A 46,048-nucleotide genomic window follows, 5' to 3' on the forward strand; every position below is an offset into this window, starting at 1 on the left:
ACCGGACTCCGGTCACCGCCCCCCTCGGGGTTTGCGGGGCCTAGGGATTGTCAGACACGCCCTACCGCAGCGCGGCGAGCACCGCGTCCGCCATCACCTTCTCGCCGGTGGCGTTCGGGTGGAACGGCACGGCGGGCGAGCCGGGCAGCGCGCCCTCGATCCAGCGGTCGTCCGAGCACACGTCGTGCCCGGCGGTGGGCGTGGCGGTGTCGACGTACGTCGCGCCGCCGGCCGCCGCGGTGCTCTTGAGTGCGGCGTTCAGCTTGTCGAGCACGCCGTGCATGTACTCGACGTCGCCCGGGGTCACGGGCTGGCGCAGGATGCACGAGCGGCCGTCGGCGGGCAGCACGGACGGGTAGCCGACCAGCAGCACCCGGGCCCGCGGCGCCTTGGCGTGGATGCGCCGCAGCGTGTCGGCGACCTGCGGCGCGATGCTGCTGGTGATCCGCTCGGCCAGGTCGTCGTTGCCGTACTGCCAGGACCAGCTGCTCCAGTCCCAGTAGCCGTGGTGGTAGACGTCCTTGCAGGGCGTGCCGAGCGGGTTGACGACCGCGCCGGCGATGCAGGTGGCGACGAGTTCGCCGAGGCCGAGGTCGCTGGCCGCGAGGTCGTTGCCGCCGATGCCGAGGGTGACCAGGTCGGTGTCGGGGGTCACCGCGTCCAGCTGCGGGTCGTTGACCCGGATGAAGGCGTCGTACTGGGGCTGCGTCATGGCCTTGACCTTGGCGGCGGCGCAGGTGACGTCGGTGTAGGCGCCGGCCTTGAGGGCGGCGGCGACCAGGTGGCCGTAGTTGCGGTCGGAGCGCAGGCACAGGCCCGCCGACTGGCCGGGCACGCCCGCGCCGGCGGCGTAGGAGTCGCCGAGCGCCACGAGGTGCTTGGGCGCCGGGGTGGCGGCCTGGGCGCTGGTGGAGGTGAGCGCGAGGGCGGCGCCCAGGGCGACGGAGGCGAGCGCGGTGGAGCTGCGCAGGTATCGGGGTTTCCGGGCAGGGCGGAGCACGGTTCCTCCTGGGGGGAGAGAAACGACGGGTGGGGGTCGTGCCGGGCCGCGGCTACTCGCAGGTAAGTTACTTGTTGGTTTCGTGGACGTCCATGCCGTGCGCGGAAATTTCCGAAATTCCGTCAGATCGCATTTCGCATTTCGCTCCACCGTGTATCGAAGACATTTCCGAAACGGTGTGGAGCGGAATTGCCGCAGTCGGTTGTTACCGGCCGGTTGACCGGACGTCACCGCAGGCCGCAGTATCGGGCGCACAGCGACGGCGCCCACCCCGCGCGCGCCGTCCCGCCCGCCGCGACGGAGGACTGCGCATGGCCCTGGACGCCGACGTCATCGTCATCGGAGCAGGACTCGCCGGACTCGCCGCCACCGCCGAACTCGCCGACGCCGGACGGAAGGTGATCCTGCTCGACCAGGAGCCCGCGGCCTCGCTCGGCGGCCAGGCGCACTGGTCCTTCGGCGGCCTCTTCCTGGTCGACTCGCCCGAGCAGCGCCGGATGCGGATCCGCGACTCGCACGCCCTCGCCCGCCAGGACTGGTTCGGCACCGCCGGCTTCGACCGGCCCGAGGACGCCTGGCCGCGCCGCTGGGCCGAGGCCTACGTCGACTTCGCGGCCGGCGAGAAGCGCTCCTGGCTGCACGGCCTGGGCGTCCGGTTCTTCCCCGTCGTCGGCTGGGCCGAGCGCGGCGGCCTCCTCGCCGACGGCCCTGGCAACTCGGTGCCCCGCTTCCACATCACCTGGGGCACCGGGCCCGGACTGCTGGAGCCCTTCGTCCGCCGGGTCCGCTCCGCGGCCGCCCGCGGGCTGGTCGACCTGCGCTTCCGGCACCGGGTCACCGGCCTGGCCGCCACCGCGGGCGTCACCGACACCGTCACCGGCGAGGTGCTGGTGCCCAGTTCGGCGGCCCGTGGCGAGGCCAGCTCGCGCGAGGCCGCCGGACGGTTCGAACTGCGCGCCCAGGCCGTGATCGTGACCTCCGGCGGCATCGGCGGCAACCACGACCTCGTCCGCAAGGCCTGGCCGGCCCGGCTGGGCACCCCGCCCGCCAAACTGCTCTCCGGCGTCCCCGCCCACGTCGACGGGCTGATGCTCGGCATCGCCGGCGACGCCGGTGCCAGCCTCATCAACGGCGACCGGATGTGGCACTACACCGAGGGCATCGAGAACTGGGACCCGATCTGGGCCCGGCACGGCATCCGCATCCTGCCCGGCCCGTCCTCGCTCTGGCTGGACGCGCGCGGCAACCGGCTGCCCGTCCCGCTCTTCCCCGGCTTCGACACCCTCGGCACGCTCGACCACATCATGTCCACCGGGTACGGGCACACCTGGTTCGTGCTCAACCAGCGCATCATCGAGAAGGAGTTCACCCTCTCCGGCTCCGAGCAGAACCCGGACCTGACCGGGAAGTCCGTGCGCGGCGTCCTCGGCCGCGCCCTGCCCGGCGCCCCCGGTCCGGTCCAAAGCCACCTGCGGCACGGGCCCGACTTCGTCGTCGCGAGCAACCTCGCCGACCTCGCCCGCGGCATGAACGCCAGGACCCGCGAGGCGCTGATCGACCCCGCCGAACTGCGCCGCGCCGTCGAGGCCCGCGACCGGCAGTTCGCCAACCCCTTCGCCAAGGACCTCCAGGTCACCGCCGTCCACGGCGCCCGCCGCTACCTCGGCGACAAGCTGATCCGGGTGGCCCCGCCGCACCGCATCCTCGACCCGGGCGCCGCCCCGCTGATCGCCGTCCGGCTCAACATCCTCACCCGCAAGTCGCTCGGCGGCCTGGAGACCGACCTCTCCGCGCGCGTCCTGCGCCCCGACGGCGAACCCCTCCCGGGCGTCTACGCCGCGGGCGAGGCCGCCGGCTTCGGCGGCGGCGGCGTCCACGGCTACCGCTCCCTGGAGGGCACCTTCCTCGGCGGCTGCCTCTTCTCCGGCCGCACCGCCGGCCGCGCGGCGGCTCAGGCCACGGCGTAGACCGGTGCGTGCGGCCTCAGCGCTCGTCGGTGAGGCCCAGCCGCAGGTGCTCGACGTGGTACACGGCCTGGTCGAGGAGGGCGGCGACGTGGTCGTCGTGCAGGGAGTAGACCACCGAGCGGCCCCGGCGCTCGCCGACGACCAGGCCGAGGTTGCGCAGCAGCCGCAGCTGGTGGGAGCAGGCGGACTGCTCCATGCCCACGGCGTCGGCGAGTTCGGTGGCCGCGCGCGGTCCCTCGCGCAGTTCGGCGAGGATCAGCAGCCGGGAGGGGGTGGCCAGCGCCTGGAGGGTGGTCGCGACCTTGGCCGCGTTGGAGGCGTCCAGGCGCATCCGCGGTACGGCTTTCTCGGTGGTCGCGTGTCCCATGGGGGCATCCTACGGACCGCCGCCGAACCCCGGCACCCGGTACCCGGCAGTGCCTCTTGGCGTGCCAGGTAGGCTGCGCGTGCAGCGTGCCCCGTGACCAGGAGGAGTTCCAGAGCCGATGAGCCGCCGAGACCGGGACCGCAAGCAGGCGGCCGCCTCCCCGGTGACCGTCACCGTCTGCCGGGGCTGCTGCTGCGGCACCGAGGCCAAGCACCCGGGGGTGGACCACGCCGGGCAGTACGAGCGGCTGCGGGCGGCGGTGGGTGCGGCGGGCCGGGTCCGCGCGGTCAAGTGCCTGGACGTGTGCACCCAGTCCAACGTGGTGGTGGTCGGCCCCTCCGGGGAGGGGCGGGCGGCGGGCGGGCGTCCGGTCTGGCTGGGCTTCGTGCTGGCGGACGACATGATCGACGAGATAGCCGCCTGGGTGCACGCGGGCGGCCCCGGGCTGGCCGACCCGCCCGGGCTGCTCGACCTCCAGCTGATCTCGGTGTCCCGCCGGGTCCGCGAGGGCCTGGCGGAGTAGCGGACGGTGGAGTCGATCCGTCCTCATCACGGTTGGGACGCAGCGGGGTTGGCCGATCCGGCGGCCGAGCAGGATCCGCTGGACGCCGCCCTCGGCGGTCCCACTACCATGACCGGTGGCTGCCAGCGGTTCCGCCCAGGGAGGACGACGATGACGACGGTCTGCCGGATCTGCGCGGGCACCGGCCGGACCGCCGGTCTCAGCTGCCGGACCTGTCAGGGCACCGGGACCACCGAGGTGGGCGGCGGGGGCGGCAACTGCTTCCTCTGCGACGGCACCGGGGTGTACGTCCGCTACCGGGTGGACGCGACCGGCGCCAAGCACGCCTACCGGGACGAGATCTGCCGCACCTGCGACGGCACCGGCAACCGGTCCCCCTCCACCTGGGACGAGCCCTCCGGCTGAGCGCCCCCGTCCGCGGCGGCGCCGACGGTGGCTCAGGCCGCGCCGCCGGCCGGGGCCATGATCCGGGGTCGGTCCGGGGCGGGCGCGCTCCTTTACCTGATCATGGTCGAACATTGGCGTTCGAATGGGCGGCGCGCTGCGGCCCGTTCACCCCGCGTCCGTGTGCGGTCAACGCGCCGCTGGAAGAGTCCCGCGCATGGATATCCCTCACATGGGCGTACCGGCCAAGCTCGCGGACCGCATGAGCACGGCCGAGCAGCACGAGTACCTGCGGGCCCGCTTCTCCCGCCGCCGGATGCTGCGCGCCGGCGCCGTGACCGTCGGTGCCGTCGCCGTCGGCGGCGCGCTGGGCAGTGGAACGGCCTTCGCCGCGCCGGCGAGCCCGCAGCTGCTGACCGGTGCCACGACGGCCGGTGTCGACGGTTCGCTGGTCGCGCCGATCGGGCGCCACCTCCAGTTCGGGCCCGAGCCCGACACCCAGTTCCGCATCTCCTGGCAGGTCCCGGCGCCGGTCAAGAAGCCGTTCCTGCGCTTCGGCAAGACCCCGTGGGAGCTCAGCCACAAGCTCCAGGCCGAGGTCCGCACGCTGCACACCCCGGCGCTGAGCCCGAACAGCCAGCCGGTGGACCAGTACTACCTGCACGTGGCGCTGGAGGACCTGCACCCCGACACCACCTACTACTACGGTGTCGGCCACGAGGGCTTCGACCCGGCCTCGCAGCAGCAGATCTCCACCCTGCACACCTTCCGCACCGCGCCCTCCCGCGACCACCGCTGGGGCAAGGTCTACGAGCCGTTCACCTTCACCGCCTTCGGCGACCAGGGCGTCAGCTCGCACGCGGCCGGCAACGACCACGTCATCCTGGCCCAGAAGCCGTCCTTCCACCTGCACGCCGGCGACATCTGCTACGCCGACCCTGCGGGCTCCGGCACGGACCCCGACAAGTCCGTGTACAACGCCAGGACCTGGGACGACTTCCTGGTCCAGACCGAGACGGTCGCGGCGACCGTGCCGTGGATGGTCGCCTACGGCAACCACGACATCGAGGCCTGGTACTCGCCCAACGGGTACGGCGGCGAGAACACCCGCTTCTTCCTCCCGGACAACGGCCCGGACCCGCGCAAGGTCCCCGGCGTCTACACCTTCCGCTACAAGAACGTCGGCGTCATCTCGCTCGACGCCAACGACGTCTCCTACGAGATCCCGGCCAACCTGGGCATCTCGGCGAACAAGCAGACCAAGTGGCTGGAGCGCACCCTCAAGGACCTGCGCAACGACGAGACGATCGACTTCGTCGTGGTCTTCTTCCACCACTGCGCCTTCTCCACCACCGTCGCGCACGCCTCCGAGGGCGGCGTCCGCGAGGCCTGGGTGCCGCTGTTCGAGAAGTTCCGGGTGGACCTGGTCATCAACGGCCACAACCACATCTACGAGCGCACCGACGCGATCCTCGGCAACAAGGTCTCGAAGCAGGTGCCGAGCGGCGCCACCATCGAGCCGGCGAAGGACGGCGTCGTCTACGTGACCGCGGGCGCGGCCGGCCGCAGCCTGTACAAGTTCGACGTGCCGGACACCTACGAGGGGCACGAGAACCACCAGGACGAGGTGAAGACCTACTACTGGGGGAAGGGCAAGGTGAAGGTCCCCGAGACCATCCAGTGGTCGCGGGTGCGCTACACCGGCTACTCCTTCATCAAGGTCGACGTCACCCCGGCCCACCTGGGCCAGAAGTCGTCCATGAAGGTGACCGCGCTGGCCGAGGACGGCACGCAGATCGACAACTACACGATCCTGCGCAACGTCGGCGAGGGCTGGGACTCGGACCACGACGACGACGGTCAGGGCGGCGGCTGGGGCTGGTAGTCCCCGAACCGGCTTGCCGGGCCCCGGCGTCGAGGAGTCCGCACCTCGACGCCGGGGCCCCGTGCGTGGAGAACCCCGTGCGTGGAGGGCCCAATGCCGAGGACCAGTGCGCTCAGCGCCGGGGCCCGTACATGATCACCGCGACCCCGGCCAGGCAGACCAGCGCGCCCACCACGTCGTAGCGGGTCGGCCGGAAGCCGTCCACGACCACGCCCCAGAGCAGCGACCCGGCGACGAACACCCCGCCGTACGCGGCCAGCACCCGGCCGAAGTGGCTGTCCGGCTGGAGCGCCGCGACGAAGCCGTACCCGCCGAGCACCACCACCCCCAGCCCGGCCAGCCACCACGGCCGCTGCTCGCGCACGCTCTGCCAGATCAGCCAGCAGCCGCCGATCTCGGCGAGGGCGGCGACGACGAACAGGGCGACGGAACGCAGGACGGTCATGGCCGACAAGCCTAGGCGTCAGGATTGCCGGTACGTCGCGAGGAAGCGGCCGATGCGGTTGATGGCCGTCTCCAGGTCGTCGGCGCGGGGCAGGGTGACGAAGCGGAAGTGGTCCGGGCGGGGCCAGTTGAAGCCGGTGCCCTGGACGACGTGGATCTTCTCGCGGAGCAGCAGGTCCAGCACGAACTGCTCGTCGTCGACGATCCGGTGCACCGCCGGGTCGAGCCGGGCGAAGGCGTACAGGGCGCCCTTGGGCTTGACGCAGCTGACGCCGGGGATCTCGTTGAGGGCCTTGTAGGCGACGTCGCGCTGTTCGGTGAGCCGGCCGCCGGGCAGCACCAGGTCGTTGATGGACTGGTGGCCGCCGAGCGCGGCCTGGACGGCGAACTGGGCGGGCACGTTGGGGCACAGCCGCATGCCGGAGAGCATGGTCAGGCCCTCCAGGTAGTCGGCGGCGTGCTGCTTGGGCCCGGAGACGACCAGCCAGCCGCTGCGGAAGCCGGCCACCCGGTAGGCCTTGGAGAGGCCGTTGAAGGTGAGGGTGAGGACGTCGTCGGCGAGGGCGGCGAGGCAGTGGTGCTCGGTGTCGTCGTAGAGGATCTTGTCGTAGATCTCGTCGGCCAGGACCATCAGCTGGTGGCGGCGGGCGAGGTCGAGGATGCCCTCCAGCAGTTCCTTCGGGTAGACCGCGCCGGTGGGGTTGTTGGGGTTGATGACGACGATGGCCTTGGTGCGGGCGGTGATCTTGGCGGCGATGTCGTCGAGGTCCGGGTACCAGTCGGCCTGCTCGTCGCACAGGTAGTGCACGGCCTTGCCGCCGGCCAGCCGGACCACGGCCGTCCACAGCGGGTAGTCCGGCATCGGGACGAGCACCTCGTCGCCGTCGTCGACGAGCGCGGTGACGGCCATCTGGATCAGTTCGGAGGCGCCGTTGCCGAGGTAGACGTCGTTGACGCCGACTCCGGTCACGCCGCGCTGCTGGTAGTACTGCACCACCGCGCGGCGGGCGGGCAGGATGCCGCGCGAGTCGCTGTAGCCGTGCGCCTTGGGCAGGTTGCGGATGATGTCCTGGATGATCTCCTCGGGCGCCTCGAAGCCGAACGGCGCCGGGTTGCCGGTGTTCAGCCGCAGCACGCTGTGCCCGGCCTCCTCCAGGGCGTTGGCCTGGTCGACCACCGGGCCGCGGATCTCGTAGCACACGTTGTTCAGCTTGCTGGACTGCCGAAACTCCACTGCGGCCTCCCGACCGTCACCACCGCATCGTTGCTGATGCTTTGTTCTACCAAGTTGGCACTTGGAAAGTCCAACCTTTTGGCTATGCTGATCCACATGTCACGCCGAAGCTACGACCAGTACTGCGCCGTCGCCCGCGCCCTGGACGCGGTGGGGGAGCGCTGGAGCCTCCTGATCGTCCGTGAACTCCTCGGCGGCCCGCGCCGATACACCGACCTGCACGCCGACCTGCCCGGCGTCTCCACCGACATCCTCGCCGCCCGGCTCAAGCAGCTGGAGGGCGACGGCCTGGCCCTGCGCCGCCGGCTCGAACGGCCCGCCAACGCCACGGTCTACGAGCTCACCGAACGCGGCCGCGAACTGCGCCCGGTGATCGAGGCGCTGGGGGAGTGGGGCCTGCCCGCCCTCGGCGAGCAGCGGCCCACCGACGCCGTCCGCGAGCACTGGTTCACCCCCCGCACGGCGGACGACGGGGCGCCCGTCGCGGGTTAGGCACCCGTGCTCGTGCTCGTGCCGGTGCCGGGGTCCGATGCCGGTGCCCGGACCGGCCGCGTAGCATCGTCGGGCCACGGAGCCATCGGAGGAGAGCGGAGACCGCCCGTGCCCACCACCTACCGCAGTTACGTCGCCGTCGGGGACTCCTTCACCGAGGGCATGTGCGACGACCTGCTGCCCGACGGCCACTACCGGGGCTGGGCCGACCGGGTCGCCGACGCGCTCGCCGCCGAGGCCGGGGGTGACGGCGGTTTCCGCTACGCGAACCTCGCCGTCCGCGGCAAGCTCATCGGCCAGATCCACGACGAGCAGCTCCCCGCCGCCACCGCGATGGGCGCCGACCTGGTGACCCTCGTCGGCGGCCTCAACGACGCGCTGCGCCCCGGCTGCGACATCGCCCGGGTCGAGCGGCTGCTCGGCCGCTGCACCGAGGAACTGCGCGCCACCGGCGCCACCGTGGTGCTGTTCACCAGCACCGACCCGACCCGCAGGATGGCGGGCAGCGCCCGGCTGCTCCCGGCCATCCTGCGGATGAAGGCCTTCGTGCACGAGCTAGGCCAGGACGAGGGCGTCGCCGTCGTCGACCTGTTCGCCGCCCCCTGCTTCGACGACCGCCGGCTCTGGGGCGAGGACCGCCTGCACCTGTCGCCCGAGGGCCACCGCCGGGTCGCCGAAGGGGTGTTGGAGGCGCTCGGCCGCCCCGCCGCCTTCGACTGGCGCGCCCCGCTGCCGCCCGCCGCCCCGCCCGGCCGGGCCGAGCGGCTGCGCGCCGACGCCCGCTGGCTGGGCGGCCACCTGGGGCCGTGGATCGGCCGCCGGCTCACCGGGCGCTCCTCCGGCGACGGCCGGCCGCCGAAGCGGGCCGAGCTGCTGCCCTACTCGGCTCCGGGCTCGGCTGCGGGTTCTACGGCGGGCTCGGCTGCGGGTTCTGCGACGGGTTCGGCCGCAGGTTCGGCGGCGGGCTCGGCTGCGGGCTCGTAGAACAGGCTCGCCATCGGGGAGCGGGTGGTCCAGCCGAGCGCGGTGTAGAGCGCCCGGCCGTCCGGGGTGCCGACCAGGACGGCGGTGTCGGCGCCCGCTTGGTGCCCGGCGTTCTGGAGGGTCCGCATCACCAGGGCGCCCAGGCCTCGGCGCCGGTGCTCGGGCGCGGTCACGATCTGGTCCGGCACGGCCACGGGGCCGGCCAGGCCCGCCTGGCCGCGTGCGGCGAGGTGTCCGGCCTCGGTGCGGACCAGGGTCCGGACGACCCCGCCCCGGGTCCAGGTGGTCACCGTGTAGCCGGCCGGCACCTCGGGCCGTTCGGTGCCCAGCGGGGCGGTCATCAGGTACCCCGGCTGGTCGAGCCGCCACTGCGGGCCCAGCCAGGGCCGGGCGACGGCGTCCTCGGTGAACAGCTTCAGCCAGGTGCCCGGTGCGGTGGTCGCCTCGGCGATCTTGCGGACGTCGGGCTCGGTCGGTTCGGGCAGCACGTGCCGGGCGACGTGGCCGACCACGCCGACGTCGATCGTCCAGCCCCAGGGCTCGTCCACCGCTTCGGCCGCGCCGCGCGAGACGCTCCAACCGGCGATCCACATCCGGACGAGTTCGTTGATGCTCGGGTCCTGCACTCCTACCCCCGTATGCCATGGGCGCACTGCGCCATGGGTGCACCTCGTAATAGGTGCACTGCCGATTGACACCTTACAGGGGGTGGGGTGGGTGTGACCAGCGCCCAGTAGGCTTGGCGGTTCGACGCACCGGACGGCCGGTGCCCACGCTGGAAGGACCACGCGACGTGCGCGAGACCGAGCCGCCGCAGCACCCCACGGCGGCTCAGCCGACCGAGCTGCGCTCCGACTGCACCAGCTGCTTCGGCCTCTGCTGCGTCGCCCTGCCCTTCGGTGCCGGCACCGACTTCGCCGTCGACAAGGCCGCCGGCAGCGCGTGCCGCAACCTGCAGACCGACTTCACCTGCGGCATCCACGAACGCCTCCGCGACCGGGGCTTCCAGGGCTGCACCGTCTACGACTGCTTCGGCGCCGGGCAGCGCGTCTCCCAGGTCACCTTCGGCGGCCGCAGCTGGCGCGAGGCGCCGGCCGACGCCAAGCCCATGTACGACGTCTTCCCGGTGGTGCGCCAGCTCCACGAACTGCTCTGGTACCTCACCGAGGCGCTCGGCTACGCCCCCGCCCGCCCGGTCCACGCCGACCTGCGGCAGGCCCTGGAGGAGACCGACCGGCTCGCCGGCGGCACCCCTGAGGAGATCCTCGCCGTCGACGTCCCCGCCCACCGGCAGCGCGTCAGCGACCTGCTGCTGCGCGCCAGCGAACTCGTCCGCGCCGCCGTCCCCCGCCGCCGCGAACACCGCGGTGCCGACCTCTTCGGCGCCCGCCTGCGCGGCGCCGACCTGCGCGGGGCCAACCTGCGCGGCGCCCTGCTCGTCGCCGCCGACCTCGGCGGCGCCGACCTGCGCCTCGCCGACCTCGTCGGCGCCGACCTGCGCGACGCCGACCTCTCCGGCGCCGACCTCACCGAGGCCCTCTTCCTCACCCAGGCCCAGCTGAACGCGGCCCGCGGCGACGCCACCACCCGTCTGCCCGCCGCCCTCGTCCGCCCCACCCACTGGCCCGCCACGGCCCTCGCCCCGGCCGCCGCCGCCACCGGCACGCGCGCCCCCCGCAAGCCGCGCAGCGGCGGCCGTCCGGGCGGCCCGCGCCGCCGCTAGCGGCCGCCCGCTGCAACGGTCGAGCCCGCCCGGCAGGCGTCTGCCGGGCGGGCTCGGTGTTCCTGGCGCCCGGTGCTAACAGCTGTGCGCTGCGGAGGGGCGCTTCGCCGCGATGTACGGCTTGCCCATGTGCGCGACGACGTCGGCCGGGCAGGTCTTGATCCAGTTGGAGCCCGCCGTGTGGTTCTTGACCTTGGCGTCGCTGCAGTACTCGACGCGGTCGGCGGTCTTGAAGCACTGGTAGCCGGGGTACCCCGCCGCCGAGGCGGTGTTGACGCCGGCGAACAGGCCGGCCGCGGCGAGCAGGGCGACGGGCAGAACGGAACGCATCCTCATGGTTTTCTCCCGTTGGTTCGTCTGGGCAGTGGCCCGATCCTGGCAGCGCGGCGGAGGCGGGGGCAACGCGACATGACATGTTTAGGTCAACCTGTGTTCGACTGAACTCCCTTCCCCTTCTTGGCCGTTGACGGCCCGTCGGGCAAGGTCAGGCCGTGAGCAGGCGCGAGCGGAGGGCGGCTATCCGGGCGGGGGAGAAGCCGAGGGTGACGGTGGCGTAGTCCTCGACCGAGCCGTGGCGGGCGGCGAGGTCGGCGAGGGCGAGGCGGATGACCGTCTCGGGGGCGCGTCCGTAGCCGGGCCAGCGCAGGGTGCGGCCGGGGTGGGCGGCGTGCCACTCGGCGATGAGGTGCGGGGTGGCCAGCTCGGTGCGGGCGAAGTCGGCGGCGATATCGCCCTCGGAGACGCCGAGCAGGGTGAGGACGAGGGCGGCGATGAGCCCGGTGCGGTCCTTGCCGGAGGCGCAGTGGAAGGCCACGGGCTCCTCGGCGGCGGCGATCACCTCCAGGGCCTCGCGGATCTCCTCCACCCCGTCCTCGGCGACCTCGGCGAAGCGGTCGGCGAGGTACCGCCAGGGGTCGACGTCCGGGTCGATCTCGGCCTGGTCGTAGGGGCGGTGCTCGATCGAGAGGTTGTGGTAGACCAGCCCTTCGTAGTCGGGCACCCGGCCCTTGGCGGCGATCTCCCAGGGGTAGCGGAGGTCGATCACGGTGCGCACGCCGAGGGCCTGGAGCCGGTCGAGGTCGGCGGGCGAGGTGAGCTTGCCGAGTGAGTCGGAGCGGTAGAGCAGGCCCCGGCGGACGGACCGGCCGTCGGCGGCGGGGTGGCCGCCCAGGTCGCGGAAGTTGTGCAGCCGTTCGAAGGTGAGCTGACGCATTGTCATGCGCGGCACTCTAACCAGCGGTGCCCGTGGGGCCGGCGGGCCCCCGATGCCCGGTGGGGCCTCCGTGTTAGGCGGGGCCCCGGCGCCCGGTGGGCCCCGGGTGCCCGGCGGCGCCTTCGTAGCCGGCGGTGAGGAGTTCGAAGGCGCGGTCGGCGTTGGTGGCGGCCTCGAAGTGGAGTTCGTCGGCGGTCTGGCCGTCGTCCCGGATCCGGTGCCAGTTGTGTTCGGCGAGGACCCGCTGGGCGGCGGTGACCTGGGCGGCGAGGAGGGGTGCGGTGAGGCGCCGGGGCGGGGCCAGGTCGGGGGCCTCGTGCAGCGCCCGGGCGAGGGACTGTTCGGCGCGGGCGAGGTATTCGGCGCCCCGGGCCTTCAGGCTCGGCGTGGAGTACACCAGATCGCTGAACGCCAGGACCCGGGGGTCGTCGTTGAGCCCGGTGATGGGGTCGCGCCGGGCGAGCCCGTCCAGGAAGTCCCGGTGCAGGGCGGCCAGCACCGGTTCGCCGGCCGCCCGGCCGCGGACCACGCCGGCGGCCTGGTCCTGGTGGTCGGCGAAGCGGTGGACGACCAGGTCCTCCTTGGTGGAGAAGTAGCTGAACAGCGTCGGCTTCGACACCTCGGCGGCGGCCGCGACGTCCGCCACCGAGACCGGGTCGAAGCCGCGCTCCAGGAAGAGCGCGATCGCGGCCTCGGAGATCGCCCGCCGCGTCCGCTCCTTCTTCCGTTCCCGCAGTCCGCTCATGGCGTGAGGCTAGCAGGATTCCTTGACTGAGGAAGGTCTCTGACCCGGTATGACTTTCGGGCCTGGCCGCCCGCCGTCGCTCAGGAGCTCAGCGAGTCCAGGATGCGGCGGATCGACTCCACCACCGGGGCGCCGGCGGCGGCGAGGGCGGCGACGCCGGAGATGTTGCGTAGGGCGCGGCGCAGGGTGGCGGGCGGGGTGGCCTGCCCGTTGCCGAGGTCCGCCAGCGACTCGTCCAGCACCTCGCGGTCCTCGGCCGGCACCTGCTCGCGCAACTGGCGTACGGCGGCGATGAGTTCGCGCATCGCGGCCTGCGGGTCGGTCGGTCCCTGGTGCTTGATGATGCCGATGTTGTGGTCGCCGTGCTGGGTGACCGAGTCCCCGAAGTGGATGCCGCCGCTCACAGACTGACCTTCTTTCCGGTGTTGTGGTCGCCGTACTGGTTGATCTGGTCGCCGATGTGGACGTTCTCCACCTGGAGGGCGAACTCGGCCAGCGGGTTGTCGATCGCTTCCATGATCAGCTGGATCAGGTTGCCGACCTGCTGGGCGTCGTGGCTGACCACCGCCGTGTTCGAGGAGCTGGAGGTCTCGATGATCAGCTGGTAGACCGTGCGCATCTGCAGCCGCTTGACCAGCCGGTAGAGGCTGGCCGCGAAGAGCGCGAGCGCCACCACGCCGATCACGTTCTTGGTCGTCTCCTGGTTCGCGCCGCTCCCGAGCAGCGAACCGAGGAGGGCGGTGGCCACCAGCAGGCCGATCACCTGCCGGACGAACCGGATGATCACCCGCGCGCGCTTGGGCGGCAGCAGCTGGAACTGCCGGGCCCGGGCGATGTTGTGGAGCGGATAGGCGTCGCCGCCCACCCACAGCACCCGCCGGCTCACTCTGACGTCGATCACACTGCTTCTGCGTGCCAAGTCGTCCCCCTACCCGTAGTGGCGGGGAGAACCATAGCAACGGTCGCCGCTGGTGGCAGCCCCCGTCAGCGCAGGCGGCCGGTGCGGACGGCGTCGATGAAGGACTGCCAGGCGACGGGGCTGAAGTCGAGGACGGGGCCCTCGGGGTCCTTCGAGTCACGGACGAGCCGCCCGGGGTGGGTGGTCGCCACCTCGACGCAGTTGCCGCCGTTGTTGTCGCTGTAGCTGGACTTGCGCCAGGGGACGGTCGCTTTGCTGGGCATCATGTTGAGAAGTCCTTCTCTCACGCTGCGGATCAGATCTGCGCTGTCGCGGGGAGACGGCGCCTCCGCTTGCAGCAGATCATAGGTCCGCTGCCTGCGCTGGACTTCCTTCGGGTCATCGATGAAGTGACCCTGATCCAGGCTTTCGGAGTAGAGCCGAGTCCTGCCCTCGGGTGAGGTCACCAGGGAGACGAAAGTGCCGAACGGGAACCGCTCGCCAAGGCTGAAGGGCGCGATCTGGTGGACGATGTTCGGGCGCTGGCTCATCTCCAGCAGGTGTCCGAGCTGCTCGTACATCACCTCAGGGCCGCCGACCATCGTGCGGATAGCGGCTTCACAGTGGACGACCATGAGGAGCGGGGCGTCCTCCTCGAAGAGGCGACGCTGGCGTGCGAGTCGTGACGCGACCAGTTCCTCGATCAGCTCGGAGTTGCCTGCTGCGGTGCCTCCGCTGAACAGCGCGCGGGCGTACCCCTCTGTTTGCAGCAGACCTGAGATGCGGAGGACCTGGAACTCGCCGATCGTCGAGGCCTTGTTCTCGTAGCCCGCGTAGCGTCGGAACCAGTCGGGGTGTTCCACCCGTGCGTACCAGTCGATCTCCTTCCAGAGATCGATCAACTGGCCGCCCGCCTCCAGCAGTCGGTCCGCCGTGAGGACGAAGTCCTCCTGCGGGTTGCGGGTGCCGGCCTCGATGCGGGAGATGTGCGGGCGGCTGCACGGGATGAGGACCGCCAGCTGGCCCTGTGGCATCCCCTTCGACTCTCTCAGCTGCTTCAGCACCGCGCCGAACACGGCGCCCGCACTCGATCGCAGGTTTGGGTTCGTGGACTTCTTGCGGGTCACGGCGCAGGCCCCCCTGTGTCAGGACGTTCCTTGGAACCGGCTGATCACTCGTCACCGGCACGGTGATCGCCGATGCTTAATCATGGAACTGATCGCGCAATCGCACTAGTGAGTGCACGAAGCGGCCTGCCCGCGCGCGAAATCCTCAATGCATCCAAAGGTGGCACCGCTATGCCCGAAGCCCTTGACAGAGCCCTCGCCGATCAGCTGTGCACGCTCCCGCGACACCCTTCCTCGCCGACCGCCGCCCGGGTGGTGCTCCGGGGGTTCCTCTCCGACCTCAAGGACGGTGAACACTACGCGGGCGACGGCGAGTTGATCGTCACCGAGCTGGTCGCCAGTGCGGTCCGGACTCCCCCTGCACACCACCTCATCGACGTGCTCTTCGAGTACTCCGCCCCCGCCGGCCTCTGGATCGAGGTCACCGCCATCGGGCAGTCCGGCCGCGCGGGGCCGGACTGCCCGGGTCTTCGGCTGGTGCGGCGGCTCTGCGCCGCCTGGGGGTACGACCCCGCCGAGGGCCGCTCGTGGGCCCGGCTGGCCCCGCCCGTCGCTCAGTAGCCGAGGGTGAAGCGGCGCTGGACGAACCGGGGGAGCTCGACCTCGTCGACGAGGGCGGCGCCGCGCCCGACGCCGCCCAGCGGGTCTGCGTCGGTATCGCCGGCCTCGCGGCGGACTGATCAGGTGCTGCGGTCGGCGAGTACCTCGCGGACGACGTGGCGGGCGTTGGCGGTGAGGCCCGGGTTGGTGTGACGGTAGTAGGGGATCGTCACCAGCGCGATGGAGAAGGCCCAGGCGCGGCCGCGGGCCCACATGGCGTCATCGGCGCGGAGGGCGGCGCGGAAGGCGGGGCGGGCCGAGGCGGGCAGCAGGTTCCAGGCGACGATCAGGTCGGAGGTGGGGTCGCCGACGCCCATCAGGCCGAAGTCGAGGACGGCGCCGAGCCGGCCGGACCGGTCGAGCAGGAGGTTCCCGGGGGTGAGGTCGCCGTGCATCCACGAGGGCGGGCCGGCGTACTCGGAGAGGCGAAGCGCCTTGTCCCACAGGGCGGTTGCGGCGTGGGTGTCGACCGCTCCGGCGAGTTGGGCGATGGCCGCGCGGGTGGCGCCGTCGCGGGAGGCGAGCGGGACGCTGCGGTGGCCGGCCGGGCCGCCGGCCGGGTTGACGGCGCGCAGGGCGTTGACGAAGGCGGCGAGGTCGCGGGCGAGTGCGCCGGGGGCGGCGAGGGCGCCGACGACCGGGTTGGCGCCCTCGAACCAGCGGAGCACCGACCACTCCCAGGGGTAGCCGGCGGCGGGCCGGCCGACCGCGAGCGGGGCGGGTATCGGCCGTGGCAGTCGGGGGGCCAGCGCGGGCAGCCACTGCTTCTCGCGGCGGACGTCCCCGGCCGCCCATTCCACCCGGGGGAGCCGGACGGCGAGTTCGGGTCCGAGGCGGAACATCGCGTTGTCCGTCCCGGTGGAGGTGACCGGCGTGACCGGCAGGCCGACCCAGTCCGGGAACTGGGCGGAGATCAACCGCCGTACCAGGGCCGCGTCGATGACCAGTCCGTCGGGGTGCATCCGGGTGGCAGCGCACATGCCCGGCAGCGTACAGCGCGGATCGGTGCCCTTCAGCGGATTCCCGGAATGCGTACGGCCGGCCTCAGTTCAGCGTGACCCGCACGCCGATCGTCCCGCCCTTGCCGAAGCGCAGCACGTTCGCGGTCAGCGCGATCGCGCACAGCAGCCCGTACTTGCGGCGCAGCAGCTTCCGGTAGGCGGGCGCGCGGCCGGGGTCGAGGACGGCGGTGGCCGGGACCTGCTCGCCGAGCAGGGTGCCGCGGATGTCGCTCGGCCCGACCAGCACGTCGGAGCGGTTGCGCAGCCGCTTGACCTTGCCGGTGCGGGTGACGGTGGTGAAGACCAGCGCGTCGCCGTCGCGCGCCACCCAGACCGGGGTGGGCACGGGGGTGCCGTTCTTGCGGTGGGTGGTGAACAGCAGGTACTTGGCGGCGGCGAGTTCGTCCAGCCGGGCGGCGGCGTCCGGCGAGGGGCCGGCGTCCGGCGGGCGGGAGGCGTCCAGTTTGGGGGAGGTGTCCATGCGCGTCAGCGTAGGAAGGCGCAACGGGGCACTGCTTGAGTCTGGTTGGGGTCGCGGGCGGAGGGCGCCACGCCCGGCCGCCCCGGGTGCGGCCGGGAGCTGTCCCCGGCACCTGCCAGAATGCAGGGCGTACGGCGAAAGCACTGAAGGAGAAGGTGACCGGCTTCGTGACCACGCCAGTCGAACAGGTGGCCCGGCAGGCCCAGCAGGCGATCGAGCGCAAGATCGCCGAGGAACTGGGCGTTCGCGACGGGCAGGTGAAGTCCGCGGTCGAGCTGCTCGACGGCGGCGCGACCGTGCCCTTCGTGGCCCGCTACCGCAAGGAGGTCACCGGTTCCCTGGACGACGCCCAGCTGCGCACCCTGGAGGAGCGGCTGCGCTACCTGCGGGAGCTGGAGGAGCGCCGGGCGGCCGTCCTGGAGTCGATCGGGGCCCAGGGCAAGCTGGACGACGCGCTGCGCGCGCAGGTGCTGGCCGCCGATTCGAAGGCCCGGCTGGAGGACATCTACCTGCCGTTCAAGCCGAAGCGGCGCACCAAGGCGCAGATCGCCCGCGAGGCGGGCCTGGAGCCGCTGGCCGAGACGCTGCTCGCCGATCCCTCGCAGGATCCGGCGGCGCTGGCCGCCCGGTTCCTGAACGAGTCCGTCGCCGAGCCGGCCGCCGCGCTGGAGGGCGCCCGGGCGATCCTGGTGGAGCGCTTCGGGGAGGACGCCGACCTGGTCGGTTCGCTGCGCGAGCGGATGTGGACCCGGGGCCGGCTGGTGGCCACCGTGCGTGGCGGCAAGGAGCAGGACGGCGCCAAGTTCGCCGACTACTTCGACTTCGCCGAGCCGTACACCAAGCTCCCCTCGCACCGCATCCTGGCGATGCTGCGCGGCGAGAAGGAGGAGGTGCTGGACCTCGACCTCTCGCCGTACGACGGCGAGGAGGGCGATCTGCCCGGCGAGAACGACTACGAGCGGCGGATCGCCGCCCGCTTCGGCATCGCCGACCACGGCCGCCCGGCCGACAAGTGGCTGGGCGACACCGTCCGTTGGGCCTGGCGCACCCGCGTCCTGGTCCGGCTCGGCATCGACCTGCGGTCGCGGCTGCGGGCCGAGGCCGAGGAGGAGGCGGTGCGGGTGTTCGCCGCCAACCTGCGCGACCTGCTGCTGGCCGCGCCGGCCGGCACCCGCGCCACCATGGGCCTGGACCCGGGCTTCCGGACGGGGGTGAAGGTCGCGGTGGTGGACGCCACCGGCAAGGTCGTCGCGTACGACACGATCTACCCGCACCAGCCCGCCAACAAGTGGGACGCCGCGCTCGCGACCCTGGCCGCGCTGGCGAAGAAGCACGACGTCGACCTGGTGGCGATCGGCAACGGCACCGCCTCCCGGGAGACGGACAAGCTCGCCGAGGACCTGCTCAAGCGCCACCCCGAGCTGAACCTCACCAAGGCGATGGTCAGCGAGGCGGGCGCCTCGGTCTACTCGGCCTCCGCCTTCGCCTCGCAGGAGCTGCCGGAGCTGGACGTGTCGATCCGCGGCGCGGTCTCGATCGCCCGCCGTCTCCAGGACCCGCTGGCCGAACTGGTCAAGATCGACCCGAAGTCGATCGGGGTCGGCCAGTACCAGCACGACCTGAGCGAGGTGAAGCTCTCCCGTTCGCTGGACGCGGTGGTCGAGGACTGCGTCAACGCCGTGGGCGTGGACGTCAACACCGCCTCGGCGCCGCTGCTGACCAGGGTCTCCGGCATCACCGGCACGCTCGCCGACAACATCGTGGCCCACCGCGACGCCAACGGCCCGTTCCGCACCCGCCGGCAGCTCAAGGACGTCTCCCGGCTGGGCCCGAAGGCCTTCGAGCAGTGCGCGGGCTTCCTGCGCATCCCCGACGGCGACGACCCGCTGGATGCCTCCAGCGTGCACCCCGAGGCGTACCCGGTGGTGCGCCGGATCCTGGCGTCCACCGGCGGGGAGCTGAGCGGGCTGATCGGCAACGGCGAACGGCTGCGGGCCCTGCGCCCGGGCGACTTCGCCGACGAGGTCTTCGGCATCCCGACCGTCACCGACATCCTCGGCGAGCTGGACAAGCCGGGCCGCGACCCGCGCCCGGCGTTCCGCACCGCGACCTTCAAGGAGGGCGTCGACAAGATCGGCGACCTGGAGGTCGGGATGGTGCTGGAGGGTGTGGTCACCAATGTGGCCGCGTTCGGCGCCTTCGTCGACGTGGGCGTCCACCAGGACGGGCTGGTGCACGTCTCGGCGCTGTCGAGGACCTTCGTCAAGGATCCGCGCGAGGTGGTCAAGCCGGGCGACATCGTGAAGGTCCGGGTCGTCTCGGTGGACGTGCCGCGCAAGCGCATCGGGCTGACCCTGCGGCTGGACGACGAGGTCGGTCGCGACCGGGGCGGCGACCGTGGTGACCGGGGCGAGCGCGGTGAGCGCGGCGAGCGACAGGCCCGCCCGCCGCGCCAGGAGCGCCGGGGCGGCGGCCAGGACCGGCGCGGCCAGGGCGGCGGTTCGGGCGGCTCGGGCGGCTCGGGCGGTTCCGGCGGTGGCGCGTCGCTGGCGAACAGTGCGATGGCGGACGCGCTGCGCCGTGCGGGCCTGACCGGCGGCGACGCCTCGGGTGACCGCCGCTCCGGGCGGCGCTGAGCGGCTGGGGCGCTGGGGCGCTGGGGCGCTGGGGCGCTGAGGCGCTGAGCGGCTGACCGCCGCGGCCGGGGGGGGGCGGGGGGGGGGGGCGGCCCGCCGCCCCCCCCCCGCCCGCCGTGCGGGTCGGGTCAGGCCAGGAGCTTGTCCTTGGCCTTCTGGTACTCCTCCTCGGAGATGGCGCCCTTCTCCTTCAGGTCCGCCAGTCTCGCCAGGTCGTCGACGTGGCTGCCGCCGCCCCCGGGTGCGCCGGTTCCGGCCGCGTCCCGGATGTAGGCCTTGACGGCGGCCTCGCTCTGCCGGACCTGGGCGGCGTCCCGCTCGCTCATCGACTTCCCGCGGGCGATCACGTAGGCCAGCACACCGATCAGCGGCAGCACGATCACCAGGAGCAGCCAGCCGGCTTTGGCCCAGCCGCCCAGGTCGTGGCTGCGGAAGATGTCCGTGATGATCTTGAACAGCAGGAAGAACCAGAGGATCCAGAGGAACAGCTCCAGCATCGTCCAGAAGATGTTGAGCACCGGGTAGTCCACGGCCAGCATGTTGGTGTCCATGGCCGAGTCATATCACCGTAAAACGGACAATGCTCTCTGTTGTTCGGCCGTTCCAGTGGTCTTCCGGCCTAGCGGGAATATTTCGGAGAGGGGGCTCGGAGCGGGGGCCTCGGAGGGGCGGGGGATCAGCCCCGCCCGGCCCGCCGCCGCAGCTCCACGGCCAGCCCGATCAGCTCGCCCCACCAGGCGTCGTGCCCGGCCAGCAGCAGCCGCTGCGCCTCGTCCGCCGGCACCGCCCGCACCTCGACCACCTGCTCGCCGTCCGCCGGGTTGGTCGGCGCCGAGTCCACTGCGACCTCCGCCCAGCCCCACAGCCACGCCTTCTCCGGGTGCGGCTGCCACGGCCGGTACGGCGTCGGGTCCTCGGTGCGGCAGCGGTGCGCGCCGAGCCAGTCCGGCTCGCCGAGCAGCCGGGCGCCGGCCTCCTCGCGCAGCTCGCGCGCCAGGCAGGTGGCGATGCTCTCGTCCTGCTCCCGGGTGCCGCCGGGCAGGAACCAGTGGTCCCGGTCGTCCCGGCAGAGGACCACCTTGTCGTCCGCGAAGCCCACCAGGTGGATGTTGGTCACCAGCTCGTCCGGCGGCAGCACGGTGGAGAACAGCGCGTCGTACCGGCCCCAGGTCCAGTACTGCGGGGCGTGCAACGCGGGGAAGAGGGTGGCGAGTTCGGCGGATCTGTCGTCGGTGTCCGCCTGGTGCGTGGTGTCGGTCATTCGGTGATCGTAGTGCCGGCCGGGAAACGCCGGGGGGCGCTCGGATGGACGAGTGTGATGTCCGAGGTGGAGATGGCCCGCGGCCGTCGGCGGGCGGCCTCGACCGGCTCGCCGACCCAACTCCCCAGCGAGATCTCGGCAGTGATGCCGGGCCCGAAACCGGCGATCAGGCCGGTGGTGCCGTCGGCCACGCCGCCGTCGGCGAACAGCCGGGCGAGCGCGTCGAAGACGACGGCGCTGGCGATGTTGCCGCGCTCGGTCAGCGTCGCGCGGCTGTACCGGAAGGTGGCCGGCTCCAGGTTGAGGAAGTGGCAGAGGTCGTCGAGGATGCGCGGGCCGCCGGCGTGCACGATGTAGAAGCCCAACCCGGAGACGTCCCAGCCGTGTTCGACGGCCAGGCCGCGCAGCGCCGGGGCGAGCATCTCCATGGTGCCGGGCACCCGCTTGTCCAGCTGGAAGTGGAAGCCGGTGTCCTTGACCCCGTAGGAGATCCAGTTCTCGGTGTCCGGGACGAGGTGCGAGCCGTTGCGCTCGACGTGCACGCCGGTGCCGCCGTGTCCGCGCATCACCACGGCGGCGACGGCGTCCCCGAACAGGCCGTTGGAGAGCAGTGAGCCGACGCCGAGGTCGGTCGGCTGGTAGCAGAGCGAGCAGAACTCGCAGGACACGATCAGCACGTTGGCGCCCGGGTAGGCGCGGCAGAAGTCGTGCGCGCGGTTGACGGCGGCGCCGCCGGCCGCGCAGCCGAGCTGGGCGATCGGCATCTGGCGGGTGTCGGAGCGGAAGCCCAGGGCGTTGATCAGCCAGGCGGTCAGCGACGGCATCATGAAGCCGGTGCAGGACACGTAGATGATCAGGTCGATGTCCCGGGCGCCCAACTCGGCGTGCCCCAGGGCCCGTTCGACCACCTCGGGGACGCGGAGCTTGGCCTCCCGCTCGTAGACCTCGTTGCGCGCGGTGAAGCCCGGGTGGGTGAGGGTCTGCTCGATCGGCTGGACCAGGTGCCTGGTCCGCACCCCGGTGTTCTCGATCAGCCGCAGGGCGAGGCCGAGTTGGGGGTGGCCGGCGTGCAGGCTGCGGGCGAGGTCGAGGGTCTGGTCGAGGGTGATGACGTTCTCGGGTACGGCGATGGCCGGGCGGCAGAGTGTTGCCATGGTGCGGGTCTCCCCTGGGTGGCCTGGCCGGGCGGGCTGGTGAGCGGCCCGGGCAGGCGGCCTACGGATGCGTCGGACGGGCGCCGCGCGGTGCTCCGTGGCGGAGCCGGTGGCGCGGGGAGGAGGTCACCAGGCGAGCGGCAGGGTGCGGGGGTAGCGCCAGATCGACCCGGTGTGCCAGTCGAGTTCGGACGGCGGGACGGCGAGCCGCAGGCCGGGGAAGCGCCGCAGCAGGGTGCCGATGGCGACCTGGAGCTCCATCCGGGCCAGGTGCGCGCCGGGGCAGTGGTGCTGGCCGTGGCCGAAGGCCATGTGGGTGGGGGCGCCGCGGTCGAGGTCGAGTTCGTCGGGGCGCTCGTACATCGCCGGGTCGCGGTTGGCGGTGAGGTAGGAGACGTGGACGGCCTCGCCGGCCCGGATCAGCACGCCGCCCAGCTCGACGTCCTCGGTGGCGACCCGGGCGATGCCGACGCCCTGGCGGAACGGGATGAAGCGCAGCAGCTCCTCCAGCCCGCGCGGCAGCAGGTCGGGCTGGGCGCGCAGCTTGGCGAGCTGTTCGGGGTGGGTGAGCAGGGTGTAGGTGATGTTGCTGAGCTGGTAGGTGCTGGTGTCGTGGCCGGTGACCAGCAGGACCATCGCCATGACGGCCAGCTCCTGGTCGTCCAGCAGTTCGTCGCCGTCGCGGGCGGTGGCGAGGGCGCTGAGCAGGTCCTCGCCGGGGTGGGCGCGGCGGGCGGCGGTCAGCTCGGTGAAGTAGCCGCGCAGCGCGGCCTTGGCGGCTTCCTGGCCGGCCCGGCTGCCGGGGCCCATCGTCATCATGGCGACGGCGTGGCCGCGCAGTTCGGCGCGGTCCTGCTCGGGGATGTCCAGCAGTTCGCAGATGGTGGTGAGCGGGAGCCGGCTGGAGAGGAAGTGCACCAGGTCGGCGGGGGAGCCGTGTTCGGCCATCTCGTCGAGGTAGCCGTCGACGATCCGCTGGGTGGCCGGGCGCATCCGCTCGACCTGGCGGTTGGTGAAGCCCTGGGCGACGAGGCGGCGCAGCCGGTTGTGGCCCGGCGGGTCCATCAGGTTGATCGCCTCGGCCTGGGCGATCGGGGCGGGCGTCATCCGGGGCAGGTCGCGCCCGATGCCGGCGGCGCGGCTGAACCGCCGGTCGGTGGTGACGATCCGGACGTCCTCGTAGCGGGTGGCGAGCCAGGCCTCGCCCTCGCCGTGCGGCAGCCGGATCCTGGCGATCGGGGCCTCGGTGAGCAGCCGCTTGAGGAGCGGGTCGAACTCCAGGCCGTCGGTGTGGTTGAAGGGGCAGTCCCACACGGGGGCGGAGGTAGTCACGGGCCTGTCCAAATGTCTTGAAAATGCCGCCCGAACGGTCATTTCTCGTTCGGGCGCGGACAGAGAGATGTTCCCCCATGAACTGGCAAAAATGTGAATCGGACCGGGAGTTACCTCTAACGAGTTAGCTAGATGATTGTCATGCGAATCAAGGGAATTGACTGAGCATCAGTATCGGCATCAGTATCAGCCGGGCCCGCCCCCCGGCGAGACCAGCCCGGTCTCGTACGCGAGGACGACCGCCTGGGCCCGGTCGCGCAGGTCGAGCTTGGCGAAGATCCGGGCGACGTGCGTCTTCACCGTCGACTCGCTGAGCGTCAGTTCGGTCGCCAACTCACTGTTGGACAGCCCGCGTCCGAGCAGCGCCAGCACCTCCGCCTCGCGCGGGGTGAGCGGGGCGAGGTTGCGGTGCAGCGGCGGGCCGTCGGCGCCGGGGGCGGGGCGCGGGGCGCCGGCCGCGAAGCGTTCGACCAGCCGCCGGGTGATCGAGGGGGCGAGCAGGGCGTCCCCGGTGTCCACCAGGCGCACGGCGGCGGCGAGATGGGCGGAGGTGACGTCCTTGAGCAGGAAGCCGCTGGCCCCGGCGGCGAGGGCGGCGTAGACGTAGTGGTCGAGGTCGAAGGTGGTCAGCATGATCACCCGGCAGCCGGGCGCCCGGGCGAGGATCCGGCGGGCGGCTTCCAGGCCGTCCATGCCGGGCATCCGGATGTCCAGCAGCGCCACGTCGGGCCGGTGCGCGACGGCGGCCGCCACCGCCTCGGCGCCGTCGGCGGCCTCGGCGACCACGTCGATGCCGCGCGCGGTGAGGATCATCCGGAAGCCGGTGCGGACGAGTTCCTGGTCGTCGGCGATCACCACCCGGGGGCGGCGCTCCCGCTCCGGCTGCTGCTCCGGCCCCCGCTGCACCTCGGCCCCGGTCACGGCCGGTCCAGCGGGATGCGGGCGCGGACCCGGTAGCCGCCGCCGAGCCGGCGCCGGGCGTCGAGGTCGCCGCCGTACACGGCGACGCGCTCGCGCAGGCCGAGCAGCCCGCGCCCGGCGCCGTCGGCCGGCCGGGCGGGCGGCGCGGGCACGGCGTCGGCGGGTTGCGCGGGCGCGGCGTGGGCGCCCGCCAGCACGCTCGGCCCGCTGTTGAGCACTTCCACCCGCAGGTAGTGGTCCGCGTAGCGCACCGTCACCTCGGCCGTCACCCCGTCCCCGTGTTTGAGCGCGTTGGTCAGCGCCTCCTGGATGATCCGGTACGCCGTCACGTCGACGCCGCCGGGCAGCGGTCTCGGCTCGCCCGAGATCCGCACCTCCACCGGCAGCCCGGCGAAGGCGAACCGGTCGATCAGCGGCCCGAGCCGGCTCAGACTGGGCTGCGGCGCGAAACCGTCCGCCGCCTCCTCCTCGGTGCCGTCGGCGGCGGGGGCGAGCAGCCCGAGCAGGTGCCGCAGCTCGGTCATCGCGTCGCGCCCGGCGGCCTCGACGGCGCCCATCGCCGCCGCCGCCTCCGCGGGCATGGTGGCGATCACCTCGCGCGCGGCCCCGGCCTGGACCACCATCAGACTCACGTTGTGGCTGACGATGTCGTGCAACTCGGCTGCGATGCGCGCCCGTTCGGCGTCCACGGCGGTACGGGCTGCGCTCTCCCGCTCCCGTTCCAGCAGCCAGCCGCGCTCGCCGATGGCCGCCCGGTGCAGCCGCCGCGCCCGGGCGAGCGCGACGCCCAGCCAGCCGGCCGCCGCGACCGCCGTACCCGCCACCGTCGCACTCGCCACCGCTACGGCGGCCCAGTTCGTCCCCGTTCCCCACACACCGCCAGTTTCCCAGCCCACGCGATGATCGACATCATCCGGGGGTGCCGCCCGCGTACATCCCGGGTACTACGGCCGCCCCGGCTACACCCCGGGTGGGACGCCGGGCCCGGGGGCCCGCGCCTACCGTCGTCCACCATGAGCAACGACCACGACGGGACCACCCCGCCGAACGACCACGACGGGACCACCCCGCCGGACGACGCACAGGCCGTCGTCGAGCTGTCCGGGGTCCACAAGGAGTTCGGCGACGCCAAGGCGCTCGACGGCGTCGACCTGCGGATCCGGGCGGGCGAGGCGGTCGCCGTGATGGGCCCCTCCGGGTGCGGCAAGTCCACCCTGCTGAACATGGTCGCCGGGCTGGACCGGCCGACCTCCGGCACCGTCCGGGTGCACGGCCAGGACCTCGGGCGGCTGAACGAGACCGGGCTGGCCCTGTTCCGCCGCCGCCACATCGGCATGATCTTCCAGTTCTTCAACCTGATCGACGACCTGCCCGCCCTCGACAACGTCGCCCTGGCCGCCCAGCTGACCGGCACCACGGCCCGCCAGGCGCGCCGCCGCGCCCTGGAACTGCTGGACGAACTCGGCGTCGCGCACCGCAAGGACACCTACCCGGCCGCGCTCAGCGGCGGCGAGCGCCAGCGGGTCGCGGTGGCCCGGGCCCTGATGAACCGCCCGGCGCTGCTGCTCGCGGACGAGCCGACCGGCGCGCTGGACAGCCGCTCCGGCGAGCAGGTGATGGACCTGCTGATCGACCTCAACCAGATCGGCCAGACCCTGCTGATCGTCACCCACGACCCCAACCTGGCCACCCGCTGCGCCAGCCGCCTGGTCGAGGTCGCGGACGGAAAGGTGGCGCGCGAGCGGGCCCTGGAGGCGTCCGCATGACCGGCGCCGTGTGGCGGGCCTCCCGGGCGGCCGTGAAGCGCCGCCGGGTGCAGACCTTCGTGATCGGCCTGGTCGTCTTCTGCTCCACCACGACCGTGCTGCTCGCCCTCGCCGTGATCAGCGCCGCCCGGGCGCCCTTCGACGACGCCTTCGCCGCCGAGCGCGGCGCCCACGTCGTCGCGGCCTTCGACCCGGCCAGGGCCTCGGCGGAGCAGCTGGCCGCCACCGCCCACCGGCCGGGCGTCGAGGCGGCCGCCGGGCCGTTCGACCAGGCTGTGGTGGAGATCCCCACCGACTGGGTCGGCCGCCCGCCGGGCCCGCTGACCCTGGTCGGCCGGGCCGACCCGGCCGGGCCGGTGGACCGGGTGCAGCTGCTGGGCGGCCGCTGGGCCACGGCGCCCGGCGAGGTGGTCATCCAGCAACCGGGCGGTGGCGCCGCGACGACGCTCCTCGGCACGTCGCTCACCACCGCCACCGGGCTGAAGCTCACCATCGTCGGCTTCGCCGGCAGCATGAGCCAGTCCGCCGGCGGCTGGGTCGTCCCCGAGCAGGCGGCCGCCCTGCACCCCACCAGCCGTCAGATGCTCTACCGCTTCGCCGACGCGGACACCGAGCAGCAGCTGACCGCCTCCCTCGGCACGGCCACCGAGGGCCTGCCCGAGGGCGCGCTCGCCAGCGCGCAGTCGTACCTGGTGCTCAAGCAGGCCTTCTCCGCCGGTGCCGACGCCTACCTGCCGCTGATGACGGTCTTCGGCGTGCTCGGGCTGGTCGTCGCGGCACTGATCGTCGGCAACGTGGTGAGCGGCGCGGTGGTCTCCGGCTACCGGCACATCGGCGTGCTGAAGTCGATCGGCTTCACCCCGCGCCAGGTGGTCACGGTCTACCTGACCATGGTCTCGGTGCCCGCGGTCGTCGGCACGGTCCTCGGGACGGCGGCCGGCTGGGCGGGGGCGTACCCGATCCTGGAGACCGCCTTCAGCGGCATCTCGACCGGCACCGCCGTGATCGAGCCGGCCGGCTGGCTGCCCGCCGCCACCCTGGTCGGCGTCCCGCTGCTGGTCGTCGCCGCCGCGTTCGTCCCGGCCTCGCGCGCCCACCGGCTCTCCGCCGCCCAGGCGATCTCGGCCGGCAGCGCCCCGCGCACCGGGCGCGGGCTGAAGGTCCAGCGCCGGCTGAGCGGCACCCGGCTGCCGCGCGCCGTCAGCCTCGGCCTCGGCCAGCCCTTCGCCCGCCCGGGCCGGACGGCGCTGACCATGGCGGCGATCGTGCTCGGCGTGGTCACCGTGACGGTCACCACCGGCCTGAGCAGCACCCTGGCCAGGAGCATGGCCCCGGTCGACGACAAGATCCACGTCAACGTGCAGACCGGCCACTTCCAGGGCAACACGGTCGAGCCGCAGCTGACCCCGGCCCAGACCGAGGCGATGCTGCGCGCCACCCCCGGGGCCGCGCAGGTCGTCACCCGGGGGCTGGTCCGAGTGGGCGTGGTCGGCCACACCCAGCCCGTCTTCATGGACTTCTACGGCGGCGACGACATCGCCGGCACCAGGTGGCTGCGGGTGGTCAAGGGCCGCCCGGCGACCGGGCCGGACGAGGTCCAGGCCGGGCCGGCCTTCCTCGACCAGCGCGGGCTCAGGCTCGGCGACCGGATCACCCTGACCCTGGAGGGCCGACAGCGGGCCGTCACCATCGTCGGCGAGGAGATCCAGGGCAACGCGAACGCGATCACCTCCAACGACGCCACCCGGGCTGCGCTCACCCCCGACCCGCACACGGTCGAGTACGACGTGCGGCTCGCCGACGGCGCCGACGCCGCCGCGTACCAGAAGGCGGTCGGGGCCGCCGACCCGAGCCTGACGCCCTCGGTGGTCGTCGAGAGTTCGGCGGGGCCCGTCGTCGCTATCCAGACCTTCAGCACGACCTTCACCGTCCTGCTGTCGGTGGTCGCCTCGCTGGGCGTCTTCAACACCCTGCTGCTCACCATCCGCGAGCGCCGCCGGGACATCGGCATGCTGAAGTCCATCGGCATGACGCCCCGTCAGGTCGTCGCGATGACGGTCACCTCGGTGGCCTGGCAGGGCGCGCTCAGCGGCGTCATCGGCATCCCGGTCGGGATCGTGGTGCACCGGCTGATCGCCGAGAACGTCCGGATCCTGGCCTTCCCGGAGCACATGATCGACGTCTGGGGCGCCCCGCTGCTCGCCCTGCTCGCGCTGGCGGGCGTCGCGATCGCCGTCCTCGGCGCCCTCGTCCCGGCCCGCTCGGCGGCCCGGCTGCCGATCGCCGAGGTGCTGCACAACGAGTGAGCGGGGGGCGGCGCGCGGGCGGCACACGGATGGTCGGACGGTTCGCCGCCCGGCCGTCCGGGTGCCGTCCGGCGGGCCTTCCGCCGCATGGCTGACGCCGGGTCAGAGCCCGGCGTTCGAGCGCCTATCATCGCGCCATGGCCACCGCTGAGCTGATCCGCATCGTCTCCCGCTCCTCGCCCATGGCGCTCGCCCAGGTCGAGCGGGTCCGCGCCGAACTCGCCGCCCTGCACCCGGGCCTGCGCACCGAGGTGGTGCCGGTCACCACCTCCGGCGACCGCTGGATGGGCGACCTCGCCCGGCTCGGCGGGAAGGGCGCGTTCACCAAGGAGGTCGACGCCGCGCTGCTCGCCGGGGAGGCCGACGTCGCCGTGCACTGCCTCAAGGACGTGCCCGCCGACCGCCCGCTGCCCGCCGGCACCGTCTTCGCCGCCTACCTGCGCCGCGACGACATCCGCGACGCCCTCGTCCACCCCGGCGGCCTGACCCTCGCCGAACTGCCGCCCGGCACCCGGATCGGCACCTCCTCCGTCCGCCGGGTCGCCCAACTCGCCGCCTCCCACCCGCACCTGGTGTGCGTGCCGATCCGCGGCAACGCCAACAGCCGGCTGGCCAAGCTGGCCGCCGGGGAGGCCGACGCGCTGCTGCTCGCCGCCTCCGGGCTGGAGCGGATCGGCGAGCAGGCGCGGATCACCGAGATCCTGGACCTCGACGCGATGTGCCCGCCGATCGGCGCCGGCATCCTCGTCCTGCAGTGCCGCGAGGACGACGTCGTCACCGTCGACGCGGTCGCCGCGCTCGGCCACCGCGACACCTGGCGCGAGGCGGCGGCCGAGCGGATGTTCCTGCACGTCCTCCAGGGCCACTGCAACAGCCCGATCGCCGGCTACGCCAGGGCCGAACCGGACGGCCGGCTCTCGATGCGCGGCCGGGTCTTCAGCCCGGACGGCAAGCAGGTGCTGGACGCCCACGAGTGGGCCGGCGCGCTCAGCCCCGAGGACCTCGGCACCTCCACGGCGCTGGCGCTCAAGCGGCAGGGCGCACAGGAGCTGATCGCGGGCATCCCGCACTGACCTCCATCGCTCCGACCTTTACTGGAACAGCAGTTCGGCGAAGCGGTCCACCTGGTCCACCTCGGGGGACCAGCAGTACAGCATCACCTCGTCCGCGCCGATGGCCGTGAAGCCGGCCACGGCGGCCCGGATCGCCTCCGGCGTGGTGAGCAGGCCCTCCTCCATCCGGTCGGCGCGGCCGCTGGACTCGTAGTACGCGCGGATGTTGCGCCGGGCCTGCTCGACCGTCTCCGCCGGGCCGAGGACGGCGTTCGCCTGGGCGACCAGCCGGGGCCGGCCGTCCCGGCCGTGCCGCTGCCAGGACCTCTCGACGTCCTGGAACAGCCCGGCCATCGCCTCCGGCGGCACTCCCGCGCCGAGGAAGCCGTCCCCGAACCGGCCGACCCGGTCCAGCGCGGCCGGGGCGAAGCCGCCGAACAGCACCTCGGGGCCGCCGGGCGTCGCCGGCGCGGGCCCGACCGGGCCGACCCCCTCGCCGAACGGCTCACCGGCCCAGAGGCGGCGCAGCACCGCCATCCGCTCGTCCAGGAGCCGGCCCCGGCGGCGCGGGTCGATGCCGGCGGCCAGGAAGTCGTCCTCCCGGCCGCCGACGCCGAGGCCGAGCGTGAACCGCCCGCCGGAGAGCAGGTCCAGGGTGGCGGTCTGCTTGGCGAGCAGCGCGGGGACGTGGTGCGGCGCGAGCAGCACCTCGGTCTGCAGGCGGACGCGGGACGTGGCGCCGGCCAGGGCGGCCAGCGTCACCAGCGGTTCGGGGTTGTCGAACACCACCCGGTCCGCCAGGCCGAGCGTGCTGAACGGGCCGGCGTCGGCCCGTCGGGCCCACTCGAACAGCAGGACGGGGTCGTGGAGGGGCAGACCGAGGCCGATCTTGACGGCCTGCGGGGAGGCCTGCGGGGAGGCCTGCGGGGCGGGCTTCGAGGTGGGCTGAGGGTCGGGCTGCATGGGGATCATCCTCCGGAGGGCAGGCCGCATACGGGCGCCGCTCCTCCGCGGGCCCGCGCGCGGCCCTGCTCCCCGTCCTGCGGCTCGTCGTTCCGGGGAGCGTGCTCGTCGGAGTGCGGCGACGGTGGCGCGAGGTGTTTCCCGGGTTCAACGCCGTTCCCCGCGCGTCCGTGCCTGGAATGATGCCCGGGAATCGCCGGGGAGTTGACGATCGGCCACGCCCGGCGTCCGAAATCGGCTCGCTCGGGGGTGCGCGAACCGGCAGAGTACGCCCATGACTACCGCGGGACTGGACGACGACGGCTTCATCGCACGGGAGGGCTCGTTGGGCCGGGTGCCCGAGGCGTTCGCACCCGTGGTCGCCGCCGCCCGGACGCTGATCGCCGAGGTCTTCGACCTCCCCCGGCTGCACAGCGCCTACCTCTACGGCAGCATCCCGCGCGGCACCGCGATCCCCGAGGTCTCCGATCTCGATCTCCTGCTCGCCCTGAGGCAGGAGCCCTCCGCCGCCGACCGGGCTGACGCCGATGCGCTCGAATCCCGGCTCGATGCTTCCTTCCCGCAGGTCAACGGTGTCGGAATCCTCCTGTTCAGCGCGGACACGCTGCTGAGCGAGCTCGAACGTCACGATCTGGGCTGGTTCGTGGCCTGCCTGTGCACGCCTTTGCTCGGTGACGACCTCGCCGCCGGACTGCCGCGCTACCGCCCCACCTCCACGCTCGCCCGCGAGACCAACGGCGATCTCGCCCTGGCCCTCCCGCGCTGGCGCGAGCGGGCGGGCTCGGCCGGTACGCCCGCCGAGCGCCGGGCGCTCAGTCGCGCGGTCGCCCGCCGGATCGTGCGGACGGGCTTCACCCTGGTGATGCCGCGGTGGGGTGGCTGGACCAGCGATCTCACCGAGTCCGCCGGGGCGTTCGCCCGCTACTACCCGGAGCGCGCCGAGCAGATGCGTCTGGCGGCGACCGTGGCCCGTACGCCGACGGCGGACCCGACCGTCCTCAAGGTGCTCACCGAGGACCTCGGGCCGTGGCTGGCGGCCGAGTACACCGCCGTCCATGGGGAGAAGACGCCCCGGACCTGACGTCGGACACGTCCTGTCCTACGCCCGGTGCTCGGGCAGCCAGTGCTGCGCGTAGGCGACGGCGTCGCGGAGGCGGAAGAGGCGGGTGGTGGCGGCGCCGACCGTGGCGTGGCGGACGGCCTTCGGGTGGTCGGCCTCGAAGGCGGTGCCGAGTTCGGCGAAGTCGTCGGCGCTGATGGCCCGGTCGCGGACGGTGAGCCATTGCCGGCCCTCGGGGGTGAGGGTGGCGAAGGAGACGTCCTCGCTCGGGCCCGGGACGCGGTACTCGGCGAGGTGGAAGCAGGTGCAGGAGCCGAAGTCGGCGCCCAGCAGCAGGACCTGGGCGTCGCGGTCCTCCAGTCGGGCGAGCGGGCTGGACTCGCCGAGCAGGCAGTCGAGGGCGTGTCCGTCGGTGGTCTCGGCGGCGCCCGGGCCGAGGGCGGCGAAGGAGGTCTGCGGGTGGGCGCTGCGCCGGGCGCCGGGCCAGATCCGGACGGCCTCGGGGATGGCGCCCATCCCCAGGGTGGGGCTCACCTGCGGGTCGTACGCGGGCCAGGACGCTCGGATGTCGGGCCACCAGGCTTCCGGGACCGGCGGGTTGGACCAGCCGGCGGGGTCGGAGTTGTCCCCGGTGTGGGTGGGGACGGCGAGGGTGCCGGTCGGTCCGAGGGCGTCGAGCAGGGCCTGGACGACGGTGACCGGCCCGCCGGAGACCCAGCCGAGGGAGCGCAGCGAGGAGTGCACGAGCAGCGTGCCGCCGGGTTCGACCCCGGCGGCACGCATGTAGGCGGCGTGGGACTGTAGGGTGGAGAGGGGGCCGTTTAAGCGCAACGGGCCAGCGTGCGGGTCGGCGGGCTCGGCGGGGGGCCCCCCCCCCGCTCCCCCCCGCGCGTGGTCCCTCGGGGGTTTGTCCCCCCCCGGGGGGCGGGGGGCCCCCCCCCCCCCCCCCCCGCAGGTCGGCGGCGAGGGACTGGCGGGTGCAGAGGGGGCCGTTGACGCGCATCGGGCCAGCTTGCGGGTCGGCGGGCCGGGTGCGCCAGCGGGTTTGTCTCCCTCGCCTGGACACCGCCCGCGTGCCGTCTCTGACGCGGCGCCAAATTGGTCTCGACCATTTGGTCTTGACCATTGCTTGGGTTCGGGAGCGGAGGAGGATCACCGCGAAGCGCCGGGCGGCGGACTCCGGCGCTCCTCCGTGCCCGTCAGCGCTCCTCCGTGCTCGTCAGTGCTCGTCCGGGAGGAGCGGGAAGAGGCGGGCCACGGCGGCGACCGGGCGGGCGCCGGCAGGACGGCCGGCCGGGTCGGCCTCGCGGTCGCGGTAGCGGGCCAGCACCTGGCGGACGGCCTCGCCGACGGCGGCCAGTTCGGCGGGGGTCAGGTAGAGGACGGTGCTGAACGCCTCGTCCTGCCGCCAGTCGGCCGGCGCCGTGTCGCGGCGGGCGAGCCAGCGCCGGTAGCTCTCGTCCTCCAGGCCGCGCGCGAGTTCCCCGAACTCGTCTGCTGCGGCGGGCTGGTGGGTCTGGTGTGGCTGCTGCGGGAGCCGCCAGGGGCGGGCGCGGCCGTCGGTGGCGGGGGCCTCCTCGATGAGGCCGTGGCGGGCCAGCTGCCGTAGGTGGAAGGAGCACAGGCCGGAGCTGTACCCGGTGGCGGCGGCGGCCTCGGTGGAGGTGAGGGCGGCCTTCTCGGCGAGGAGACCGAGGATCGCGGTGCGTACGGGGTGCTGGGGGAGGGGGGCGGTGGCGGGCGCGGTGAGGCCTTTGGTTTCCTCGGCGGCTTTGGCATCTTCGGTCACTTTGCAAAGTCTGCTACTTTGCAAAGTCGATGACAAGCCGTCATCCTTGCCGTCGTGTCGACGGTGTCGACGAGGGAGCGCCGATGTCCGAACCGCGTGAACGCCCGACCGTCCTGCGGATCACCGAGGTGGGGGAGGACATCCTCCGCCGCACCTGCCGCCCGGCGACCGGGGAGGACTACGGCAGCGAGCGGCTGGCCCGTCTCATCGAGGACATGTTCGCCACCATGCAGGTCGCCGACGGCTGCGGGCTCGCGGCCAACCAGGTGGACGTGGACCTGAGCCTCTTCGTCTACGACTGCCGCGACGACCAGGGCGTCCGGCATGTCGGCCACGTGCTCAACCCGGTCGTCGAGCCCCGCGAGCCCGGCCGCCGGCTGATCGAGGACACCGAAGGCTGCCTCTCCGTCCCCGGTGCCGGCACCGAACTCGCCCGCCCGGCCGAGGTGGTGGTGCACGGCTTCGACCAGTACGGCGCCGCCGTCACCATCGAGGGGACCGGCTACTTCGCCCGCTGCCTCCAGCACGAGACCGACCACCTGAACGGGCAGTTGTACATCGACCGGCTGTCCGGCCGGGACCGCAAGCGCGTCCTGCGCCAGACCGCCGACCGCCGGGAGGACGTCTTCGCCCAGCGGGCCCGGCGGGCCCAGCGCGCCGCCCGCGCCGCCCGGGCGTCGGCCCGCTGACCGTGCCTGACCAGGACGTCGGGTGCGGGCCGGTCTGGGGGGCGCACCCGGACAGCTGGGGACTGTCGGCATTCGGCGTCGACGTGTCGGGTGAGATGGCCGCGTTCCTCTGCGGCCCCCATCCCGACCGGCCGCAGCCGCACCCGCGGGGCTGTCGGCGCGAACTGGTGTTCAGTAGCATGAACACGCGAACGCCCGTGGCTCCGAAGGGACGAGTGACTGTCGAGTGCCTACCGTGACCGCAAGCAGCCTGGCCTTCGGCTTCGACGTCGTCGACATCGACGTGGACGCCGATCTCGCGCTGGACGCCGACACCGCCGCGGACCGGCCCTTCCGCCAGGTCGGCCGGACGGACTTCGACCTGGCCAGCCCGATCCTGACGGATCCCGCGCCGCAGATCACCCAGATGGACTTCGAGGTGGACGCCCCGGGCCTGATGGACCCGCCGCCGCAGGTCGTCCAGCTGGACTTCGCCGTCGATGTCGCCTGACGCCGCCGACACCGACTGACGCCGCCCGATGGACCCGAACCGCCCGTACGGCCGCCCCTTCGACCGCTTCCCGACCCGCCGCGAGCACGAGGACCGCTGGGCGGAGCTGGCCCGGGCCATCGCCGCCACCCCCGGGCCGCGCCGCCCCGAGCGGGACGGCGAGACGGCCGAACCGGCCACGCCCAAGGGCGAGTTGACCGTGCTCGGCTCCGGCATCGAGGCGGCCGGGTTCACCCGCGCCGACGAGCGGCTGCTCCGCGAGGCGGACCACGTCCTCCACTGCGTCGCCGACCCGGTGACGGTGGTGCGGATCAAGGCCTGGCGGCCCGACTCCTACGACCTCGGCGTCCTCTACGACGACGCCAAGGACCGCTATCTGACGTACGTGCAGATGTCCGAGGCGATCCTGCACTTCGTCCGGGCCGGGCGGCGGGTGGCGGCGGTCTTCTACGGCCACCCGGGTGTGTTCGTCCTCTCCAGCCACCGCGCCGTCCGGATCGCCCGCCGCGAGGGCCACGCGGCCGTGATGCGCGCGGGGATCAGCGCGCTGGACGTCCTGTGCGCCGACCTCGGCGTGGACCCGAGCAGCCCCGGCATGCAGACCTTCGAGGCCTCGGACCTGCTGATCCGCGGCCGGCGGATCGACCCGGGCCTGCACCTGGTGCTCTGGCAGGTCGGGCTGGTCGGCGAACTCGGCTACCAGCGCACCGGGTTCTTCAACCACCGGCTGCCCGTCCTGGTCGACCGGCTGGAGGAGGTCTACGGCCCGGACCACCCCGTGGTCAACTACATCGGCGCCCGCTACCGGGGCACCGCCCCCGTCACCGACCGGCACACCGTCGCCGGGCTCCGGGACCGGGCCGTGCAGCGGACCGTCACCAGCGCCTCCACCTGGTACCTCCCACCGGCCGTCGCCGCCCCGGCCGACCCGCGGATGCTCGAACGGCTCGGCCTGATCCGACCCGGCCAGACCGTGCGGCCGCCCACCGGCCCGGTCCGGAACATCGACGAGTACGGGCCGCGCGAACTCGCCGCCCTCGACGGCTTCACGGACTTCCACGTCCCCGGCGGCTACCACTGGCAGGAGGACACGCCCGCCGCCCGCTTCGTCCTCGCCCTGGGGGAGGACGGCGCCCTGCGCGAACGCTTCGTCCGGGAGCCCGAGGCGGCGGTGGCGTCTTGGGCGCCGCCGGATCTCGCCGACGCCGAACGCGCCCTGCTGGCCCGCCGCGAGGACGCGGCCATGCAGGCCGCCGCCAAGGGCCGCTACCGGCGGCCGACCCCGGAGGCGGCGCGGCGGCTGCGCACCCTGCTCACCCGCAAGTCCGAGGCGCGCGCGCTGCTCCGGTCGGTGCGCGACGGCGGGCCCGGGGGCGGCGAGCTCGGGGGCGGCGGGCTCGCGGGCGGGGGGAGCAGCATCCGGCGCGACCTGGACACCGTCCTCGCCGAGGCCCTGTACCCGTGGACGGGCCTCTACGGCACGCCGGACGGCGACCTCGACGTCTACGTCCTGGGCCGCGCCACCGACCCGCCCCGGCACCGGATCCACGTCAACGGGCGGCGGATCACCGCCCCGCGCCACGACCACGGTGTGCTGCGCTGGCGGGTCGAGGACGGCAACGACTGCGGCGGCGAACTGCGTACCGAGGTCGGCCGGGACGGGCGGCGCCGGCTGGTCGGCGCGGTGTGGCCCGCCGGGCGGGTGGCGGCGGCGGAGTTCTCGGTGCAGCTCGCCGAGTACGCCCTGCCCGACGTGCCGCCGCTCGCCGACCTGGTCGGCGACTACCGGGCGGCGGACGAGGCCGGGCGCGAACTGGTCGTCTCCGTCGGGCCGGGCGAGGACGGCCCGGCGCTGCGGGTCCGTGTCACGGTCGGCGGCGTGCCCACGGCGGCCGCCGTCGTGGTCGGTCCGGCGGGCTTCGAGGTGGACGGCGTCGCCGTCCCCTACGCCCAGGCCGTGGCGGCATCGACCGTGCCGCCGTATCTGTACGGCTGCTACCGGGTGCAGCTGCCGGGCGGCCGCGGCGCGGAGCTGAGGGTGGCCGAGGACGGCGTCACCCTCGACGAACAGCCCCTCCTCCATGCGGAGTTCACCGGCAGGCGCCTCACCTGGCGCGACGGCCCCGCGCCGCTGCCGTCCGCCGAACTGACCCTGCTGCTCGACCCGATCACCCTGCACCCGATGCTCACCGGCATCGGCATCGGCATCGGCACCGGCACCGGCACCGGCACCGTCCCCGGCCGCGCGCCCGGCGGCCCACGGCTGCCGGTGGTCGGCATGGTGCCGGTCGCCGCCGAACAGGCCGAACGCCTGGCCGCCCGCCCGCAGTTCGGCCTCCCGGCCGGGCCGTGGGCGCACCTGACGGCGCTGGCCGCCGAGGCGAGCCACGGCGGCGGCCTGTTCTGGTGGCACGGCTGGGAGCAGTCCGCCACCGCCCTGCACACGGTGCGGCGCGCGCTCTGGGAGGCGGGCCTCTAGCCCCGCGCCTCCAGTCCCGGGCCGGGTGCTGCCCCGGGGCTCGATCGGGTATCAGCGGCGGGTTTCGACCTTCAGGTCGCCGTGGGTCACCGTGCGCATCCTGTCGCTGGCGAGCAGGTCGTGCGGGAAGCCGAGTTCGATCGCGCTGGCCTCGTCGAGGCGGGCCAGTTGGGAGGCCGTGAAGTCGACCTCCAGGGCACCCAGATTGTCCTCCAGCTGCGCGAGAGTGCGGGCGCCGATGAGCGATGCCGTCACATCCGGGTTCTGCAGGGTCCAGGCCAGCCCGACCTGGGCGGTTGTGCGGCCCAGCTCCGCGGCGACCTCCTTCACGACATCAGCGATGTCCAGGTTGTGTTCGGTGAGCCCGCCGTTGGCGATATTGAAATTTTTACGGGTGCCGTCGTCGACCGCGGTGTTCGTCGTGGTCAGGTCGTCGCGGCTGTACTTGCCGGTGAGCACCCCGCCGGCAAGTGGCGAGTACGGCACCACGCCCAACCCCATCTCGCGTGCCATCGGGATCAGGTCACGTTCCCCGGTACGCTCGATCAGGTTGTATTCGATCTGCAGGGCGACCAGCGGCGACCAGCCGCGCAGGTCGGCGATCGCCTGCATGCGCGACACCTGCCAGGCCGGGGCGTTGGAGATCGCCACGTACAAGACCTTGCCCTGCCGGACCAGATCGTCCATGCCACGCAGGATCTCCTCGACCGGTGTCGTGAAATCCCACACGTGCAGGTAGAGCAGATCGATGTAGTCCGTATTCAGCTGTCGCAGACTGGCTTCCACCGACGCGAACAGGCTCTTGCGGTGAGGGCCCCCGGAATTCGGGTCGCCGGGCCGGCGCAGCGTGGTGTATTTCGTTGCCAGCACCAGGCTTTCGCGGTTGTCGCGGGTGAATTCACCCAGCAGGCGCTCGGAGCTGCCATTGGTGTAGGTGTTGGCGGTGTCGACGAAGTTGCCGCCGCGCTCGACGTAGAGGTCGAACAGCTTACGCGCCTCGTCCTGCTCGGCACCCCAGCCCCACTCGGTGCCGAAGGTCGCCGCGCCCAGCGCCAGCGGTGAGACCCGCAGCCCGGAGCGGCCCAGCAACCGGTAGGTGTCGAGGGTGAGCGACATCGTGTCCTCCTGTGCTTGTCATCCGTTGTCGAGAACAAGTCTGTGACCGCCGCGAGTCGGGGATAAGGGAAAGAAGTTCCTGGGAACACCAGTCCTACCCTGGCTGTTGGATCGAACATGATGACCCGCACCGTGGACACGGCAAAGGAGCTGGCCGCGTTCCTGCGGACCCGGCGCGAGCGCCTCGACCCGAAGGACTTCGGCCTGCCGTCGCGTCAGCAGGCCCGGCGGACCCCGGGGCTGCGTCGTGAAGAGGTCGCCGAACTGGCCGGGGTCAGCATCGACTACATCGTGCGGCTGGAACAGGCCAGGGGACTGCGGCCCTCGGCGAACGTGGTGGAGGCGTTGGCCCGGGCGCTGCGTCTGGCCCCCGACGAACGCGCCTACCTCTTCAACCTGGCCCAGCAGCGCCCCCGCAACGCCGACAAGCCCGCCACCACTGCAGCACCCCCGCTGGCCCGGCTGGTCGCCGACCTGTCGCCGCTGCCGGCCGTGCTGATGAACCACCGCTACGACATCCTGGCCTGGAACGGCGAAATGGCGAGGCTGCTGCTGGATTTCGACACCCTGCCGCCGTCGCAACGCAATGCCATGTGGCTGTGCCTGGTACACCCGGAAATACGCGAGTTCTATGTCGACCGCGAGCGCGTCGTGCGGGAGGGAATCGCCCACCTGCGCGCAGCGTGGGCCGCGCACCCGGAGGACCAGGCGTTGACCGACCTCATCACCGAATGCACCACCCGTAACGAGGAATTCGCGCGATTGTGGGCCGAGGGAGACGTGAAGGTCAACGGCCGCGGACACAAGGTGATGCGGCATCCGGACGCAGGTGTGATCGCCGTGAACTTCGAAGTACTCATGCCACTCCAAGATCCGGACCAGCGGTTGATGATCTGCCGTGCTGCGGACGATGAGAGCCGGTCGGCATTGAACCGGTTGTGCTCGCGGTGACGTGGAACCCTCATTCCGGCGTGCCTCGGAGTCCATCGGTGAGATCCGGGCCGAAAGCATGCCGGGTGCCCGGACGGCGCGGTGTCCATGACTGCTACACGTTCGCGGCCAGGACTTTCGAAATAGGCCCTAGCCCCGCGCCTCCGGCCCCGGGCCGGGGGCCAGTCGCCGGACGCGCAGCACGGCGGTCAGCATCGGGAGCGTGAACTCGCCTTGGGCGGTCTCCGGCCGGTCTGCGAGGAACGCGCGGATCCGGCCGAGTCTGGCCTCCCGCTCCTGCTCCGGCATGACGAGCATGCCCGCGCGGGTCGCGAGGGTCGCGACGAGGGAGTCGGCGGTGCGGAGTTGCCCGTGCGGGAACTGCTCCTGCTCCGGCGAGCCGAACTGGGCGGCCGCGCCGGTCTTCGGAAGGTGCATGCCGGTCGTCTCGGCGCGCCAGCCGGCGGGCGTGTCACGCGGGCCGATGGCCTCGCCCCCGCTGACCTGTGCGAGCCCGTCGACCCAGGCGACCTGGTCGTCCATCACGTTCCACAGGCCGGCCAGGACGCCGCCGGGGGCGAGGACCCGGGCGATCTCGGGCCCCGCGACGGCCATGTCGAACCAGTGCATGGCGTTGCCGGCGACCACGGCGTCGACGGAGGCGTCCGGCAGCGGAACCGTCTCCGCGCTCCCTGACAGGGCACGGACCTCCGGCAGCGAACGGCGCAGCTCGGCCAGCATCGCCGGGTCGGGTTCGACCGCGATGACCTCGGTACCCAGCGCGGCCAGCACGCCGGTCAGCTTGCCGGTTCCGGCGCCGAGGTCGAGCACGCGCGGGCCGGGAGCGGGTTCGAGCGCCCAACGCACCGCGTCCTGCGCGTAGTCCGGGCGGTGCTCGGCGTACGCGGCCGCCGCCGCGCCGAACGACGAGGCGTGGAGTGAGCGTTGATCTCGATCCATGCGGTCATGCTAGCCGCGCCGCGCCGTCCGGGCACTCCGCCGGCGGCGATGCGACCCTGGCCGCCATGGGCGCGGACCGACGCGTGCTGGCCGGTGTCGACCTCGACGGCGCCATCACGCCACCGGTTCCCGCGGCCGGCATCGGCGGCCGCCCGGTCCTGCTGATCGCGGCCGCGGACCCGAGCGGCCCGGACATCGTGCCGTCCTGGACCAGCAGTTGGCCGAACCTGGACGGATGGAAGCGGTGGCTCACCGTCGCCGGCGCCGACCACTACACCTTCACCGACCTGGACTACCTGGTCAACGAGAGCGGCGTGCTGCCCATCCCGAACGCTCCCCGGTCGATCGCGATCACCACCAGCTATGTCGGCGCCTTCTTCGAACGCCAACTCAAGGGAACCTGCGAGCCGTTGCTCAACGGCCCCAGCCGGGACTTCCCCGAGGTGGCCTTCACCCGCCCCTGACCGGCACGGACGGCAGAAAGGGTCCCGGCGCCACGGAGGCGGCCCGCCCGCATCAAGGCGCGAGGAACGCCGACTCCCTGCGGAGCTTCGCCCAGCGGTTGAGTGCGCGGACGCAGCAGGCCCAGGCCGTCATCTCGAAGGACGCCGCCGCCGGCTGGAGACCGTCTTCAGAGGTCAGGTCCCGCCCCCTGCCCCGCCCCCAGAGGTCAGTGGCGACGGGCAGAATGTTCGTCATGTTCGACGGACTCCACGACATCGACTGGTCGCAGATGCATCACGCCTACGGCACCGCGGAGGAGGTGCCCGGACTGCTGCACGCGCTCGCCTCCTCCGACGAGGAGGAGCGCAGGAACGCGCTCGACAGGTTCTACGGCGCCGTCCACCATCAGGGCGATGTCTACCAGTGCACGGCCGCAAGCGTGCCGTTCCTCTTCGAGCTGGCCGGCGACGCCGCCGCGCCCCTACGGGCGGCGGTGGTCGAACTGCTGGTCGGCATCGGCAGCGCGGCGCTCGCGTACGGCGCGACCGAGGAGAACAGCTGGGACTTCTCCGGCCACTACAAGGCCGCGGCGCTGATGCGGGAGCAGGCCGAGGCGTTCATCGGGTTCGCCACGGATTCCGACCGGCTGGTGCGGCAGGCGGCGATACCCGCGCTCGGGCTGTTGGTCGACGATGCGGAACGCGCTGCCGCGGTGCTGCGGGAACGGCTTCCCGCAGCACCGGGGGTGGTCGAACGGCTGCTGCTGGTCGAGGCGATGGCCGAGCTGGCTCTGCCCCGGCCGGACATGCTGGCGTCCGCATCGGCCTGGCTCACCTCCCTCGCCGACGACACCGCGCTCGATCCGACCACCCGGCTGGCAGCCCTGATCCAGCACGCCCGGTGCACACCGGACTTCCACGCCCAGGAGGCGACCCGCACCGCGATCGCCCTGCTGCGTGAACAGACGGCCCCGACCGGCGACTGGTGGCTCACCCCCACCCCGGCGACACCGGCACCCACGATCGAGCCGGGCAGCGCACCGGTCGAGGTCATCGCCGCGTTCGAGGACCTCGACCGGCACGCAACGGTCCACTCACCGGTCACCGGGCTGCTGCGCACTTTCCACGAGGTTCTGGGCGCGCGGGTGTCCGAGCGCACGATGCTGCTGGCGGAACAGCTGCGCAGCGCCGACCCCGGTACCCGGCTGGACGCCCTGCGGATGGGCTCGGAGATCATCAGGTCCCGGAGCGCTGGCCACGGCCCGCTCGTCGCGCTGATCGGCGCCCAACTCGCGGACCCGTACCCCGAGGTCGTCGCCGAGGCCGCCTCCGCCCTCGGCGCCTGCCATCCGGTCCCCGAGCCGGCCCGCCCGGTGCTGGCCGCCTTCGTCGCTGCCCAGCACGCGCAGTACGGACCACAGGCGTGGGCCTCCCCGCAGCGCCATCTGCGCCGGGCCCATCAGGAGGCCGTCCTCGCGTTGGCACGTCTCGGTGACGAGCGGGCGCTGCCGAGTCTGCTGGTGGCGCTGGACGGCGGGGTCGACGCCTGGCGGGCGGTCCAGGCTGCGAAGTGGCTTCCGGGTGCGGCAGGGCAGTTGGTGCCCGGGCTGGTCGAGCGGCTGCTCGGCTTCGACCTGGACCAGCAGTGGATCGAAACGGAGGTGAACTCGACGCTGCAGGCGCTGGGGCACCTCGGGGGCACGGCAGCGCTCGGGGCGGTCGAGGAGGTACTCGATCGGGCAGTGCGGGCGGAGAAGTGGGGGATCGTCTGCTCGGCACTGGCGGCGTTGCGGCAGTTCGGCCCGGCGGCGACACCCGCACTGCCGGTGATCCGTGAGCTGGCCGCACTCGGCGCGGCCGTGAACTCCAATGTGGCGCCCGCCGCGGTCGCCGCGCTCCGGGCAATCGAGGGCGACGCGCAGGAGGGTACTGCCACGCCCTAGGCCTGGCCTGGTCCTGCTCCTGGTCCTGGCAGTCTCGGGCCGTCAGGCGGCCGTCGGGGCGAAGTCGACGAAGGCCTGCCAGGCGGCGGGGGAGAAGGTGAGTTGGGGGCCGTCCTTGTCCTTGGAGTCACGGACGTGGACGGCGGCGGTCGTCTCGGCGACCTCGACGCATTCAGCACCCTCGTTGGTGCTGTAGCTGCTCTTGCGCCACGCGATCTCGACGCATTGGGCGCCTTCGTTGGTGCTGTGGCTGCTCTTGAACCAGACGAGTTCCATGCCTTCTGACGGTACGCCAACGGCCCACCGCTGCCTAGCGGTGGGCCGTTGGGGGACTGCTCAGACCTCGGCGGTCGCGGCGAAGCCGACGAACGCCTTCCACGCGGCGGGCTCGAAGGCCAGCTGCGGGCCGCTCTTGTCCTTCGAGTCACGCACGTGGACGACGCCGGGGGTCCCCGCCACCTCGACGCAGTTGGCGCCCTCGTTGCCGCTATAGCTGCTCTTGAACCACGCCAGCTCGGCCATGCTCACCGCTCTCCCAGGATCATCTCGATCAAGGCCAAGGACTCCCTCATGTTGAGCGCTTGCCCCCTGAGGGTGCCGTACCGTGCGGCCATCTTACGGACTTCCTCCGGGTCCGTGATCAACCTGTTGACGTGCTGGACCTCCACGTAGGCGATCTGCGCGCGTCCGGGCGGGGTCAGCAGCGTGAACGGGCCGCCCATGCCGGCGTTTTCCGTACTCCCGATGGGCATGACCTGCATCTCCAGGCCTCGGATCTCCGAGACCTTGAGGATGTGTCGAAGCTGTTCCTGGTGAACATCCCATCCACCGAGCGGCCGGCGTAGGACGCTTTCGTCGATCACCCAGCTCATGAGCGGAAGCGGCCACCGAGTGAGGATCTCCTGGCGCGCCAGTCGGGCTGCCACCCATTGGTCGATCTGTTCGACGGAGAGCCAGGGCCTGCGCATTTCGTACAGCGCCCGAGCGTGTGCCTCGGTTTGGAGCAAGCCAGGGATGTCGAGTGTGCTGTAGTCGTGGATCTCCAAAGCCTTCGCCTCCTCGAACGTGAAGGCCTTGGAGAACGCAGGGTGCCGTGTGGTGATCCGGATCTTCGCCTTCATCACGTCGTCGGCGATGATCCTCAACGCGCCACCCGCGTTGAGGACTTCCTCCGCCCTCGTCAGGATCTCGATTCTCGGCGTCCGCTTGCCGCGCTCGACCGCTCCCAGCTGGTCCTCGCTGTACCCGAGCTTCTCGGCCAGCTCGCGCTGGGTCAGCCCGGCCCGCTCCCGGAAGAGCCTGATCAACTTGCCCACCGCCGCATAGAACTCCGCGACCCCGTCGGAGTTCTCCGCCGTCTCGCCGTCATCGAAGACCGTGCGCTCGACGCCACCCACGACAATCACCCACCCTTTCGACCGATTGATCTGGGCCGGCCGACAGGCCAACCCTCCGCATCCGCACAGGCACTCTCAGTGCTCGCCGAATCCGTGGTCAGCGTACGTCCGGGGCGCCACGATTTTTTCCATGACGACCGACATCCCGCTCGACAGCCCCCGCCGTCACACCATCACCCTCGCCGCCACCCCCAAGGGCGCCGCCATCTGCCGGCGCATCGCCAGGCGTCAACTGGCCACCTGGGGACTGAACTTGTCCCACACCGAGCCGTACTACTCGGCTCTCCTGATCGTCGCGGAGCTCGCCGCTAACGCGACTACCCATGGCCGCGTTCCGGGGCGCGGCTTCGAGCTTCACCTCTGCCTCACCACCACCGTGCGCCGGGGCACAACCTTGCGCATCGAGATCTCGGACTGCCGGGGCGACCGCTTCCCGGCTCTGCCCGCCGTCCTCGCCCCCAACTCCCAGTCCGGGCGCGGCCTGACTCTCATCGACGCCCTCGCCGACCGCTGGGGCAGCATCCCCCGCCGCCCCAACGCGAAGACCGTCTGGGCCGAGCTCGACCTCCCCGCCGCCCTCGATGCGTCCTGACGTGACCCCGGGCACCGCGACCGCCTACACCCTCCTCCCGTTCGCCCTCCTCCTCGCGCTCCTCGCCTGGGTCTACCCCCTGACCGCCCATCACCATCCCCGCCCGGGCCCCAGGCCCACCGCAACCCCAACCCCTGTTCGCTGACTACGGCATGGGAAGTCGGCCCCACCGACTTCCCGCGCCGAACCCGTCCCGGACTCACCTCCCCGGCAGCCGCCCCTGGCGCGAATACACCGGCGGAGTGCCGTCCGTGAGGACGGGCTCCTCGTAGCACTCGACGCGCAGGTCGCCGCGCAGGTCTTCGAGTTCGTAGAGCGCCTCCTCCAGGAGGCCGTCGGCCCAGGCCTCGATCGACATCGTCGTCAGCGCGTGGTTCGAGACCTGGGAGAGTGGTCCGCGATCCATCGGCTCCCACTCCGGCGTGGTGTCCGAACGGAACATCAGCCGCCACCAGTACGGCTGCCAGTACGGCTTCTTCCGCTGCAACGAGACCAGCTCCCGGGGTCCTTGAGGCGAGGCGGTCGTGCCCCGACATCCGTGAAATGACGGCTTCCGGAGCCGAACGGTTGCTCAGGCATCCGCCCGTGCCGGATACATGGGCCCATAGACGGTATATGCCTATGAACGGTATATGTATTCGCATGACATTACGCTCCATGCAGGAGCCCACATTGCTTCTGCTCACCGCACTGGCCGACGCGCCTCGGCACGGCTACGCCCTGATCCAAGAGGTTGCCGCGCTCTCGGACGGCCGGGTCAAAATGCGCACCAGCACGCTCTACAGCGCGTTGGACCGCCTGCTCCAGCAGGGGCTGATCGAGGTCGAGCGCGACGAGGTGATCGACGGCCGCGCCCGCCGGACGTACGCACTCGCCGACGCAGGACGGGACACCCTCGCCGCCGAGGCCGACCGGCTGCGCGCGGTAGTGGCCGAGGCCGACCGGCGTCTGCGCACCACCCGTCCGACGGCCAGGGGGGCCCTCGCGTGAACACCGCCGCCACCGCCACCACCGCCACCACCGGCACCGCCTTGCGAGGACTGCGACTGGCCCTGCGGGCCTACCCCGCCGCCTACCGGGCCGAGCGCGGCGAGGAGATCGCCGCGGTCCACGCCGACTCCACCGCCGGCGCCAGCCGACTGGCCGTCATCCGCGAGACCGTCGGCGTCGCCGCGTACGGCCTGCGGGTGCGTACCGGCATCACCGCGAGCAGCACCGCCGGACGCCTGCTCGCCACCACCGCCCCGCTGGCCGCCGCCATGGCGCTCGGTCAGCAGCTGACCGCCCTCGTGTTCCTCCCGGAGAAGTGGCGGCAGGCCACGGCCGACCACTCCGCCGCGTTGCAGCACCCCGAAACCGCTTTCGTCGACTGGCACTCCCCGCTGATCGCCCAGACCGTCACCTGATTTCTCCCAGGAGGCTCCGGCCTTCAGGCCGGGGAGGAATGGGTCCTCGGCCCGGAGCCGTGAAGCGGCGGAGTTCTCTGCGCATCTGTTCTGACCTGTGCTTTCTTCTGTTGTCGGTGGGGGCTGTTAGGTTGCGGCTCATGATGACGACAGCGACGGCCGGTGAGGCCGGGTACGCCCGGTACACCTACCGGCTCCGCGTGTCGGCCACCGCCCTCGCACTGCTCGAAGCGGAGTGGGGGAAGTGCCGCTGGGTGTGGAACGAATCCGTGGCGATGTCCCGCAAGGTCCACAA

The 46,048-nt window shown here is 72.7% G+C and carries 49 protein-coding genes and 2 pseudogenes; 23 read left to right on the plus strand and 28 right to left on the minus strand.

Annotation, left to right across the window (positions count from 1 at the left end; translation table 11 throughout):
* Positions 1 to 61 precede the first annotated feature (61 nt).
* The gene (locus tag ACFV6D_RS27525) at positions 62 to 1,000 is read right to left on the minus strand and encodes an SGNH/GDSL hydrolase family protein (protein WP_063347064.1); all 939 of its coding nucleotides are present in this window, start codon (positions 998 to 1,000) and stop codon (positions 62 to 64) included.
* A gap of 311 nt (positions 1,001 to 1,311) precedes the next feature.
* Here ACFV6D_RS27525 and ACFV6D_RS27530 point away from each other — a divergent pair, with 311 nt between their 5' ends.
* On the plus strand, positions 1,312 to 2,967 hold the full coding sequence (locus ACFV6D_RS27530; RefSeq protein ID WP_380495205.1) for an FAD-binding dehydrogenase: 1,656 nt from the start codon (positions 1,312 to 1,314) through the stop codon (positions 2,965 to 2,967).
* 16 nt (positions 2,968 to 2,983) lie between these two features.
* On the opposite strand, the gene ACFV6D_RS27535 is transcribed toward ACFV6D_RS27530, so the two are convergent.
* On the minus strand, positions 2,984 to 3,334 hold the full coding sequence (locus ACFV6D_RS27535) for a metalloregulator ArsR/SmtB family transcription factor (RefSeq protein WP_063347062.1): 351 nt from the start codon (positions 3,332 to 3,334) through the stop codon (positions 2,984 to 2,986).
* 118 nt (positions 3,335 to 3,452) lie between these two features.
* Between ACFV6D_RS27535 and ACFV6D_RS27540 the strand changes: the two genes are divergently transcribed.
* From ACFV6D_RS27540 to ACFV6D_RS27550, 3 genes are all read left to right on the plus strand, one after another.
* The gene (locus ACFV6D_RS27540; protein ID WP_063347061.1) at positions 3,453 to 3,857 is read left to right on the plus strand and encodes a hypothetical protein; all 405 of its coding nucleotides are present in this window, start codon (positions 3,453 to 3,455) and stop codon (positions 3,855 to 3,857) included.
* 150 nt (positions 3,858 to 4,007) lie between these two features.
* Positions 4,008 to 4,262, plus strand: a complete 255-nt coding sequence (locus tag ACFV6D_RS27545; RefSeq protein ID WP_063347060.1) for a hypothetical protein — start codon at positions 4,008 to 4,010, stop codon at positions 4,260 to 4,262.
* A gap of 196 nt (positions 4,263 to 4,458) precedes the next feature.
* Positions 4,459 to 6,126, plus strand: coding sequence for a metallophosphoesterase family protein (locus ACFV6D_RS27550; protein ID WP_079135505.1), 1,668 nt, complete (start codon positions 4,459 to 4,461; stop codon positions 6,124 to 6,126).
* A gap of 112 nt (positions 6,127 to 6,238) precedes the next feature.
* Here ACFV6D_RS27550 and ACFV6D_RS27555 read toward each other — a convergent pair whose 3' ends face one another.
* A complete protein-coding gene (locus tag ACFV6D_RS27555; RefSeq protein ID WP_063347058.1) occupies positions 6,239 to 6,571 on the minus strand; it encodes a YnfA family protein in 333 nt (110 codons plus the stop codon).
* Positions 6,572 to 6,589: 18 nt separating this feature from the next.
* Positions 6,590 to 7,804: a pyridoxal phosphate-dependent aminotransferase gene (locus ACFV6D_RS27560; RefSeq protein WP_063347057.1), complete on the minus strand. Its 1,215-nt coding sequence runs from the start codon at positions 7,802 to 7,804 to the stop codon at positions 6,590 to 6,592.
* A 96-nt stretch (positions 7,805 to 7,900) separates the two neighbouring features.
* On the opposite strand from ACFV6D_RS27560, the pseudogene ACFV6D_RS27565 reads away from it, so the two are divergent.
* Together ACFV6D_RS27565 and ACFV6D_RS27570 are read left to right on the plus strand one after the other, a co-directional pair.
* Positions 7,901 to 8,254, plus strand: a pseudogene (locus ACFV6D_RS27565) (winged helix-turn-helix transcriptional regulator); the annotation flags it as partial.
* Between the two features lie 150 nt (positions 8,255 to 8,404).
* Positions 8,405 to 9,280, plus strand: coding sequence for an SGNH/GDSL hydrolase family protein (locus ACFV6D_RS27570; protein ID WP_380429134.1), 876 nt, complete (start codon positions 8,405 to 8,407; stop codon positions 9,278 to 9,280).
* Here the strand turns inward: ACFV6D_RS27570 and ACFV6D_RS27575 are convergent.
* A complete protein-coding gene (locus ACFV6D_RS27575) occupies positions 9,175 to 9,906 on the minus strand; it encodes a GNAT family N-acetyltransferase (RefSeq protein ID WP_380561444.1) in 732 nt (243 codons plus the stop codon). The two genes, ACFV6D_RS27570 and ACFV6D_RS27575, sit on opposite strands and share 106 nt — an antisense overlap.
* 167 nt (positions 9,907 to 10,073) lie before the next feature.
* On the opposite strand from ACFV6D_RS27575, the gene ACFV6D_RS27580 reads away from it, so the two are divergent.
* Entirely contained in the window at positions 10,074 to 11,003 is a 930-nt protein-coding gene (locus tag ACFV6D_RS27580; RefSeq protein ID WP_380561446.1) for a pentapeptide repeat-containing protein, read from the plus strand.
* A 75-nt stretch (positions 11,004 to 11,078) separates the two neighbouring features.
* Here ACFV6D_RS27580 and ACFV6D_RS27585 read toward each other — a convergent pair whose 3' ends face one another.
* From ACFV6D_RS27585 to ACFV6D_RS27610, 6 genes are all read right to left on the minus strand, one after another.
* Positions 11,079 to 11,339 (minus strand): hypothetical protein, encoded by a 261-nt coding sequence (locus ACFV6D_RS27585; protein ID WP_380495527.1) that lies wholly within the window; start codon positions 11,337 to 11,339, stop codon positions 11,079 to 11,081.
* A 148-nt stretch (positions 11,340 to 11,487) separates the two neighbouring features.
* Positions 11,488 to 12,222: a tyrosine-protein phosphatase gene (locus ACFV6D_RS27590; protein WP_380561448.1), complete on the minus strand. Its 735-nt coding sequence runs from the start codon at positions 12,220 to 12,222 to the stop codon at positions 11,488 to 11,490.
* A gap of 67 nt (positions 12,223 to 12,289) precedes the next feature.
* The gene (locus ACFV6D_RS27595) at positions 12,290 to 12,961 is read right to left on the minus strand and encodes a TetR/AcrR family transcriptional regulator (RefSeq protein ID WP_380561450.1); all 672 of its coding nucleotides are present in this window, start codon (positions 12,959 to 12,961) and stop codon (positions 12,290 to 12,292) included.
* An 80-nt stretch (positions 12,962 to 13,041) separates the two neighbouring features.
* A complete protein-coding gene (locus tag ACFV6D_RS27600; protein WP_380561452.1) occupies positions 13,042 to 13,365 on the minus strand; it encodes a hypothetical protein in 324 nt (107 codons plus the stop codon).
* Positions 13,362 to 13,880 (minus strand): DUF6232 family protein, encoded by a 519-nt coding sequence (locus ACFV6D_RS27605; RefSeq protein WP_380346053.1) that lies wholly within the window; start codon positions 13,878 to 13,880, stop codon positions 13,362 to 13,364. The genes ACFV6D_RS27600 and ACFV6D_RS27605 overlap by 4 nt, the downstream gene beginning before the upstream one ends.
* A gap of 65 nt (positions 13,881 to 13,945) precedes the next feature.
* Positions 13,946 to 14,986, minus strand: a complete 1,041-nt coding sequence (locus tag ACFV6D_RS27610) for a Scr1 family TA system antitoxin-like transcriptional regulator (RefSeq protein WP_380561454.1) — start codon at positions 14,984 to 14,986, stop codon at positions 13,946 to 13,948.
* Between the two features lie 171 nt (positions 14,987 to 15,157).
* On the opposite strand from ACFV6D_RS27610, the gene ACFV6D_RS27615 reads away from it, so the two are divergent.
* A complete protein-coding gene (locus ACFV6D_RS27615) occupies positions 15,158 to 15,547 on the plus strand; it encodes an ATP-binding protein (protein ID WP_380561456.1) in 390 nt (129 codons plus the stop codon).
* Between the two features lie 119 nt (positions 15,548 to 15,666).
* Here ACFV6D_RS27615 and ACFV6D_RS27620 read toward each other — a convergent pair whose 3' ends face one another.
* A complete protein-coding gene (locus ACFV6D_RS27620) occupies positions 15,667 to 16,566 on the minus strand; it encodes an aminoglycoside phosphotransferase family protein (protein WP_244293323.1) in 900 nt (299 codons plus the stop codon).
* A gap of 64 nt (positions 16,567 to 16,630) precedes the next feature.
* Positions 16,631 to 17,068, minus strand: coding sequence for a PPOX class F420-dependent oxidoreductase (locus ACFV6D_RS27625; protein ID WP_380561458.1), 438 nt, complete (start codon positions 17,066 to 17,068; stop codon positions 16,631 to 16,633).
* Between the two features lie 167 nt (positions 17,069 to 17,235).
* Between ACFV6D_RS27625 and ACFV6D_RS27630 the strand changes: the two genes are divergently transcribed.
* Complete coding sequence (locus tag ACFV6D_RS27630) at positions 17,236 to 19,704, plus strand: Tex family protein (protein WP_380561460.1); 2,469 nt, start codon at positions 17,236 to 17,238, stop codon at positions 19,702 to 19,704.
* Positions 19,705 to 19,832: 128 nt separating this feature from the next.
* Here the strand turns inward: ACFV6D_RS27630 and ACFV6D_RS27635 are convergent, their stop codons facing one another.
* The 6 genes from ACFV6D_RS27635 to ACFV6D_RS27660 all read right to left on the minus strand — a co-directional run bounded on the left by ACFV6D_RS27635 (position 19,833) and on the right by ACFV6D_RS27660 (position 25,247).
* The gene (locus ACFV6D_RS27635) at positions 19,833 to 20,255 is read right to left on the minus strand and encodes an SHOCT domain-containing protein (protein ID WP_380487738.1); all 423 of its coding nucleotides are present in this window, start codon (positions 20,253 to 20,255) and stop codon (positions 19,833 to 19,835) included.
* Between the two features lie 125 nt (positions 20,256 to 20,380).
* On the minus strand, positions 20,381 to 20,965 hold the full coding sequence (locus ACFV6D_RS27640; RefSeq protein ID WP_380561462.1) for an NUDIX hydrolase: 585 nt from the start codon (positions 20,963 to 20,965) through the stop codon (positions 20,381 to 20,383).
* Positions 20,962 to 22,119 carry a type III polyketide synthase gene (locus tag ACFV6D_RS27645; protein ID WP_363371132.1) on the minus strand — a complete coding sequence of 386 codons (1,158 nt, stop codon included), beginning with the start codon at positions 22,117 to 22,119 and terminating at the stop codon, positions 20,962 to 20,964. Before ACFV6D_RS27645 ends, ACFV6D_RS27640 begins: the two co-directional genes overlap by 4 nt.
* Positions 22,120 to 22,245: 126 nt before the next feature.
* Positions 22,246 to 23,451 (minus strand): cytochrome P450, encoded by a 1,206-nt coding sequence (locus ACFV6D_RS27650; RefSeq protein ID WP_380434856.1) that lies wholly within the window; start codon positions 23,449 to 23,451, stop codon positions 22,246 to 22,248.
* Positions 23,452 to 23,637: 186 nt separating this feature from the next.
* Entirely contained in the window at positions 23,638 to 24,372 is a 735-nt protein-coding gene (locus tag ACFV6D_RS27655) for a response regulator (protein WP_380561464.1), read from the minus strand.
* Positions 24,369 to 25,247 carry a sensor histidine kinase gene (locus tag ACFV6D_RS27660; RefSeq protein ID WP_380561466.1) on the minus strand — a complete coding sequence of 293 codons (879 nt, stop codon included), beginning with the start codon at positions 25,245 to 25,247 and terminating at the stop codon, positions 24,369 to 24,371. The genes ACFV6D_RS27655 and ACFV6D_RS27660 overlap by 4 nt, the downstream gene beginning before the upstream one ends.
* 138 nt (positions 25,248 to 25,385) lie before the next feature.
* On the opposite strand from ACFV6D_RS27660, the gene ACFV6D_RS27665 reads away from it, so the two are divergent.
* The 3 genes from ACFV6D_RS27665 (at position 25,386) to hemC (ending at position 29,517) form a co-directional block, all read left to right on the plus strand.
* Positions 25,386 to 26,138, plus strand: coding sequence for an ABC transporter ATP-binding protein (locus ACFV6D_RS27665; RefSeq protein ID WP_380495575.1), 753 nt, complete (start codon positions 25,386 to 25,388; stop codon positions 26,136 to 26,138).
* Positions 26,135 to 28,444, plus strand: coding sequence for an ABC transporter permease (locus tag ACFV6D_RS27670; RefSeq protein ID WP_380561468.1), 2,310 nt, complete (start codon positions 26,135 to 26,137; stop codon positions 28,442 to 28,444). The genes ACFV6D_RS27665 and ACFV6D_RS27670 overlap by 4 nt, the downstream gene beginning before the upstream one ends.
* 137 nt (positions 28,445 to 28,581) lie before the next feature.
* Positions 28,582 to 29,517, plus strand: a complete 936-nt coding sequence (gene hemC, locus ACFV6D_RS27675; RefSeq protein ID WP_063347045.1) for a hydroxymethylbilane synthase — start codon at positions 28,582 to 28,584, stop codon at positions 29,515 to 29,517.
* An 18-nt stretch (positions 29,518 to 29,535) separates the two neighbouring features.
* Here the strand turns inward: hemC and ACFV6D_RS27680 are convergent, their stop codons facing one another.
* Positions 29,536 to 30,459 (minus strand): LLM class flavin-dependent oxidoreductase, encoded by a 924-nt coding sequence (locus ACFV6D_RS27680; RefSeq protein ID WP_380561469.1) that lies wholly within the window; start codon positions 30,457 to 30,459, stop codon positions 29,536 to 29,538.
* Between the two features lie 274 nt (positions 30,460 to 30,733).
* Between ACFV6D_RS27680 and ACFV6D_RS27685 the strand changes: the two genes are divergently transcribed.
* Entirely contained in the window at positions 30,734 to 31,540 is an 807-nt protein-coding gene (locus ACFV6D_RS27685; RefSeq protein WP_063347043.1) for a nucleotidyltransferase domain-containing protein, read from the plus strand.
* An 18-nt stretch (positions 31,541 to 31,558) separates the two neighbouring features.
* Here ACFV6D_RS27685 and ACFV6D_RS27690 read toward each other — a convergent pair whose 3' ends face one another.
* On the minus strand, positions 31,559 to 32,302 hold the full coding sequence (locus ACFV6D_RS27690; protein WP_380561471.1) for an aminoglycoside N(3)-acetyltransferase: 744 nt from the start codon (positions 32,300 to 32,302) through the stop codon (positions 31,559 to 31,561).
* A 436-nt stretch (positions 32,303 to 32,738) separates the two neighbouring features.
* On the minus strand, positions 32,739 to 33,308 hold the full coding sequence (locus ACFV6D_RS27695) for a helix-turn-helix domain-containing protein (RefSeq protein WP_380494869.1): 570 nt from the start codon (positions 33,306 to 33,308) through the stop codon (positions 32,739 to 32,741).
* Between the two features lie 83 nt (positions 33,309 to 33,391).
* Between ACFV6D_RS27695 and def the strand changes: the two genes are divergently transcribed.
* From def to ACFV6D_RS27710, 3 genes are all read left to right on the plus strand, one after another.
* A complete protein-coding gene (gene def / locus ACFV6D_RS27700; RefSeq protein WP_380561473.1) occupies positions 33,392 to 33,997 on the plus strand; it encodes a peptide deformylase in 606 nt (201 codons plus the stop codon).
* 235 nt (positions 33,998 to 34,232) lie between these two features.
* Entirely contained in the window at positions 34,233 to 34,487 is a 255-nt protein-coding gene (locus tag ACFV6D_RS27705; RefSeq protein WP_380561475.1) for a hypothetical protein, read from the plus strand.
* Between the two features lie 28 nt (positions 34,488 to 34,515).
* Positions 34,516 to 36,966, plus strand: coding sequence for an SAM-dependent methyltransferase (locus ACFV6D_RS27710; protein ID WP_380561477.1), 2,451 nt, complete (start codon positions 34,516 to 34,518; stop codon positions 36,964 to 36,966).
* Between the two features lie 51 nt (positions 36,967 to 37,017).
* Here ACFV6D_RS27710 and ACFV6D_RS27715 read toward each other — a convergent pair whose 3' ends face one another.
* The gene (locus tag ACFV6D_RS27715; RefSeq protein WP_063347037.1) at positions 37,018 to 38,082 is read right to left on the minus strand and encodes an aldo/keto reductase; all 1,065 of its coding nucleotides are present in this window, start codon (positions 38,080 to 38,082) and stop codon (positions 37,018 to 37,020) included.
* Positions 38,083 to 38,199: 117 nt separating this feature from the next.
* Between ACFV6D_RS27715 and ACFV6D_RS27720 the strand changes: the two genes are divergently transcribed.
* Positions 38,200 to 39,033, plus strand: a complete 834-nt coding sequence (locus ACFV6D_RS27720; protein ID WP_380561479.1) for a helix-turn-helix transcriptional regulator — start codon at positions 38,200 to 38,202, stop codon at positions 39,031 to 39,033.
* 129 nt (positions 39,034 to 39,162) lie between these two features.
* Here ACFV6D_RS27720 and ACFV6D_RS27725 read toward each other — a convergent pair whose 3' ends face one another.
* A complete protein-coding gene (locus ACFV6D_RS27725) occupies positions 39,163 to 39,972 on the minus strand; it encodes a class I SAM-dependent methyltransferase (RefSeq protein WP_380561481.1) in 810 nt (269 codons plus the stop codon).
* A 65-nt stretch (positions 39,973 to 40,037) separates the two neighbouring features.
* Here ACFV6D_RS27725 and ACFV6D_RS27730 point away from each other — a divergent pair, with 65 nt between their 5' ends.
* Both ACFV6D_RS27730 and ACFV6D_RS27735 read left to right on the plus strand, forming a co-directional pair.
* Complete coding sequence (locus ACFV6D_RS27730) at positions 40,038 to 40,436, plus strand: hypothetical protein (protein WP_380561483.1); 399 nt, start codon at positions 40,038 to 40,040, stop codon at positions 40,434 to 40,436.
* Positions 40,437 to 40,669: 233 nt separating this feature from the next.
* A complete protein-coding gene (locus tag ACFV6D_RS27735) occupies positions 40,670 to 42,358 on the plus strand; it encodes a HEAT repeat domain-containing protein (RefSeq protein WP_380561485.1) in 1,689 nt (562 codons plus the stop codon).
* 42 nt (positions 42,359 to 42,400) lie between these two features.
* On the opposite strand, the gene ACFV6D_RS27740 is transcribed toward ACFV6D_RS27735, so the two are convergent.
* The 3 genes from ACFV6D_RS27740 to ACFV6D_RS27750 are packed head-to-tail and all read right to left on the minus strand — an operon-like array spanning position 42,401 to position 43,755.
* Positions 42,401 to 42,634, minus strand: coding sequence for a DUF397 domain-containing protein (locus ACFV6D_RS27740; protein WP_380345102.1), 234 nt, complete (start codon positions 42,632 to 42,634; stop codon positions 42,401 to 42,403).
* Between the two features lie 60 nt (positions 42,635 to 42,694).
* Positions 42,695 to 42,880, minus strand: coding sequence for a DUF397 domain-containing protein (locus ACFV6D_RS27745; protein WP_380429461.1), 186 nt, complete (start codon positions 42,878 to 42,880; stop codon positions 42,695 to 42,697).
* Between the two features lie 2 nt (positions 42,881 to 42,882).
* A complete protein-coding gene (locus ACFV6D_RS27750) occupies positions 42,883 to 43,755 on the minus strand; it encodes a Scr1 family TA system antitoxin-like transcriptional regulator (RefSeq protein WP_380561487.1) in 873 nt (290 codons plus the stop codon).
* Positions 43,756 to 43,885: 130 nt separating this feature from the next.
* On the opposite strand from ACFV6D_RS27750, the gene ACFV6D_RS27755 reads away from it, so the two are divergent.
* A complete protein-coding gene (locus ACFV6D_RS27755) occupies positions 43,886 to 44,347 on the plus strand; it encodes an ATP-binding protein (RefSeq protein ID WP_380561489.1) in 462 nt (153 codons plus the stop codon).
* A gap of 199 nt (positions 44,348 to 44,546) precedes the next feature.
* On the opposite strand, the gene ACFV6D_RS27760 is transcribed toward ACFV6D_RS27755, so the two are convergent.
* Complete coding sequence (locus ACFV6D_RS27760) at positions 44,547 to 44,834, minus strand: hypothetical protein (protein WP_380345094.1); 288 nt, start codon at positions 44,832 to 44,834, stop codon at positions 44,547 to 44,549.
* Positions 44,835 to 45,004: 170 nt separating this feature from the next.
* Between ACFV6D_RS27760 and ACFV6D_RS27765 the strand changes: the two genes are divergently transcribed.
* The 3 genes and pseudogenes from ACFV6D_RS27765 to ACFV6D_RS27775 form a co-directional block, all read left to right on the plus strand.
* The gene (locus ACFV6D_RS27765) at positions 45,005 to 45,337 is read left to right on the plus strand and encodes a PadR family transcriptional regulator (protein WP_244293322.1); all 333 of its coding nucleotides are present in this window, start codon (positions 45,005 to 45,007) and stop codon (positions 45,335 to 45,337) included.
* Positions 45,334 to 45,753, plus strand: a complete 420-nt coding sequence (locus ACFV6D_RS27770; RefSeq protein ID WP_380561491.1) for a hypothetical protein — start codon at positions 45,334 to 45,336, stop codon at positions 45,751 to 45,753. Before ACFV6D_RS27765 ends, ACFV6D_RS27770 begins: the two co-directional genes overlap by 4 nt.
* A gap of 143 nt (positions 45,754 to 45,896) precedes the next feature.
* Positions 45,897 to 46,048, plus strand: a pseudogene (locus ACFV6D_RS27775) (RNA-guided endonuclease TnpB family protein); the annotation flags it as partial.

The organism is Kitasatospora sp. NPDC059812 (genome assembly GCF_042732075.1).
Classification (GTDB): domain Bacteria; phylum Actinomycetota; class Actinomycetes; order Streptomycetales; family Streptomycetaceae; genus Kitasatospora.

Excerpts from the sequence above, each read along its gene's own strand:
- ACFV6D_RS27765 (WP_244293322.1), top strand. The coding sequence starts at position 45,005 with ATGCAGGAGCCCACATTGCTTCTGCTCACCGCACTGGCCGACGCGCCT.
- def (WP_380561473.1), top strand. The coding sequence starts at position 33,392 with ATGTCCGAACCGCGTGAACGCCCGACCGTCCTGCGGATCACCGAGGTG.
- ACFV6D_RS27670 (WP_380561468.1), top strand. The coding sequence starts at position 26,135 with ATGACCGGCGCCGTGTGGCGGGCCTCCCGGGCGGCCGTGAAGCGCCGC.
- ACFV6D_RS27685 (WP_063347043.1), top strand. The coding sequence starts at position 30,734 with ATGACTACCGCGGGACTGGACGACGACGGCTTCATCGCACGGGAGGGC.
- ACFV6D_RS27720 (WP_380561479.1), top strand. The coding sequence starts at position 38,200 with ATGATGACCCGCACCGTGGACACGGCAAAGGAGCTGGCCGCGTTCCTG.
- ACFV6D_RS27710 (WP_380561477.1), top strand. The coding sequence starts at position 34,516 with ATGGACCCGAACCGCCCGTACGGCCGCCCCTTCGACCGCTTCCCGACC.
- ACFV6D_RS27535 (WP_063347062.1), bottom strand. The coding sequence starts at position 3,334 with ATGGGACACGCGACCACCGAGAAAGCCGTACCGCGGATGCGCCTGGAC.
- ACFV6D_RS27625 (WP_380561458.1), bottom strand. The coding sequence starts at position 17,068 with ATGGACACCTCCCCCAAACTGGACGCCTCCCGCCCGCCGGACGCCGGC.
- ACFV6D_RS27645 (WP_363371132.1), bottom strand. The coding sequence starts at position 22,119 with ATGGCAACACTCTGCCGCCCGGCCATCGCCGTACCCGAGAACGTCATC.
- ACFV6D_RS27530 (WP_380495205.1), top strand. The coding sequence starts at position 1,312 with ATGGCCCTGGACGCCGACGTCATCGTCATCGGAGCAGGACTCGCCGGA.
- ACFV6D_RS27550 (WP_079135505.1), top strand. The coding sequence starts at position 4,459 with ATGGATATCCCTCACATGGGCGTACCGGCCAAGCTCGCGGACCGCATG.
- ACFV6D_RS27745 (WP_380429461.1), bottom strand. The coding sequence starts at position 42,880 with ATGGCCGAGCTGGCGTGGTTCAAGAGCAGCTATAGCGGCAACGAGGGC.
- ACFV6D_RS27615 (WP_380561456.1), top strand. The coding sequence starts at position 15,158 with ATGCCCGAAGCCCTTGACAGAGCCCTCGCCGATCAGCTGTGCACGCTC.
- ACFV6D_RS27740 (WP_380345102.1), bottom strand. The coding sequence starts at position 42,634 with ATGGAACTCGTCTGGTTCAAGAGCAGCCACAGCACCAACGAAGGCGCC.
- ACFV6D_RS27545 (WP_063347060.1), top strand. The coding sequence starts at position 4,008 with ATGACGACGGTCTGCCGGATCTGCGCGGGCACCGGCCGGACCGCCGGT.
- hemC (WP_063347045.1), top strand. The coding sequence starts at position 28,582 with ATGGCCACCGCTGAGCTGATCCGCATCGTCTCCCGCTCCTCGCCCATG.
- ACFV6D_RS27725 (WP_380561481.1), bottom strand. The coding sequence starts at position 39,972 with ATGGATCGAGATCAACGCTCACTCCACGCCTCGTCGTTCGGCGCGGCG.
- ACFV6D_RS27715 (WP_063347037.1), bottom strand. The coding sequence starts at position 38,082 with ATGTCGCTCACCCTCGACACCTACCGGTTGCTGGGCCGCTCCGGGCTG.
- ACFV6D_RS27540 (WP_063347061.1), top strand. The coding sequence starts at position 3,453 with ATGAGCCGCCGAGACCGGGACCGCAAGCAGGCGGCCGCCTCCCCGGTG.
- ACFV6D_RS27635 (WP_380487738.1), bottom strand. The coding sequence starts at position 20,255 with ATGGACACCAACATGCTGGCCGTGGACTACCCGGTGCTCAACATCTTC.
- ACFV6D_RS27680 (WP_380561469.1), bottom strand. The coding sequence starts at position 30,459 with ATGCAGCCCGACCCTCAGCCCACCTCGAAGCCCGCCCCGCAGGCCTCC.
- ACFV6D_RS27595 (WP_380561450.1), bottom strand. The coding sequence starts at position 12,961 with ATGAGCGGACTGCGGGAACGGAAGAAGGAGCGGACGCGGCGGGCGATC.
- ACFV6D_RS27640 (WP_380561462.1), bottom strand. The coding sequence starts at position 20,965 with ATGACCGACACCACGCACCAGGCGGACACCGACGACAGATCCGCCGAA.
- ACFV6D_RS27590 (WP_380561448.1), bottom strand. The coding sequence starts at position 12,222 with ATGACAATGCGTCAGCTCACCTTCGAACGGCTGCACAACTTCCGCGAC.
- ACFV6D_RS27585 (WP_380495527.1), bottom strand. The coding sequence starts at position 11,339 with ATGAGGATGCGTTCCGTTCTGCCCGTCGCCCTGCTCGCCGCGGCCGGC.
- ACFV6D_RS27735 (WP_380561485.1), top strand. The coding sequence starts at position 40,670 with ATGTTCGACGGACTCCACGACATCGACTGGTCGCAGATGCATCACGCC.
- ACFV6D_RS27555 (WP_063347058.1), bottom strand. The coding sequence starts at position 6,571 with ATGACCGTCCTGCGTTCCGTCGCCCTGTTCGTCGTCGCCGCCCTCGCC.
- ACFV6D_RS27665 (WP_380495575.1), top strand. The coding sequence starts at position 25,386 with ATGAGCAACGACCACGACGGGACCACCCCGCCGAACGACCACGACGGG.
- ACFV6D_RS27730 (WP_380561483.1), top strand. The coding sequence starts at position 40,038 with ATGGGCGCGGACCGACGCGTGCTGGCCGGTGTCGACCTCGACGGCGCC.
- ACFV6D_RS27620 (WP_244293323.1), bottom strand. The coding sequence starts at position 16,566 with ATGTGCGCTGCCACCCGGATGCACCCCGACGGACTGGTCATCGACGCG.
- ACFV6D_RS27690 (WP_380561471.1), bottom strand. The coding sequence starts at position 32,302 with ATGCGTGCCGCCGGGGTCGAACCCGGCGGCACGCTGCTCGTGCACTCC.
- ACFV6D_RS27755 (WP_380561489.1), top strand. The coding sequence starts at position 43,886 with ATGACGACCGACATCCCGCTCGACAGCCCCCGCCGTCACACCATCACC.